Source organism: Vibrio coralliirubri (assembly GCF_024347375.1).
Classification (GTDB): domain Bacteria; phylum Pseudomonadota; class Gammaproteobacteria; order Enterobacterales; family Vibrionaceae; genus Vibrio; species Vibrio coralliirubri.
Window position 1 is genome coordinate 1,326,446 of record NZ_AP025471.1, and the last position, 57,026, is coordinate 1,383,471.

A 57,026-nucleotide genomic window follows, 5' to 3' on the forward strand; every position below is an offset into this window, starting at 1 on the left:
TCTTCTGTCCCTGGCATATTTTGGCTCCCTCTCCAATATGCATTTAAAAATGTGCTTGCTGAGTCGCAATTCCTTTTCTCTCCAACGATATTAGTTTATGGGTTTGATAATTACATTAGCCAACTTCGATAAGTCTATAAAATAAATAAGGTTTGAGAGGTGCTTCCATAAAGTCACAGTGCAGAATGCACCGAACCTACTGAAAACACGCATAGGTAATATGTTTAGATCGGGTAACATTTATTGGTATCGAGCTGACGTTACGTTATCCTTTACGCAATTCTTCATTGAGTGGATTGTCACTACGACAAACCGACCTTCAAGACTGATAAGAGTGTTATGAATTCTACGACCGCAACTCCCTCGCCTTCTCTTGGCCGACAACTCTATACAATGACATGGCCAATGCTGTTTGGGGTACTCTCCCTGATGAGCTTCCAGCTTGTAGACAGTGCTTTTATTGGCCAGCTAGGCGTGCTGCCGCTCGCGGTTCAAGGCTTCACACTGCCAATTCAAATGATCATTATCGGGATTCAAGTCGGACTAGGCATCGCGACAACGGCTGTGATCGCGAGAGCGATTGGCGCCAACGAGATACGCTATGCCAAACAGCTCGGCGGATTAGTGGTTGCGATGGGCAGTGTGAGTGTCGCGCTGTTCTCAGTCATCATCTATCTGTTGCGTGGTCCTATTTTACAACTGCTCGATGCACCACCAACGGTATTGCCGATCATTGATTCTTACTGGATCTATTGGCTGGTAAGCTCTTGGACAGGCGCACTGCTCTACTTTTTCTACAGCGTGTGTCGTGCCAATGGCAATACCATGCTGCCCGGTTCGATGATGATCGCCACCAGCATCATCAACTTGATATTGGACCCGATTTTCATCTTCACGCTCGACATGGGCATCAACGGAGCCGCGATTGCGACCATCTTGGCGTTCGGTGCCGGTATTTTTATCGTTGCTCCTAAGGTGACGAAGAAGCATTGGATGACATTCGACTGGCACGATCTTGATATCGGCAAAAGTGTTCGCTCTATTGGAAACATCATGGGGCCTGCGATGATCAGTCAACTGCTGCCACCAGTCTCTTCGATGCTCGCCACCAAACTGCTTGCTGGCTACGGTACTGCAGCCGTTGCGGCTTGGGCGCTAGGTTCACGTTTTGAATTCTTTTCGATTGTTGCAGTGCTTGCTCTTACTATGTCAATGCCACCTATGATTGGCCGAATGTTGGGAGAAAAGAACCTAGAAAACATACGCAAGCTCGTCAAGATTGCCGTGATGTTCGTATTAGGGTTCCAATTGGTGATCGCACTAGTCACTTGGGTGTTCTCTGGTGGGTTGGCAAATCTCATGACCAGCGAAGACGAAGTCTCGACCATTTTGAACTACCACTTACTTATCGTTCCTATCAGTTTAGGGCCTTTGGGCATCTGTATGCTGATGGTTTCTATCTCTAATGCGCTTGGCAAGTCTTATACCGCATTAGCGATTTCTGCACTGCGCCTGTTCGCTTTCTTCTTACCTTGTTTATGGGTTGGTTCGCAGCTTGCTGGCATTGAAGGCCTATTCTGGGGTGCCATGGTAGGTAATGTACTTGCCGGCACTTGTGCATGGTTTATGTATCAGCAAGCGCTTGGGCAAGTCGAAGCTAAGCTAGCCAAATAGCTAATTGAACAGCTAGAGCGTTACGAACCAAAAAGCAGCCACTTAGGCTGCTTTTTCATTTTAAGATTTAAAGGATATCGAGCTTAAACTTCCTCAAAGTGACCCAAGAACTCACCGCAATCTTTTTGGAAAAGTGGCAATGCTTCTGCAAGCTTTTCATCATCCCAATGCCACCATTGAAGGCTTTCCAGTCTCTCGCCATAGCTAGGATCTTCAAAGCGAGGGCGTAGCACCCTGGCAGGGTTACCAACCACAATTGAGTATGGCGGTACGTCTTTGGTCACCACACTACCCGCTCCGATAATCGAGCCATTGCCAATCGTAATACCCGGAAGAACAATCACTCCGTGACCAATCCACACATCGTGTCCAACCTGTACTTTGTCTTCCTCTCGCCACGAGAACACCTCATCGTCCAATGAAGTAGGGTCTTCGCCTAGTTGATACTTGCCCGGACGATAAGTGAAATGATGCAACGTTGGACGCCACCACGGATGGTTGCTCGGATTCAGACGAACCGATGCGGCGATTGATGTGAATTTACCTATTTCGGTAAACATCAGGTTACAGTCATTTTGGATATAGCTGTAGTCTCCAACTTTCACGTTATTTAGCACGCAACGGTCAGCGATTTCAGTCCAGCGCCCAAGTTCAACGTTGTGTAACTTACTGCTTTCAGCAACGCTAGGTTCGCTGTTTAGGGTTGGGGAAAGTGGTTGGCTCATAGGGTTATCTCCTCGCCATCGTTGAGAATGCGCAGTCGCTCTGAAAAGGCTTGTGGATGTTGCTCAGCCCAGCCAAGCATGTGGTGGCTGACGTGAATCAGGCCCAGATTTGTGGGGCGACAGGTTTCATCGATGTCTAAAATATGGTGGAAGTCGTTGTGGTTTAGGCTAGCTCGAGCTTGAGGGTCTTCAATTGGCGAGTAATTACAATCGGTAATTAACCAATCAACGGGAAACTCTTTCAACCAACGCTCGGTTTGTTTTGGCAGCCCTACCGTGTCGGTTAAATAAGCCAAGCGCTTGCCATCGAATTCAAAGCAATAACCAAGACAAAGTTTAGAGTGATTGAGGGGTAATGGCGTGATGGTGATTCCCTGCCAAACAAACGATTTAAATGCTTGTGCTCGCAGTGAAAAGTCCAAGATACCAGGGTGTTTATAAAGATCGTCGCAGCCAAGCGGGTCATCCGGTGAAATCACCGAGATCTTATCGCCAGCGCCCCAGCGAAGATCAAACAAACTATGGACATGATCCATGTGGTAATGAGTCAATAAGATCTGGTCTATCGAGCCCGCTGGAAAACGGCGCATGAGATCAGGAGCATTGGCATCCAGTAGTAAAAACTTACCATTATGTTCAAGGTAAGCCGATGACTTTTCACGCCTCAAGTTTGGGTCTTCGAGAGCAGCACCACACACCGAACAATCACACCCATAAACCGGTACCATCGCACTGTTGGCTGTGCCTAACATGGTTAACTTCATGCGAAACCACCTATAGGTTCTGCGAGCCTTTCAGCTTGTTCTTTTAAACGGGCGAACTGCGCAATGCTCTGCTCAAGCGTACCGCTATTATCAATACACAGCGTATTATTGAGAGCCGATGAGCCTGATGCTGAATCGATACAATAGTCTGCCGCACGTTGTAAGCGAAGGGCTATCTGCGCTTCACTCTCTCGTCCGCGAGCTCGCAAGCGTGCTTCTAACACCTCGGGGTTAACGCTCACCACAACAGGGACTAGTCGTTCGCCAAACAACTCTCTTGCCGCATCCAAATACGCACGTGAGCCATTAACCACGACACTCAAACCGGCATCCATCCACTGATACACTTCTTGGCCAATGCCATAACTCATGCCGTGCGCTTGCCAACTCATTGCGAACATATTGCGTGAATAACGAATGAAGAATTCATCATCACTGAGCTCTACGTGGTTTTCGCCACCAGCATCGGCTGCACGTGTGATGTAGCGATGAACGACCACCAAGTCTTCAACAAATTGCTCTCGTAGCGCTGAGATAATTGAATCTTTCCCCGCCCCAGAAGGACCAATTACGAAATAAAGCTGACCCAGTTTGTCAGCTTTAGGGGCAGCGTTCGCCACCCCATTCACATCAAATGAATGACCTTTAGACATGGATTAGAATACCTTCTTGCCTTCACGCCACACACGAGATACTAGCTGGTGATCATCCAAACGATGCGCTAATACCAGATCGGCACGCTTACCTTCCGCGATGACACCACGGTCAGTTAAGCCAAGAGCTTGTGCAGGATTCAATGTCGCCAATTGCACCGCCTGTGCTACATCGAGGTTATTGCGCTCATCATTCACTAGCGTAAATACCGCGTCTAACAAGCTCACTGGGTAGTAATCAGAAGACAAAATATCTAACACGCCCAAAGATGCCAGTTCATGCGCTGCGACGTTGCCCGAGTGCGAACCGCCACGAATCACGTTTGGCGCACCCATCATTACCTTCAATCCTAATTCATGAGAACGCTTTGCCGCTTCAACTGTGGTTGGAAACTCTGCGATGACCATGCCCAACTCTTTAGATTCCGTCACATGTGCGCTGGTTGCATCATCGTGGCTTGCGGTTGGAATGTTCAAATCACGGCACTGACGAGTGATCTCATCACGATTCTGTTTCGACCAACGCTGTGACTGAGCAACCTGGTCTTTTTCGTAGACCGCCATTTCAGCATCCGTCATGTTGTACTTACCCTGATAGTAAGTACGGTACTTATCAATGTTCACAAATTGACGCTGACCCGGCGCGTGATCCATCAAGGACACCAACTGTACTTCTGGCATATTCACGTAACGCTCAAACAAGCCAACAGTAGTCGAGTGCGGCACTTCACAGCGCAAGTGGATGCGGTGCTCGGCACGGGTTAGACCACGCTTCTGGCTCTCGGCTACGGTATTAATAAACTGGTCGAGATTCTCTTGGCGATTGCCATCTCGATAGTCACCCAAAGCAACCGCATCAAGCACCGTGGTGATGCCCGACCCAATTAACTGGGTATCATGAGCGCTCATTGCCGAAAGCGGTGGCCAATTTACCTTTGGCCTTGGCGTGAAGTACTTCTCTAGATTGTCGGTATGCAACTCAATTAAACCCGGCATCAAGAAGCCATTCTCACCATCAAAGGCACCCGGAAGCTGGCTTGTCGAGTCAGACATGTTGGCGATCACGCCGTCTCGCAGCTCAACAGAGCCACGCACTACTTCATTTTCAAGCACCAGATTTACGTTGGTAATAATCATTTGCGTCAGCTCCCTTTACGCACACGCTGTGGTGAGTTGTTTTGGTGAAATGTCTTTTTGTAGCTTCACGTCATACAGGCGGTCAGCGACCAAATCTCGTGTTGCTTCATCATGGAAGATACCGATGATTGCAGCGCCGCCTGCTTTGGCTTCTTCAATCAAACTCACAACCACTGCGCTGTTGGTCGCATCAAGCGAAGCCGTTGGCTCATCAAGCAGTAGGATTGGGTAATCAACAATAAAACCACGTGCGATGTTTACACGCTGCTGTTCACCGCCTGAAAAGGTTGCAGGCGCTAAGTGCCACAAATGCTCAGGTACGTTTAAGCGAGTCAGCAGTAACTTAGCTCTCTCTTGTGCTTCTTGCGCGCAGCCACCCATTTCCAACATAGGTTGCATCACTACTTCCAGTGCACTGATACGTGGAATGACACGTAAGAACTGGCTCACCCAACCTATGGTGTGTTTACGTACGTTGATGATTTCTCTTGGTGTCGCTTTCGCAAGGTCGAGCATATTGCCTTGGTGTACAACGTTAATTGAGCCAGAGTCCACTAGGTAATTGGCATATAGCGCGCGCAACAGCGTTGATTTGCCAGAACCTGAATGACCGTGTAAAACCACACATTCACCACTGTCTACTGAGAAATTCGCACCAGTGAGAACTGGCAGTTCAACGCTATTTTGATTGTGCAGCACAAAGGTTTTGCTGACGTTGTTTACGGTTAATTTGGTATTCATGTCATCGTCCTTAATTCTGCAATACAGAAGAAACTAGCAATTGTGTGTATGGGTGTTGAGGGTCATCAAGCACTTGATCGGTAAGGCCACTTTCTACTACTTCACTGCGGCGCATCACCATTAATCGATGGGCAAGCAAACGAGCTACAGCAAGATCGTGGGTTACGATCACCACGGCCAATTCAAGCTCTGTCACCAAGCGGCGAAGAAGATCGAGCAACTTAGCCTGTACCGATACATCCAAACCACCAGTCGGCTCATCCATGAAGATCAACTTAGGGTGAGTCACAAGGTTGCGAGCGATCTGTAATCTCTGCTGCATACCACCAGAAAAAGTCGTCGGCATGTCATCCATTCGATCCGTTGGGATCTCAACATCACCGAGCCATTTCGCGGATTTCTCACGAATTTCGCCATAGTTACGTTCGCCCACTGCCATTAGGCGCTCACCAATGTTGCCACCCGCCGATACTCGGCCGCGTAAGCCATCCATTGGATGTTGGTGCACCACGCCCCACTCGGTGCGAAGCAAGTGACGACGCTGGCTTTCCGCCATTTGGTACAAGTCTTCCAGTTGTGAGATTTGCTTATCCGCGTCACCACGCAAGTAAATCACCTCACCGCTGTCTGGGGTTTGACGGCCAGAAAGCGACTTCAATAAGGTACTTTTACCCGAGCCAGACTCACCCACAATGCCCAACACTTCTCCAGGGAAAAGGTCAAAAGATACGTTCTGAAAGCCCTTACCCGGCGCATAAAGCTTAGTGAGATTAGAGACAGACAACAGAGGCTGCTCTGACTGGTTCCATTCGTGTTTCATCTTCGTCACAGCGTTCATGCGTTGTTCTCCTGTTGTTCGCGACAGTAATCCGTGTCTGAACACACGAACATATGTGAGCCTTGGTCATCCATAACGACTTCATCAAGGAAAGTATCCGTCGAACCACAAATCGCACATGGTTCGTCCCATTGTTGAATCTCAAATGGGTGATCTTCAAAATCTAGACTTTGAACCTTGGTGTAAGGAGGAACGGCGTAAATACGCTTTTCACGACCCGCGCCAAACAGTTGTAGTGCTGCCATGTTGTCCATTTTCGGGTTATCGAATTTAGGAATTGGCGATGGATCCATGATGTAGCGATCGTTTACTCGCACTGGGTAAGCGTAAGCTGTTGAGATGTGTCCAAAACGAGCGATGTCTTCATAAAGTTTGACGTGCATGATTCCGTACTCTTGCAACGCATGCATTTTACGAGTCTCAGTTTCACGTGGTTCAATAAAGCGCAGCGGCTCTGGGATCGGCACCTGATACACCAAGATCTGATCTTCTTGAAGATCAACTTCAGGAATACGGTGGCGAGTCTGAATAATGCTCGCTTCCGTCGTTTTTTCAGTCGTGTTTGCACTGGCGATGGACTTGAAGAACTCACGAATCGACACGGCGTTTGTTGTGTCATCTGCCCCTTGGTCAATCACTTTTAGCGTGTCTGGCTGGCCGATTATTGCAGCGGTGATCTGAACACCACCCGTTCCCCAACCGTAAGGCATTGGCATCTCGCGACCGCCAAATGGCACTTGATAACCCGGAATGGAAACCGCTTTAAGCAAAGCACGACGAATCATGCGCTTGGTTTGCTCATCAAGGTAGCCGTAGTTGTAGCCCGTCGCACCTAGTGGGCTTTGAGATGCTGTTTCTTCAGTATTGAATGGCGCTGAAGCGTTACCTATCGGTGCATTAAGCGTTGCTGTGTTCATGACTGCTCTCCTTGTACGCCATTACCTTGTTCGTCATTACCTGGCTGAGCCATCAATTCATCGTGCTCTTTATGCATTTTTCTCAGCAGTTCCAGTTCTGCTTGGAAATCGACGTAATGAGGAAGTTTAAGGTGAGAGACAAAGCCTGCGGCTTCTACGTTGTCTGAGTGAGAAAGCACAAACTCTTCATCTTGAGCTGGGCCATCAACAAGCTCGCCGTATTCTGCGGCTTGCAAAGAACGGTCAACCAATGCCATCGACATTGCTTTACGCTCAGTCGCACCAAACGTTAAGCCGTAGCCGCGAGTCAACTTAGCTTTCTGTTGTTTGTTACCAACAAAACCATTGATCATCTGGCACTCTGTTAGTTCAATTTCACCAATATCGATGCTGAAACCTAACTCTTCAGGCTCAATCGATAACGTTGAAAAGCCCGTACGAATCTCGCCAGCGAATGGGTGATTACGACCATAGCCACGTTGGGTTGAGTAGCTCAGTGCCAATAAGAAACCTTCATCGCCGCGCACCAAGTTTTGTAGGCGTGCGCTGCGGTTACATGGGTAGTTCACCGGATTCATGGTGATGTCTTCTGGTACTTGTTGGTCATCTTCTTCGGTCAACATCATGTCGAGGTTTTCGAGAATGCCGAGCACCTGAGGGCAAGGTTCAGAGTCAGTCACATCTTGCGTGGGGATCTGCGGTGTTTCACCTTCGGCAAGTAGGCTGAAATCCAATAAGCGGTGCGTGTAATCGTAGGTTGGGCCTAAGATCTGACCACCCGGTAAATCTTTATAGGTTGCTGAAATACGACGTTCAATTCGCATTGTATTGGTATCAACGGGTTGCGCAGTGATTAGGCGAGGTAACGTGGTGCGATAGGCGCGCAACAAGAAGATAGCTTCAACCAAATCGCCCGCGGCTTGTTTGATGGCTAATGCCGCAAGTTGTTTGTCATAAATTCCGCCTTCCGTCATCACTCGGTCTACCGAACCTGACAGCTGATCTTGAATCTGTTCAACGCTTAATTCTGGTAAATCAGGATTACCGCGACGCTTCTTCGCTTGCAGTTGGTGCGCAAGACTAATGGCCTTTTCACCACCTTTTACAGCAACGTACATGTTGTCGCCTCCACTTTAGTTGTACGAGGCAAACACAGCGCTTGCTGGTTCGCCACAAAGATAAAGTCGACACCTAATGGGAACTTCACCAATGATTGGCGTTCTTTAAGGTGAGCAATAAAGCCCGCCGGTAATCCGCTAAAAAACGCAGCTTGTTCACTTTGAATACCCGGGCCACTCAGAGACAGCTCAGCTCCAGACGTTAAGCTATCAACCTCAATCACAACCGTTGCTGAGGTATCTGGGTACTCTTCATTGCCGAGATTGAATGTCAGTTCTGACCAATCAACATCCTGTAGATCTTGTGCTGAAATCGCAGCAAAGCTCGCTTGTTGAGTCTGCTCTACAATCGGTGCGCCAATGTGAAACTTGATGTTTTCAGTCACCGCGTGATCAGCTTTTAATGTCGAAGATAGCCAGATCGGCGTTGCATTGTCGGCCATGGAAAGTAGCGTTTGAGCGGCTGCACTCATCATTGAACCAAAGCCTTCGCAACGATTTAGTGTTACGACGGTACCGGGTTCAGACATCGCCTTGAGCAGCAATCGAAAGCACTGCTGACTGTCATGAACTGCATCTTGAAATGCAGGAGAAATCATACTCATTGAATTCGTTCTAACCTGTTTAATTCGTTAATCTTATTCTTGAATGACATGTAGTTCTTTTGTTTACCTGCGAAGCTTTTTCGTCACTAGGCCAGTTTTCGCCGTAGACCTAGTCTTCTTCGCGAACCTAGTCTTCACCACGGACCTAATCTTCTCCGCGAACCATGGTAAAAAAGTCCACTTTGCTTGAAGCCACTTCTTGGCGACGTTGACTGTCTCGTTCATGTTTCATCGCTGCCAAAGGCTCAATCAGTTGCGTGTTGAGCACTTCGGCTTGTTGTCCGTTTTGCATCAAGGCATCGACGACGGCTGCTAGCTCTGCATGAGGCTTGCTTCGCCCCTGTAGGTAGCTGTAACCAAGCTCTCCACTCGTTAGCTTGATGACGGTGCGAGTAATCGTGACATCCCCCATGTTGAACTGACGGCCTGTTGAGCCCATACGTGCACGCACTTGTGCTAAACCAATCTCTGGTTGGCGAACCATTGCGTATTCCGCGTCTAGCCCTAATGCTTCCCAGCGCGTTTTTAATTCTGAGAACTGGCTCTGCGCGAGTACTGACATCCACTTTTGTCGCTCTTTCAAAGCTGTCATTTAGTGCTCCATTACAATTTCGGTTGCGTCGGCACGGGTGTTCGAACTTGAAAATTCCGCTATCACTTGCGTGCCTTTGATTACGTTGGTGGTTTTAATTTTGAGTAGCGATGTACTGGTGCTGATTTGCAACAAACGACACTCTTCATTGGTTGGGATTTTCGCGCCCACTCGAGTCTCTTTTCGCTCTAAATCAGTTTCCAAGCCACGCTGAATAAATTGGTGCAAAGAACCGTTGGTGAAGTTCTTAAGAATCGGCCACCACTCCACATTGGGTAGGTAGTGGTCAATGATGGTTCTCGGTGTATCTCCGGTTTTTCGCAGGGTACGGATGTGAATAACCTTGCTCCCCTCTTCAATCTTCAAGTAGCCCGCAATCTTTGGGGGTACATTGATAAGACGAGACTGAAGCACCTCACATCTTGGCATCGCACCTTGCTCAATCAGGTTCTTGGTGAAATGTGCTCCTGAGTGAAGTCGATATTCACTTGGCTGACGAATCACCATGTTGCCTTTGCCTTGGTGGCGTTGAATCAAGCCCGTTGACACGAGTTCATCGACTGCGCGGCGAAGCGTGTGACGGTTTACTGCAAAGCGCTCAGCCAATTTGGATTCAGGTGGTAAGTAGTCACCTGGCACAAAGTGGTCTTTCACTTCCTTTTCAAGCTCTGAGGCAATATCTAAGTAAACGGGCATAAGGGTTTCCTTTCCTAAAATTCAATCACTTATCTAGACAAGTTTGGTTAAATAGGCATCTGAGATGCCTAGATAAACTTCTTACGGATGATTTGAGAAACGAAGTCGATAATGCTTACCGTCACGATAACAATCGCCATGATTGCTGCGGTTTGTTGCAGCTGGAAACCTGAAATAGATTGCCAAAGCAGCACACCGATACCGCCTGCGCCAACCATGCCGACAACCGTTGCCGAGCGAATATTCGACTCCAAGCGGTACAGTGAGTACGAAATCCAAAGTGGTAACACCTGTGGAATTACGCCGTAAAGAATCACTTCGATAGGATTCGCGCCTGTCGCTTTCACACCTTCCATCGGTCCGGGTTCAATCGCTTCAATCGCTTCAGCAAAGAGCTTGGCAAGCACGCCCGTTGTGTGAATGAACAACGCCATCACGCCTGCAAATGGCCCTAATCCAACAACCACGACAAACAGCATTGCAAACACCATTTCATTGATAGCGCGTAAACAGTCCATCAATCGACGAATTGGAAATGTCACCCAGCTCGGCATCAGGTTTTCAGCACTCAGAATGCCGAATGGAATCGCTAACAGAATCGATAACACGGTTCCCCAAATGCCCACTTGAATCGTCACCAGCATTTCGGTTAAGTAGACATTGCTTTCACTAAAGTCAGCAGGGAAGAAGTCTTTACCTAGCTGAACCATGTTCTCTGGGTGTTCAAAGAACATCATTGGTGCCATTTCTGCGCCTTGCCACGCCCAGCTAAGGACCAGTAGTGCTATCACAGCAATCACGCCGTTTTTAATCGACAGCTTTGATGAAGGCTCGTAACGTTGAGTCATTGCAGTCATTGTTCTCATACTCTTTTATAGCGCCGCCCACAGCGGCGCAGGGGAATTGGATTAACCTTTCAGCGCATCAATTTCTGTTTGCAGCTGGTCGATTTCGGCTTGGTATTGCGCCATACGATCAGCTCTCACTTTCTCGCTAAGGTTGCTGTTGTTTTCCGCTTCAACCAGCTTCTTAAACGCTTCCATTTGACGAATAGGCAGTAGTTGGTTGTTATCGGTAGCAGCAAAGCCAGACCAAGCCAGTTGGTTTAGGTTTTTAAGCTGCTCAGGCTGTTCGCCGTAGCTCACGAAGAAATCACGGGCCTTTTGTTTCAAGCCTTCATCTAAGTCTTTACGGTAGGTAATCACGTCTGATGGAATGAGATCTGACTGCCAAACCACCTTGAGCTTGCTAAACAGCTCAGGGTTCTGATCTTCAATGCGAATAAGGCTCATGGTGTGATTAGTTGCGACATCGACTTGGTTATTCGCTACGGCCATCACGTTAGCGCCATGGCTTGCGGTCACATTGCGGTGAAAGTCATTCGCGGAGATGCCATTGTTGGCAAATGCTTCGAAGTTCGGAACGAGAAAGCCCGAAGTAGAATTAGGATCGCCATTACCAAGCTTGAGTGTTTTGTGTTGCTCTAGAACATCTTCAAGCGTGTTGATGTTGTCGTTTTCAGCGTTAACAATCAGTAAGCTGTAATAACCCTGTAAGCCATCTTCATCGATGTAACGAACGAAGGCTTCAGCGTTTGCACGGTCAACAGCTTCCATTGCCGCCTTGTTTCCGTAGTAAGCAAAATCCACTTTGCCAAAACGTTGTGCCTGAATGATGCCTGCGTAATCGGGTGCGAAATAAGCGTTTACTGGCATGCCTAACGCTTTACCTAGATCATCCAGAAGAGGCTCCCAGCGGCTACGCAAGTTTTGTTGTGCATCGGTAGCGATGATGCCAAAGTTGATCGAATCTTTAGCAAAAGCGTGGCCAGCAGTGAGTGTCGTCATCAACACGGTTGCTAGTGTCACGGCCTTCTTAATTCCTGATTTCATTGAATGAAACATCTTAAATTCCCTGATACTTAAAAAGACGCAGCGAGCACGTCGTTAGGTTGAATATGTGGCGTGTTTGTCGATTTTTTAGAACGATATAGATCTTCAAGCTGAGGCTTAGTCAGTTCCGCACTCTTTCCTTCGTAGAACACTTGGCCGTCTTTAAGCGCGATGATGTTTTCGCAATACTTAAGAGCGTGGTCGACTTGGTGGAGTGTTACGATGACAGGAATGCCTTCCTTTTGGTTGATGTCCGTAAGCAGCTCCATCACGATGCGTGCTGATTCTGGATCAAGCGAAGCAATAGGTTCATCGGCAAAAATGATTTTGGCTTTCTGCATCAGCGCACGTGCGATTGCGACACGCTGTTGTTGGCCACCTGATAGGTTACCAACGCGTTGGCCTGCAAAATCTTCCATACCAACGCGACGCAGTGCTTCAAGCGCCTCTTGCTGTTGTTCAACCGTAAAAATACCCGTCAGAGTGCGCCACTTAGGTGTAGAGCTCAGTGCGCCAATCAGTACATTGGTCATCACAGATAAGCGGTTAACGAGATTGAATTGTTGGAAGATGTAACCCGCCTGCGCACGGATGTCGCGGACATTGCTGTCTGCCTTACCGTTCGCCTGTACCGTTTTGCCAAGCACGTTAATTTGAGAGTCGGTGCTTTTATCTCCGATGATCAGACCGCTTAAGTGACGAAGCAGCGTAGATTTACCTGAACCAGACGGGCCAAGTAGCGCCGTCATCTTACGACTGGTAATCGTCAAATTGATGCCATTCAGTGCCTTGTTCGAACCGAATGTTTTGTTGACCTTCTTAACTTCAATGATGTTATTCATCGTCAATGTCCCTGTTTGATTTAAGGCCACTTTGACGTTTGAATATTAAAGTTACGTGTCGGTTTATTTGCAGAAATGAAATATTTCAAGGGGTTAGCCAACTTGTCTAGACAAGCTTAACTTGCTGTTTTAAATACCAAAAAATCAAGGAGTTTGCGGGAGAATATCAACTTATATACGGAGGTAATTCACAGTAATTTGACAATAAAAAGCGCAATAAACATCGCAGCGTCTTGGTGTTCTCCAAGCAATAGATACACACCTCCAATAGCTGCTAAATTCACATACAAAAAAGCACCCCATAAAGGAGTGCTCAAAGTGATTCATTTGAAGCGATAACAATACAGGTTAGTCAAAACCTAAATGGACGGCGCTCTATGTTGTCGGAAAAATCTACGTTGTCAGTAAACCTTATATTTTCGATAAAGACGGTTGAGAGCGAGCTAAATGTAACCTTGATACGGTGACTATAGAGACAAAACCAACAACAGCACTACCAAAGATACTCCACAGTACCCATTGATAGCCTCCCATCTGCCAGATAACCGCGCCAAAGTATGGCGACAACGCAAATGCTAGCAAATAAGGCACCGCCATTGCACCCGCCAAAGAACCAAAGTTAGCCTCCCCCATTACCTCACGAGTCGTTAAAGGCTTCACAATACTCATCACACCGTAAGCGGAACCCTGTAAGAGCACAAAACCAAACACCAGATACAGAACGTTCTCAGACAGAATCAAACACAAGGTCGCACAACAGATACTCATAAAACACGCAACGGTGATCCGCATGATTGACCAGTGTTTATCAACCAACAACCACATTACACGCCCGGCGACCTGCATTGGACCTATCAAAGAGATCACCAATATTGCTAAGTCATCAGGAACATTGCGCTCATCTAATAATGGCAATAGATGGTTTAACACCACACCATGATTAAGCGCGAGCATAGAGAAACCACAAGCAAGCAGCCAAAACATTGGGTTAGATAGATATGAAGCAGAACTAAAACGATCGCTTGAACCTTGTGAGACCGTCGGAGGAACTTGTGACAGAGCACCGGCGTTGGAAGGCAAATTAAACCGAGCAAGCGATTTAGTATTGATGAACAGTAACGGAGCGGCGACGAACAAAACGACTCCGGAAAAAATTTGCAATGTCACCGTTGGGCCGTAATGCTGAGCTAAATAATGAACCGTTGGAAAACAAATGGTACTCGCAAAGCCTGCTACCAAAGTGATCATGGTGATCGCACGCTTGGCTTTGGTTTTTAAGCTACGAATCAGAAAGGCAAAACAAGGTTCATAAAGGCAACCCGCCATTGCGATTCCCATCAATCCCCAGAGCAAGTAAAACCAAGCAAGTTGTTCTACCAAGCTAACCAAGAACAGAAGCAATCCACCAATAACTGCCGAAACCGTCATCATCAGTGCGCCATAACCTTTGTCAATTAAGCGCCCAGCAGGCAAAGCCGCAATGGCAGACACGCCAACCGCCAGCGTCAGCCCTAACATGAATTCAGACCGACTCCAGTCGTGTACTTGCTCCCAATGCAGAAGCATCGCCGGAAAAACGTAATAGAGACAACACCAGAGCAACGTCTGACCGAGGGCTAAACCCCAAACCGCTTTGTTCATAAATCCACACTTCTAGAAAATTCGAATAATTTAAATACAGTTATAGTAAAAGACAGCATCACCTGCCCACCCTATTGCTCAAAAGTGACAATCTAAAGAAAACCAGATGAATAATTTGCGAAGCGTGTTTTCAGCTGAATGTAGAACTTGTCCTAGATCATCAAAACATTCAATAACGCAACCTTTGGTTTTAAATATGTAAACCTTGATGAAGTTTAAGAAATTAAACCTGATTTACCTATTTCGAGTGATCATGTTCATATTTCGTTCGTGATTTAGCTCTAAAACTTAAGATTTGTTGATGTTTTAGACGTTTATATCAGGTTTACAGAAGTTTACTGCGTATTGTGGAAATACCACCAAAGGAGTAGATTTCAGTCATTGAGTTCAAAAATGTAAACCGAAATCATGAATGTAAAACAAGTTCGATTCACCGATGAAGACAGAGAATGCTTAAGCAATTACTTCCGCTTAGCAGACACAATTGCCGATTTGATTGGTCCCTACTGTGAAGTAGTCATCCATTCATTTGAAAGCTTAGAAAACTCAGTCGTGAAGATCGTCAATGGTCATCATACGGGGCGTGAAATTGGTTCACCGATCACCGATTTAGGTTTACGCATGTGGAGTGCATTCGAGAAGACTGGCGAAGTTTCTCCAAAAAGCTACTTCACCAATGCAGCAGACGGGTCCCTACTGAAATCGACCACCTGCGTATTGGCTGGTCCACAACAAAAGCCGATTGGCATGCTGTGTATCAACATGAACTTGTCTTTCCCATTCCCAGAAATCGTCAAAACACTGATGCCGCAGTGCAATGTGCCGCAAGCCATTGTCAGCGAAACATTCAGCAACAATGCAAACGACGTGATTCAACAAGCATTGAGTTCAGCCATTAACGAGGTTGACCAAGACGAGTCGGTTTCTTCCAAAGGTCGCAATAAAGCCATCATTCGTTGTTTATTTGATAACGGCGTATTTGAGCTAAAAGAGACGACTACACAAGTATCAGAGCAACTTGGGATCAGCCGACAGGCGGTTTACAAGTTTATCCGTGAATTTAAATCAGAATAAAACCAATAATTTAGGAGTTACATCGTGAAACAGATCATTGCCACTGAACAAGCACCTGCAGCTATCGGCCCTTACTCACAAGGTACGTCTTACGGCGACATGGTTTATACATCAGGTCAATTACCTCTCGTTCCGGAAACCATGCAGTTTGTTGAAGGCGGCATCAAAGAGCAGGCTCGTCAGTCGCTAGAAAACTTAAAAGCTGTATTAGAAGCGAGTAATGCGGGACTGGACACAGTGCTTAAGACAACCTGCTTCTTGTCAGACATGGAGAACTTCGTAGCCTTTAACGAAGTGTACACAGAAGTGTTTGGTACAGAGAACGCACCTGCTCGCTCTTGTGTTGAAGCAGCAAGATTACCAAAAGACGCATTGGTTGAAGTTGAAGCCATCGCATACAAGAAATAACCGACTTAGTTATTAATGGGTATCATAGGAGATTCTCATGAGCGTTTCATTTATTGGATTAAGCATATTGTTCTTTGGGTTCTACGTACTGCTGTCGAACTTCAAAAAGCAAAAGAAAAGTTTTAACTTCCGCGTACTGAGTGCGCTTGCTGCTGGCTTACTGTTCGGTGGCGCAATTCAACTTGTTTTCGGTGTCGGCAACGTTGCGACATCTGGCTTTGCTGAACTGATTTCGGTGTTCGGTAAAGGCTACATCAAACTTCTACAAATGATCGTTATCCCACTGGTATTCGTGGCGATGATCTCTTCGATCATGAACGTGGAAGGCGGCGGCGCGCTATCTCGTATCGCGCCAAAAATCATCGGTATTCTACTTTTCACTTGTGCAATCTCAGCAGCCGTTGGTATCGCAAGTATTTACCTATTTGGTATCGATGCGAACGCGCTAGTAAGCACAATCGGCACAAACAGTGCAATTGAAGCTCGCGGTGATTCACTGGTTGCAACACAAGATGCAATGGCGAATAGTGGCTTATCTGGTATGGCTCTGTCTATCATTCCAACCAACATCTTTGACATGCTAACGGGCTCTCAACGTACTTCTACGCTATCAACTGTACTGTTCGGCATGTTCCTTGGCTACTGTATCCTTCAAGTGAAAAACCGTAAGCCAGAGAAAGTGCAAAACTTCGTTGATTTCATCAACTCTGCAAAAGAAGTGGTGCTTTCAATGGTACGTGAAATTCTGAAGCTAACGCCTTACGGTGTATTCGCTCTGATGACCACTTTCATGATGACAAACGACCTGTTCGCACTAGCAGAAATGGGACGCTTCCTTCTAGCAAGCTACGTAGCAATTGGCGTTATGTTCGGCATCCACTTCGTCATGGTGTCCATGTTCGGCCTTTCTCCTGCTAAGTTCATGAAGAAAATCTGGCCAGTATTAGTATTCGGTTTCGGTTCTCGCTCAAGCATGGCAGCTATCCCACTAAACGTTGAAACACAAACTCAACGCCTAGGTGTAGACGAAGAAACAGCAAACATGTCAGCGACATTTGGTACCAGTATCGGCCAAAACGGTTGTGCAGGTATCTACCCTGCAATGCTAGCAATCATGGCGGCACAAGTAATGGGCATGCCTGTAGACTTGAGCTTCATCCTACAACTGATCGCTGTTATCGCAATTGCTTCATTCGGTATCGCAGGTGTTGGTGGCGGTGCAACGTTCGCAGCGGTAGCGGTACTGACCATCATGGGTCTAGACATCACAGTAGTCGCGATTCTAGTGTCTATTGAAGCGCTAATTGACATGGCTCGTACAGCGCTGAACATCTCAGGCTCTATGTTGTCAGGCGTTCTTACAGCGAAGAAGAATGGCTCATTGGATACTGAACAATACGACGCTGACGTTACAGCGACAGTATCAAAAGAAGCAGCAGTATAATTCTCAAACTTAATTAAGAGCACTCCACTTGAGTGCTCTTCTGTTTTTCCTGAGTTCAGGTTATTTAGGTAGTAAATATGAAAGTTGTTGTTATAGGCGGTAGCGCCGCGGGTATGAGTTTCGCAGCAAAATACAAACGTAATCAACCATCAGACGAAGTCATCGTTTTAGATAAGCGTAGCTACATCTCTTTCGGAGCCTGTGGCTTACCTTACTTTGCAGGCGGCATGTTTGATGACACCGAGCGAATGATCTCTCGTACGCCAGAACAAGCCATCAAATCTGGTTTAGATGTTCGTGTAGAAACGGAAATGGTGTCGTTCGACCGCACTGAAAAACACATTACGGTGCGTAACCAAAACGTTGAGAGCACTATCGATTACGATATGTTAGTGATTGCGACAGGTGCACGTCCGATCGTTCCCTCATTCGGTGAATACAATCCAGAACACGTATACACACTAACAAGCATGGAAGATGGCTTAGCAGTCAAACAAGCGCTTAAAGACGATAATAAACAACGCGTGTGTGTCATTGGCGCAGGCTTTATCGGCCTGGAAGTATTCGATGCAGCGCACGGCTTAGATAAGCACGTGACGATTATCGAACGTGAACAACACATCATGAGCCGTCAGTTCAGCCCAGAGATCATTGAAGTAGTTGAAGGTGCAATTCGTGAATCCGGTGCAGAGCTAAAAACCGGTTGCAGCGTGTCTGCGATTCGCGATGCCGAGCAAGGTGGTTACATCGTAGAAACCGATAATGGCAATGTAGAAGCTGATGTCGTGATCCTGTCACTCGGCTTCAAACCAAACACTGAAGTATTCGAACTACCAAAAGCCGCAAATGGCGCGTTGTTGGTGAATGAATATGGTGCTACTGAAGATGCTTACATCCATGCTGTAGGTGACTGTGCCGTTGTCCATCATATGGCGCTAGGCAAACCCGTTTATGTTCCTCTAGCAACTACAGCCAACAAACAAGCACGTATGATGGCAGACAAGCTAGCAGGAAAAGACACTTACATGTCGGGCTTCTTGGGGTCGTCTTGTTTGAAAATACTCGATTACGAACTGGCGTGTACCGGCGTATCTGAACTTCTGGCGAAAGAACATAGCTTAGATGTGAAAGTATCAACGATTTCAGATAAGAACCAAACGGATTACTACCCAGGCCAAGAAGACATTAAGGTGAAGTTGGTTTATCACCCAGAGACTAAAGTTCTTCTAGGTGGTGAGATCGTAGGTAAGAAAGGAGCGGTTGGCCGTATTAACGCACTAGCAGTTGCTATCACCGCGAAGATGACGACTCAACAACTAGGCTACATGGACTTCTGTTATGCCCCACCATTCGCACGTACATGGGATGCTCTGAACGTAGCAGGTAACGTCGCTAAGTAAGCGAACTGACTGTACAAGTCCCAAAGCATATTCATTTCAACATCAAAGCAGAGCGATTAAGCTCTGCTTTTTTAGTGCCTTAACGCTAAGGCACCGGTGTTTAACTAACGGGTAATCTTCCGCTTTGAAGTATTCAAAGGTTCTTTTGACAAACTCAAGACGAAAAAAAGCCCGCTGATTTCTCAGCGGGCTTTTCAATGGTGGTGGAGGGATAGGGATTTGAACCCTAGAACCGCTATTAACGGTTGCCGGTTTTCAAGACCGGTGCTTTCGACCACTCAGCCATCCCTCCAACAAATTGTCATCAACAGATTAGTACACTGTTGAGGTTGTTATTTGCTACGCAAATAACGAAATTAAAGCCTGGTGATGTCCTACTCTCACATGGGGAAACCCCACACTACCATCGGCGCTATTGTGTTTCACTTCTGAGTTCGGCATGGAATCAGGTGGGTCCACAATGCTATGGTCGCCAAGCAAATTTTAAAATTCGGAAAACTGTATTTAAAAGTTATTTCTCTTCAAACTCATTCAAGGTCTGTCTTTGAGTCCACAAAACCCCTTGGGTGTTGTATGGTTAAGCCTCACGGGCAATTAGTACAGGTTAGCTCAATGCCTCGCAGCACTTACACACCCTGCCTATCAACGTCGTAGTCTACGACAACCCTTTAGGACGCTTATAGCGCCAGGGAAAACTCATCTCAAGGCTCGCTTCCCGCTTAGATGCTTTCAGCGGTTATCGATTCCGAACTTAGCTACCGGGCAATGCCATTGGCATGACAACCCGAACACCAGAGGTTCGTCCACTCCGGTCCTCTCGTACTAGGAGCAGCCCCTTTCAATTTTCCAACGCCCACGGCAGATAGGGACCGAACTGTCTCACGACGTTCTAAACCCAGCTCGCGTACCACTTTAAATGGCGAACAGCCATACCCTTGGGACCGACTTCAGCCCCAGGATGTGATGAGCCGACATCGAGGTGCCAAACACCGCCGTCGATATGAACTCTTGGGCGGTATCAGCCTGTTATCCCCGGAGTACCTTTTATCCGTTGAGCGATGGCCCTTCCATTCAGAACCACCGGATCACTATGACCTGCTTTCGCACCTGCTCGAATTGTCATTCTCGCAGTCAAGCGGGCTTATGCCATTGCACTAACCACACGATGTCCAACCGTGTTTAGCCCACCTTCGTGCTCCTCCGTTACTCTTTGGGAGGAGACCGCCCCAGTCAAACTACCCACCAGGCACTGTCCGTAATCCCGATTCAGGGACCAACGTTAGAACATCAAAACTACAAGGGTGGTATTTCAAGGACGACTCCACCACATCTAGCGACGCGGTTTCATAGTCTCCCACCTATCCTACACATGTAGGTTCAATGTTCAGTGCCAAGCTGTAGTAAAGGTTCACGGGGTCTTTCCGTCTAGCCGCGGGTACACTGCATCTTCACAGCGATTTCAATTTCACTGAGTCTCGGGTGGAGACAGCGTGGCCATCATTACGCCATTCGTGCAGGTCGGAACTTACCCGACAAGGAATTTCGCTACCTTAGGACCGTTATAGTTACGGCCGCCGTTTACCGGGGCTTCGATCAAGAGCTTCGACCGAAGTCTAACCCCATCAATTAACCTTCCGGCACCGGGCAGGCGTCACACCGTATACGTCATCTTACGATTTTGCACAGTGCTGTGTTTTTAATAAACAGTTGCAGCCACCTGGTATCTGCGACTCTCGTCTGCTCCATCCGCAAGGGACTTCACTGATAAGAGCGTACCTTCTCCCGAAGTTACGGTACCATTTTGCCTAGTTCCTTCACCCGAGTTCTCTCAAGCGCCTTGGTATTCTCTACCCGACCACCTGTGTCGGTTTGGGGTACGATTCCTTACAATCTGAAGCTTAGAGGCTTTTCCTGGAAGCATGGCATCAATGACTTCACTACCGTAGTAGCTCGACATCGTATCTCAGCGTTAGTAGCGGTCCGGATTTACCTAAACCACCCGCCTACGTACTTGAACCTGGACAACCGTCGCCAGGCCCACCTAGCCTTCTCCGTCCCCCCATCGCAATTGTAAGAAGTACGGGAATATTAACCCGTTTCCCATCGACTACGCCTTTCGGCCTCGCCTTAGGAGTCGACTTACCCTGCCCCGATTAACGTTGGACAGGAACCCTTGGTCTTCCGGCGAGGGAGTTTTTCACTCCCTTTATCGTTACTCATGTCAGCATTCGCACTTCTGATACCTCCAGCAGCCCTTACAGACCACCTTCAACGGCTTACAGAACGCTCCCCTACCCCACATACCCTAAGGTACGTAGCCGCAGCTTCGGTGTATAGCTTAGCCCCGTTACATCTTCCGCGCAGGCCGACTCGACCAGTGAGCTATTACGCTTTCTTTAAATGATGGCTGCTTCTAAGCCAACATCCTGGCTGTCTGAGCCTTCCCACATCGTTTCCCACTTAGCTATACTTTGGGACCTTAGCTGGCGGTCTGGGTTGTTTCCCTCTCCACGACGGACGTTAGCACCCGCCGTGTGTCTCCCGGATAGTACTTACTGGTATTCGGAGTTTGCAAAGGGTTGGTAAGTCGGGATGACCCCCTAGCCTTAACAGTGCTCTACCCCCAGTAGTATTCGTCCGAGGCGCTACCTAAATAGCTTTCGGGGAGAACCAGCTATCTCCAGGTTTGATTGGCCTTTCACCCCTAGCCACAAGTCATCCGCTAATTTTTCAACATTAGTCGGTTCGGTCCTCCAGTTGATGTTACTCAACCTTCAACCTGCCCATGGCTAGATCACCTGGTTTCGGGTCTAATCCTAGCAACTGTACGCCCAGTTAAGACTCGGTTTCCCTACGGCTCCCCTAAACGGTTAACCTTGCTACTAAAATTAAGTCGCTGACCCATTATACAAAAGGTACGCAGTCACACCACGAAGGTGCTCCTACTGCTTGTACGTACACGGTTTCAGGTTCTATTTCACTCCCCTCACAGGGGTTCTTTTCGCCTTTCCCTCACGGTACTGGTTCACTATCGGTCAGTCAGTAGTATTTAGCCTTGGAGGATGGTCCCCCCATATTCAGACAGGATATCACGTGTCCCGCCCTACTCGTTTTCACTGATTATGAGATGTCGATTACGGGGCTATCACCCTTTATTGCGGCACTTTCCAGAGCCTTCATCTGTCTCATTAAAAGCTTAAGGGCTAGTCCAATTTCGCTCGCCGCTACTTTCGGAATCTCGGTTGATTTCTCTTCCTCGGGGTACTTAGATGTTTCAGTTCCCCCGGTTTGCCTCCTGTTGCTATGTATTCACAACAGGATACTTACTTATGTAAGTGGGTTTCCCCATTCAGGAATCCCAGACTCAAAAGGTTATTACTACCTAATCTGGGCTTATCGCAAGTTATTACGCCTTTCATCGCCTCTGACTGCCAAGGCATCCACCGTGTACGCTTAGTCACTTAACCATACAACCCGAAAGGGTCTTAGTGTATGGCAACTAACCAAGGTTTTTGGTTGTCATTAAGAAGGGTTAATTCTCAATGACTGTTTGCCGGACTCAATGTGATTCAAACTAAGTTTGAATCGAATACAAGACACTTGAATGTGTTTGTTGTGTTTATACTGTTCTTATTAAATAAGAGCAGATAAACATTGAGAACTTTTAAATTTGATTTAAATAACTTCGTTATTTAAATCAGTCAGCTTTCCAAATTGTTAAAGAGCAAGAGTTTTTAAAGCATTAAACTTTCAAAACCATTTTTAAATACACTCGGCTTTCTATTACTAAGAAAAGTGTGCTTAAAGATGGTGGGCGATACCGGGCTCGAACCAGTGACCCCCTGCTTGTAAGGCAGGTGCTCTCCCAACTGAGCTAATCGCCCATGATAGTTTTGATTCCTTCATGGAGAAAGAATGGTGGAGCTATGCGGGATCGAACCGCAGACCTCCTGCGTGCAAGGCAGGCGCTCTCCCAGCTGAGCTATAGCCCCATATTTTTATTTCCTTGGGAGGAAATGGTGGGCGATACCGGGCTCGAACCAGTGACCCCCTGCTTGTAAGGCAGGTGCTCTCCCAACTGAGCTAATCGCCCCAAATTTTATTTCCTTGGGAGGAAATGGTGGGTCGTGCAGGATTCGAACCTGCGACCAATTGATTAAAAGTCAACTGCTCTACCAACTGAGCTAACGACCCTTTTTACTTCTTGAAGGAAGTGGTATCCCGTAGGGGAGTCGAACCCCTGTTACCGCCGTGAAAGGGCGGTGTCCTAGGCCTCTAGACGAACGGGACACTGCAATTTATCTCTACTTTAAAAGCAGAAACAAACTTTGAAGAACCTTGGGAGTTCTTCATCTCTTTTTCTTTTTAAACCTAATCAATCTGTGTGGGTACTCATCAAAGATATCTTCGTATAAGGAGGTGATCCAGCCCCAGGTTCCCCTAGGGCTACCTTGTTACGACTTCACCCCAGTCATGAACCACAAAGTGGTGAGCGTCCTCCCCGAAAGGTTAAACTACCCACTTCTTTTGCAGCCCACTCCCATGGTGTGACGGGCGGTGTGTACAAGGCCCGGGAACGTATTCACCGTGACATTCTGATTCACGATTACTAGCGATTCCGACTTCATGGAGTCGAGTTGCAGACTCCAATCCGGACTACGACGCACTTTTTGGGATTCGCTCACTATCGCTAGCTTGCTGCCCTCTGTATGCGCCATTGTAGCACGTGTGTAGCCCTACTCGTAAGGGCCATGATGACTTGACGTCGTCCCCACCTTCCTCCGGTTTATCACCGGCAGTCTCCCTGGAGTTCCCGACATTACTCGCTGGCAAACAAGGATAAGGGTTGCGCTCGTTGCGGGACTTAACCCAACATTTCACAACACGAGCTGACGACAGCCATGCAGCACCTGTCTCAGAGCTCCCGAAGGCACACCTGTGTCTCCACTGGCTTCTCTGGATGTCAAGAGTAGGTAAGGTTCTTCGCGTTGCATCGAATTAAACCACATGCTCCACCGCTTGTGCGGGCCCCCGTCAATTCATTTGAGTTTTAATCTTGCGACCGTACTCCCCAGGCGGTCTACTTAACGCGTTAGCTCCGAAAGCCACGGCTCAAGGCCACAACCTCCAAGTAGACATCGTTTACGGCGTGGACTACCAGGGTATCTAATCCTGTTTGCTCCCCACGCTTTCGCATCTGAGTGTCAGTATCTGTCCAGGGGGCCGCCTTCGCCACTGGTATTCCTTCAGATCTCTACGCATTTCACCGCTACACCTGAAATTCTACCCCCCTCTACAGTACTCTAGTTCACCAGTTTCAAATGCAGTTCCGAGGTTGAGCCCCGGGCTTTCACATCTGACTTAATGAACCACCTGCATGCGCTTTACGCCCAGTAATTCCGATTAACGCTCGCACCCTCCGTATTACCGCGGCTGCTGGCACGGAGTTAGCCGGTGCTTCTTCTGTTGCTAACGTCAAGAGACAGCGCTATTAACACTACCCCCTTCCTCACAACTGAAAGTACTTTACAACCCGAAGGCCTTCTTCATACACGCGGCATGGCTGCATCAGGCTTTCGCCCATTGTGCAATATTCCCCACTGCTGCCTCCCGTAGGAGTCTGGACCGTGTCTCAGTTCCAGTGTGGCTGATCATCCTCTCAGACCAGCTAGGGATCGTCGCCTTGGTGAGCCATTACCTCACCAACTAGCTAATCCCACCTAGGCATATCTTGACGCGAGAGGCCCGAAGGTCCCCCTCTTTGGCCCGTAGGCATTATGCGGTATTAGCCATCGTTTCCAATGGTTATCCCCCACATCAAGGCAATTTCCTAGGCATTACTCACCCGTCCGCCGCTCGACGCCCATTAACGCACCCGAAGGATTGTTAGTGTCGTTTCCGCTCGACTTGCATGTGTTAGGCCTGCCGCCAGCGTTCAATCTGAGCCATGATCAAACTCTTCAATTTAAAGTTTTGATTACCTAAATTAATAGGTGTGACTCAACGAATACTGACTTCAAAACTAATATTCATTCGAAAATGAACATGTAATTCTAAAGCTATTACCCCTCTCTTCTTAAATAAATAGGAACAGAATGGTAATGAATTGACTGTGCCGAATAACTACAAGTAGTTAAACGTATTGGTCACTCAGTTCATTGAAATCAATTTTGATTCCGAAGAATCTGTTTTATCTAACGATAAAACCTTTTGATATTCATCAACGAGTGCCCACACAGATTGATAGGTTTAAATTGTTAAAGAGCTTTGCTTATCGAAACTTTCTTTTTACAAAGAAACCCTTGAAAGCGGACGTGAATTCTAGCGATTTAATCTTAAGTGTCAAACACTTTTTAAAATTAATTTGTTTCGAACTTTCCGTCTTACTGATTACCACTGAAGCCTTATGGCGTCTGCCGTGTCAGTGAGGCGGCATTATAGAGATCATCGAAAACATGGCAACCCCTTTTTTGATAAAAATTCAAAAAAGTTGCTTAAGTGTCTACTTTTACGTCAAAAGCCTCTTTCACAGGTCAAAGCTCATACAATTACAGGCATATCACTTAAAATTTCGCGACTAGATCTTTCGAAAATGCCTCTATATCTAGTTCAATACTCCATTTATCACTCAGTTCTACGATGTTATCTAGCGACTGCTGAACCGTTTTTATCGTCAAAGTATTATTGTCTAGGTCGTATACCTGTTTTTGCGTAGTGTAATAGAAGTAAAGGATAGTCAGTGCATCTCGGTCGCCTTGTTCCGCTTTTGGCTGAATACGCTTGAGCTTACGATAGATTTGATTGTGGATTTGTTTCAGGTTCCAAACATAAAGCGCTTCTTTGAAATACTCATGCCCTTTCACTCGGCTTGCGATAAACGCATTCAAAGCGACAGATAAGATCACCCCAAGTACGTTCAAATGAAAGTTTCCTGTCGATTCACCAGTGATTGAAGTCGCCGAGCCAAACAATTCAATCAGAATGGTGCCGAATACGATGGCAAACAATGCAAGTGACCCAACTAATGACACCAGTAACAGGTTCATCTTCTTTCTATATTCTTCTTTATTAATCTTCTGTAACTTCATCGACTACTTCCTTCTGCAAGCCACCTAATAATTTGCGCATACTATCTATGTAAACATTGGTTCGCTTCAACCCTTACCGTCTTGTAATGTGGTCATTCTCTATTTAATACTCAAAGTTCGCGGGTTGGTGCTAAGTGCAACTCCATTTGACTTCATTAATAGAAAAGAGTTACATACCGCCACAATTTTGGTTATTCATCAATTCATGTTGATAAAGTCCGTTTCGCTTTATCACATACTGACAAGGTACATTCTATGCGTTCATTTGTATTACGCGCTCGCGCAGCCCCTACAGAGAGCAAACTTATCTTAGAAGGTGTTGGGCAAGACGCTCATACTGAGATTCTGGCTCATACTCTGATGAACACGATCTTCGTCGCTCAATCTCATCTTGAGAATGTCACCGTGCACCTTGTATTAGAAAGTACTAAAGACTTCTCACGTACGATCACTTTCGATTCAAATGAAATCACCAACATTGGCGGCTTTCATGAATCGGCATTGTTATCAGCGGTAGTAAGAGCGGTTGATGCTTCTCAAGGTATGACCAAAGAGCAGACTCGTCAGGTTGAACCGGGGATCGTCGTTCGCACTATGAGCTTTGAAAAATTAGTGAAAGAACTAGCTGAAGAGCACCAGCTATACATGATGGATAAGAAGGGTGACTTTATCCGTGATGCAGAGATTGCTGAAAACCCATGTTTCCTTCTGACTGACCACATCCCTATGCCGAAGAAAAGCTACAACAGCTTAAAGCGCTTAGGAACAGAAAAGATCAGCTTAGGCCCGAACATGCTGTTTGCTTCTCAGTGCGTTGTGTTGATCAATAATGAGCTGGATATTCGCGGTTTCTAGCCCGATGAGACACAGCCATAATTAGCAAAGCCCGGTTATTCACCGGGCTTTTGATTTTTGGGTTACCGATATTTGCTTTGCTCAACTTATTGCAAACTTGCCTCGTCACATCAGGTCTCGCATTAACGTCTCATATTGCTCAGACACCAAAACCACCAAGTGATTGAGTTCTTTTGCATCTTCCTCTGCCAGTAAAAGTTGCCAATCCGTCTGTTGACCACTTTCATCTCGCCCAACCACTTTGGTGTTCCCTTGTTCAGTCTCAAACGATAGATGACTAAAATCCGTATCGTGGTGTTCATGAGACTCTAAAATTTCAAACTCTAGATTCCCTGTTGGCTTTACCTGAATGTGTGCATGAAAATGCTGCTGATTCTGTAACTCATACTCCCTGTGTATTGCGAACATACTCCCTCCTATCAACCTTAATCTAAGCTCGAAAGCGATCTGTTATAAATTACCTGCTCCTTAGGTTGTAACCCTTAGACAGCACGTATTTATACAAAGTGTAGGCATTAGATTTTAGCGCTAGGGCAAAATCAGCCTGCTGTTTGATACTAGACAAAATAACGATGAGTATTGTGACACTTAGATTGATATTTCTTGACGGTCGTAACCCATCTCAACATCTCCAAAAAACCACAAAGCATGCAATTTATAAAACTTGCGCTTCGTTCCATTTCTGCCCGTGGTTGGTCTGACCTTTACCCATTAATGGAGATTCTGCTCCAAGCTTATGATTCTACAGTTATACTTCTGATAATTTCGGTGAATTATTTTAAGGGAATATATGTCAATTTTTACCGTATTCTTCTGTGGCACAGGATCAAACTCAGAAGACAACAATCACAAAAACTATGTTTCTGGCGAATTGATTTCGACGCTAGCGAAGAATACGACTGGCAGAGACATGATTGACTACATCCAAGTGGATGGCGTTGGCAGTGGGAATCAAAACGAATGGTTGAAGCAAGGCAAAGATGACACGTACTCCGGAGTTAAGGGAACGTTGCTAGGCAAAGGTATCGACAGCAACATGCGCCATGTGCTGAATATCTTGCGCGGAAGCCAACAAGATAAGAATGACTACATGAAGCGAGCTAAAGGCCTGCTCAGTGAATCTCGCCCAGAAAAGTCCGCTTGGCCTTTCGCAACCAACCAAAAATATCAGGATTGGTTGAAAGACTCACAAGCACTGGCAGCCGATCTAAAACAAGGTATCGCGGCTCGCCAACAGAACATAGCGATTGAACGCCAAACCAAGCCCATTAGCCAAGTTAACATCGTAGGTTGGAGCCGTGGTGGTGTGAGTTGCTTTGAATTGGCGAACCGAATGCTCAAAGATCCCAAGCTTAGCCATATTCCCGTCAACATCTTTGCGTGTGACCCCGTGCCCGGCGGGATGAACGCATTCAAGGACTACAAATTACTGGGCAAAAACGTCAAACAAATCGTATGTGTTTTTGCTGAAGACGAACGTTCATTGGCTTTCAAGGCGAGAATGCCTCGCTTATCCCCTTCTACTCAATATTACACCACCTACATGCCCGGCCGACACGGCACTTTGGTAGGGAATGCGAATACTTCCGGCGGAAGCAAAGGCGCGGGATTACTTACCGGCCCAGGACTGGTGACAAGAGATTTCATGGAAAAGGTATTAACCGGTTGGGGCACGCAGCTTAAACCAAGTACGACATTGAACTTCTCTCGACAACGCATTATCGAACTGTACGAGCAAATGCGCAGTCATGAAGAGTATTTCAATAAAATGCACGGTATGACTTACACAGCTAAGAACCGACTACTATGGACAAGCAAAGATAGAATCGGCCAGCAGAGAGAGCGCCGTTATGGTATTCCAATGTATCGTTTTCAGTTTCCCGGCATAACCAACAACTACGGCGATGCGATTAATCGTCACCACTGCGATGTGTTAGCTACCAATGCTTTCGCTGCGCACGGTACTTCTGCCGCACTACCAAGCCCAGTCTGATATTCCTATTTGATAAACAATTAGACAAAAAAAGAGCTCAACTAAGTGAGCTCTTTTTATTATCTATCTCTTGGTATCGATGGTGTTATCTCACAATCAAGCCTGATTAACCAAAGATGAAGCTGTATAGGAAGCCTGCACCCATCGCCATGCTTAAGATAACGAATAGGAATGCTGCAATCATTTGGTTCTTGAAGATTGATTTAAGCAGGATAACTTCCGTTAAACTTGCACCTGCACTACCAATAATCAATGCCATTACTGAACCCAGCGCCATACCTTTCTGTACTAGAGCTGCGCTTAGTGGGATTACCGCTTCAGCACGAATGTACAGTGGAATACCAATCACGGCTGCTACTGGAATCGCATACCACATACCTTCACCAGCGTACTGTGCAATAAGGTCTGTAGGTATGAAGCCGTAGATGAATGAACCAATCGCGATACCCATCATTAGGTAAGGGAAAACTTGTTTGAAATCTTTCCAAGTTGAGAACCAAATTCTCATCCAACGGCTAGGTTCTTTCTTCTCTACGATTTCAGCTGTTGCGCTTCCATCCGCTGAACAACATGAAACCGTTACTTGTGGCTCTTCTTTTTTAGAATCGCAGCAAGATGTCTCTTTCGCCATTACGGGTGCAGGTTCGCCACATGCACTTGTACCACATGAAGATTCCGCTTTAGCCGGTGCTGCTTTCTTAGGAGCAGAGTCACCACAGCTAGTGCCACAGCTTGAAGCTGAACCTGTTGATTCATACGCTTCAGGTTTTACGTAACGCTCAAAGCCAAGCTTCTCAAGTGCGTAACCAGCCACTACAGACACCGTCATTGCTACAAGGAAGTAGAACACTGCGACTTGCCAGCCGAACGTAATCACGAACAAACCAATGATCACTGGGTTCAATAGTGGGCTACCGAATAGGAACACCATCATTGGACCGAAACCCGCTCTTGCACGCAGCAATCCTTTTAGGAAAGGAATGGTCGAACATGAACAGAAAGGTGTAATTGCACCCAATAGTGCAGCAATCACATACCCCTTACCATTACGTGAGCTCAGGATAGATTGAATCTTTTCTGGTGTAAGGAACTCTTGAAGAATCCCAACAATGTAGCTGATTGCTAAGAAAAGGATAATTAGCTCTACTGCTAAGAAAGCGAACATATCAAGTGCGTCTTTTAGCATTGTTAACATTTCATTGCTCATAATTAACTCCAAACTGGATTGAAGGTCGGGCTCTATGAGAAAAGTAACCAACCCTTTATTTCGAATATTCTCGAATTATAGAAATAAACAGCTCCAGATCAAGCTTTATTTCGATAAAAATCGAAATGATTTTCGAAAACACAGTTTTTCAATGACTTATACAGACACCGTTTTTAAATTTGAATTCGACATACATTTCGACTAACATCGAAATTAAATCTTGAGGAGTTAATATGAACTTAGAAGTCGTTGCGAAAGCACTTAAAGAGTTGGGGCACCCTATTCGCCTAACCATTTATAAGAGTGTCGTTAAAGCTGGCTACCAAGGCATTGCAGTTGGCGGCCTACAAGAAGAGCTAGGCATTCCCGGTTCTACCTTGTCTCACCACATATCAAGCTTGGCGTCTGCGGGCCTAATAAGCCAAAGACGAGAAGGAAGAACTCTATTCTGCGTGGCGGAGTATGAATGCCTAGAAGGTGTGATTGATTTCTTACAAGACGAGTGTTGCGTAAATGAACAGTGCAACTAATGCACCTTTGAACGAGGCACCTTTGAATAAGGCACCTTTGAAGCTCGAGCAAGTCTGGGCCGAGTATCAGCAAGCATTAAAGTCATTCCTGCATTCAAAGGTCAACAATTCTGCGGATGTAGACGACTTGCTCCAAGATATCTTGATTAAGACCTATCAGAACTTAGACAAGGTACAAGATGCGAGCAGTGTTAAGGCTTGGCTGTTCCAGTTAGCCAACAACACCATTATCGACTTCTACCGTAAGCATGCACGCCAACAACGTGATAGCCAAATTGATGCTGAAGATCTGTGGTTTACCGATTTAGACCACGACTCTGAATTTAAGCAGAAGCTTTCATTGTGTATTGAACCTTTTATTCAGGCATTGCCAGAACAAAGTTCATCGCTACTACTTGCGGTCGACATTAAAGGTCAAAGCCAGAAAGAGATCGCAGAAGCGCAGAATGTCAGCTACTCAACGGTTAAATCCCGTGTGCAAAAAAGCCGTGGTGATCTTAAGAACCTGTTTGAAGAGTGTTGTAACTTGTCCCTTGATCAACAAGGCAATGTGATTGATTGCGAGCTTAAGCCGAACGCCAGCTGCGGCAAGTGTTAATCGTTACATCGAATCCGTTATTTCAATAGAACAAAGCCAGCAATTGTGAAGTGACCCCGTAAAGTTGGACATTTCTGTTAAGCGGCTTTCAAGGCCTGAGTTCGATATTCTATCGGAGTCAGGCCTTTTAGTTTCACTTTTATACGTTTGGTATTGTAGTACTCGATGTATTCTTTAATCTGCTCTATCAGAGCATCTGCATCTTCAAAGCTTTGGTTGTGATACATCTCGGTTTTGAGTAAAGCAAAAAAGTTTTCAGCAACAGCATTATCCAAGCAGTTACCTTTTCTCGACATGCTTTGCGTTAACCCACTCTCCGCTACCTTTTTCTGATACTGTCGATGGCGATATTGCCAACCTTGATCGCTATGTATAATTGGCTTTGAGTTGGGTTTAAGCGTTGATATAGCTTCCGTCAGCATATCTGTGACAAGCGGCAAGCAGGCATTTTTGGCCACTCTATAAGCAACCACCTCCTGAGTAAACAAGTCGACAACGGGAGATAAGTATACTTTCTGCTCTTTGACTTTGAACTCCGTGACATCAGTTACCCACTTTTCATCGGGTTGAGTCGCACTAAAATCTCTTTCAAGAACGTTGGGAGCAGCTTTTCCTGACTCTCCTCGGTATGAACGATACTTTTTAATCCTGACCGTCGATTTAAGGTTGAGCTGAGCCATAAGCCTTTGAACCGTTTTGTGATTAAGCACGAACCCCTGATTCTTTAGTTCCAAGTGAATACGGCGGTAGCCGTATCGCCCCTTATGTTCATGATAAATTGACTTTATCAACCGCAGCTCACGTTCGTAGCTATTTTGGCGCTTGCTCGTTTGAGCCTGATAATAAAAGACACTTTTTGCCAACTGTAGAGTGTGCAGTAAGTGCTTTAATGGGTACTTGCCTTTAAGAGTTAGAGCTATGACCGCTTTTTCTTTGTTCGACGGTTTTTTTTCTGCTCCAACTCTTCCAACTTTTTTAGAACGGCATTCTCGGTTCGTAAGTAGACCAACTCCTCTTTTAGCTCCTCAAGTGTCATTTCATTATCAGGCTTAGTGGTACGTTGAGGTTGCTGTTTCATTGAGGGTCTTCCTTTCTGGCGCATTTCGAGCCCCTTGATACCGAGCTCATTAAATCGTTTAAGCCAGACAGAGAGTATTCCAGGGGATGAGAGGTTTAATACAGCGCTAGTGTGCGTGAGAGACCATTCATTCGTCCACATTAAATTCAATGCTTTTCGTTTTGTTTGAGCAGTCGCGGCATGATTAGTTGGTAAAAATGAATCAGTACCATGGATGGCAAAGACTTGAGCCCAATACCGTATCTGCCTTGAAGAAATTGAATATTGTTTTGCTAAGTAGAGAGATGACGTGCCATCTAAGTATTGCTTAGCAATGATACATTTTAGCTCTCGGCTATATTTGGACATAAAAAGACCCCCAATAATTGGTGTCCAACTATTGGGGGTCAGTTCATTGATGCTGGCTTTGTTGTTTTCATAATCTGCAAATCACGCTTTGCTTAAGCAAATCTAGAGCTTAAGCGAATCGAGTGCTTGATCGAACCGAACTATGCTGCTTCGGCTTTTACCACAGGTTGATAGCGCCCCGGTTTATGATTCATTGCTAGAATCAAGTTGGTGACTATCGCACCAAGCACAGACAGAAGAACCAATGACACATCAACAATGAACAGAGAAAGCACAACAATCGTGCAGTCTAATGCCATCTGAACCTTACCCGCTCGAATTCCAAAACGTTCTTGTAAGAACAACGCCAGAATGTTGAAGCCACCTAAGCTCATCTTGTGACGGAAAATCACCAACATGCCGGTACCAATCAAGCCACCACCAAGTAAAGCTGCATACAATGCATGAATTTCGGCAATTTGAATCACGTGATACAAGTGATCCACAGCGAACGAAACAATCGAAACAGCGATAAACGTATTTATGGTGAAGCGCCAGCCCATACGAGCAACCGACAAAATATAGAAAGGTAAGTTAAGTGCGAAGAATACTTGGCCAAAGCTCAAATCTGTTACTTTGGTAATGAAGATCGCTAGACCAGCCGTGCCTCCGGTGAGCAAACCGACTTGGTTGAAAAAGATAACGCCGAGTGAAACCAGTGCGCTACCTAAGATCAGTGCCAGTAAGTTTTCGCGAAGGTTATGATCTTTATCCATGTGAATGACTCTCCCTGAATCTTTTAACATCGCGTTTCAGTAGTCTTGAAACGATTTATGCCCAAATTTACGATGTTTGACAGATAAGTCGAGTGAACGAGCAATGTTGCTTAGTGATTAGTTTGTATATTAGTTTTTACAGCTTTGTGAAAACTGCTATTAAACATATAGTTATAAACCTGAATTTAGGCTTTCATTCTTAATTAGATAGTTGTTTGTATTAACCAACGAGCTTCAAGTTTTCTTATTTATTGAACACGTTTTGTCCCAATTCCAATCAAGCGACAATCTATGCATAAAACGCATAGACTACATCACCAATGGTCATTTGATACATAACCTACTCATCACTATGATGCGCGACTTCTTACAACATTGAGCGCATGTCAACACCGTATGTTTTCACAATCTCTTTTTGCCCAATTGGCCAGAATGACGCTATTTCTCGTCATTAGTTTGGTTATTGTGCATCACAGTCAGCCATTGATTGATCTCTTGGCTCAGCATGCCGTGAGCAGTGGCTGCCACCAGCAATCAGCGCATGATCATTCTGAGCACGAACAACACCATGAGATGACTGACCAACACATGTCAGCGCAAGACCACTCACATCACCACCATTAATTTAAGAGTATTAGAATGAGCATTTTCCGTTTTCCTTTACTGGTATGGCTTGGGATAGGCACACTTATTATCAGTCTAGGGATCAGACAATCATTCGGCATTTTCATGATGCCAATTTCAGAGCATTTCGGTACAGGTCGCGAGTTTTTCAGCTTTGCGATTGCGCTACAAAACCTTTTGTTCGGCGTGTTCCAACCTTTTGTTGGTATGGCAGCTGACAAATGGGGAGCAAGACGCATCATTATCGCGGGTGCATGTGCTTACGGTTTGGGTTTACTTCTTACCTCAATTTCTACCGAATCGAGCATGCTTTACGTTTCATTGGGTGCACTCGTTGGCCTTGGCTTAAGTGCGACAAGTTATGTGATCGTGCTTGGCGCAGTGGCGAAAGTTGTACCAGCAGAGCACGCGGCTAAGGCGTTTGGCTTAACCACGGCTGCAGGTTCATTTGGTATGTTCGCGGTAATTCCGGGCGCACAATACATGCTGAACGAGTTTGATTGGCAAAGTGCGATGCAAGTGTTTGGCGTACTGTGTTGTTTGATGATCTCTTTTGCGTTGTTCATGCGAGCGCCTAAAGCAGCCTCAAACAAACAAGCGCAAGCTGAAGAGAACCAAACACTGAAAGAAGCGTTGTCTGAAGCGTTTGCTCACAAAGGTTACTGGTTGATTCACGCAGGCTTCTTCGTGTGCGGTTTCCACGTAATGTTTATCGCAACGCACTTACCGAGCTATTTAGCAGATAAAGACCTACCCGCGAGCAGCGCTGCGATGGCACTGGCTTACGTTGGCATCTTCAACATCTTCGGGTCTTACTTCTGGGGTGTGATGGGCGACAAGTTCAGCAAACGCCACGTTATGTCTGCACTGTACTTAGTGCGAACTGTGGTTATCGGTGCGTTTGTTACTCTGCCTGTGACTGAGTCAACTGCGGCTATCTTCGGTGCGGCCATTGGATTCTGCTGGTTGGGCACAGTGCCGCTAACGTCTGGCTTAGTTCGTCAGATCTTCGGTGCTCGTTACCTGTCGACGTTGTACGGTTTGGTGTTCTTTACTCACCAAGTGGGTAGCTTCTTAGGCGCTTGGGTTGGCGGTCGTATTTACGATTACTACGGTTCTTACGAGCCAATCTGGTGGTCAACGGTGGTATTGGCATTTGCGGCAGCGCTTATCCATTTACCAATCAATGACAAGCCGATTGAGCGACTGAAATTGGCAATGGCTTAACGTTTTATGCTGACTCCCCCACTAGCGTAAACAACAAGTCGTTCCAATAAAGCGAGTGAGTATTGAAAGGAAGCATCCTGAGATACTCACTCGCTTTTTTGTTGGTCGCGATAATAGAAATTATAACTAGCGAAACTGGCATAAACCTCACTGAATAATAAGACTATTGTTTTGGTTTTCATTTATAGTATCCACCCGCTCCTTTAAAACTAATCCGCAGGCTTATGGAATACATAGATCAGACTGTCCTTATCGCAATGGCACTCATTTTTGTCGGCTCGTTTGTGCAAACCGCAATCGGCTTTGGTTTGGCCATTGTTGCAGCCCCACTGCTGTTTTTGGTCTCTCCAGATTATGTACCTGCGCCTATCTGTTTAATCGGTCTGTTTATCTCGTTATTCAACGCTTTTAAACATAGAGCAAATATCTCGATTGGCGGATTAAAAATCGCATTGCTGGGCCGTATTCCGGGGTCACTGGCAGGTGGTGCTTTGTTGGTTATGGTTTCAACGAGCGTGTTATCACTATGGTTGGGCTTATTGGTAGTATTTGCCGTGATTGTTAGCCTACTGCCCTTTAGACTCGAACCAACCCCAACTAAGATGGGTATTGCGGGTTTCTTCTCTGGGTTCTTTGGCACCAGCTCGGGTATTGGTGGTCCGCCGATGGCACTGCTACTGCAACACCAAGACGCTAATCAGCTTCGTGGTAACCTTTCTGCGTTTTTCGTGTTTAGTTCGATCATCTCGTTACTGGTACAGATCCCGATTGGCTTCTTCACCATGCACCATTTGATCATTACCATCCCTTTGCTGCCTGCGGCTTGGTTGGGTTATAAAGTGGCATTGATGACGACACAAAGCATCCCTAAAGAGAAAATACGTATCGGTTCTTTACTGCTATGTTCTATCAGTGGCTTTACGGCAATCTGGCAGGGGTTAGCTGGCTAGTTATTAGCGATAAAAACGAGAAGAAGAAAGGCATCTTAAAAACCACAGATCAAACACCCAATAGATAAAAGGACGTTCTATGACTTACGACGAATTCAATGCATTCTGCGAGTCACTGCCTGCAACCAGTTATGTGATGCAGTGGAATAACTCTCACGTTTGGAAAGTGGGTGGCAAGGTGTTTGCGATTGGTGGTTGGGGACCAAAAGATGAGCCTGCTTTTATCTTCAAGGCGTCCGATCAGAATTTCGACTTTCTCAAAGAAGAGCCGGGCTATAAACCCGCCCCCTACTTTGCTTCGCGTGGCATGAAATGGATTCAGCTTTTTGAGAGCACATCAGAAAGGGATGAGGAGCTGAGATACTACCTCACGGAGTCACACCGAATTGTGTCTTTGGGGCTTACCAAAAAGAAACAAGCAGAACTCGGGCTCAATCAGTAGCCAGAATCTCTGCTTGTTAAATATAGAATTATGCACTTCTTAAAAACTTGGGCAATAAAGGTTCTATCTTTTGCGTTGGAATCAGTGGCACCAATAAATAAATTAAACCCGCAAAGGCGATAGACGCCGCTAAGTCTTCAGGTCGATGCATGCCAAGCCAAACACGGCTATAGGCGACACCACCAGCCCAAACCAACAAACCGCCGACTAAATAAAAGCGTTTCGCCTCTAGGAACAATCCGCCAAAGAATGCCAAACACACACCGACAAAGATCATGTGCCCTGATGGGAAAGAGTAATCCGTTTCGCCAAGCCAATGACGAGTTCGCCACTCGCTGACCTTATCTTGCACAGATTCAATCGCGGCATTTTTTTCTACCAAAGGCAGCTCATAAAACAGCTCTGGCATTTCAACCACTTCCTGCGTTACCAAATACTCAGAATAAGGACGGGGGCTCTCTGTTGAATGCTTTAAGAAGGTCTTCGCTGCAAAGCTAAGCACCAGCAACATACCGAGCTGCAGGCAAAGGCTGGCTAACTTAGCTTTAGAAAACTTCATCGTGAGCAAGACTAAAGACAACACAGCCAGCGTCACCAAGAACCCTTGATTACCCGCTGAGTAAGTCACGAACGTCATAAAGGCACCATAGAAAGGCAGAACCGCGCTTCCAAGGTCGAAGTCAGATCCAAAGATCAAAAAGGGTACTAGAGAATACAAGCTTAAAACGAGCAGTAATAAGCCTTTGGATTTGTTAGAGAACAGAGAAGTCATGGCTAAGATCTTTGAGATAAAGTGGTCGGATGCTATCGCAGCTTAGCATCGCCAATATCAATTTTATGTCAAAACGGTCAGTAAGCCGTCATGGTGTAATAATAATCGATTAAAGGGCCTCTTGAGTATTGAGCTGATGAACTGTCACTTCATCACCAATAATACAGACCATCCACTTGTGCACATATAGACATCAAAACCCACTAAACATAACCTGCGCCCGACTAAACACCACACGCCAAGGTCTGCCGATAAAGTGAACACTTACCGGGTTATAAGGCCAGAATCTGAAAAACTTTGCTGTCAGTCCTTTAAATCCACTATCGAAAGGATTACCATCTGGTCTGCTTTCAAAGCAAAACAAATTATTAATTTTTATTCTCAGGGCGGGGCGAAATTCCCCACCGGCGGTATGTCCTTAGTAAAATCTAAAGATAAGCCCGCGAGCGCTCGATTCGTCGAGGTCAGCAGATCTGGTGAGATGCCAGAGCCGACGGTTATAGTCCGGATGAGAGAGAATGGAAACACACTCGTTTAAGTTGGAAAGGCGCACCTATCTATTGGGTTGATGCCTCCAACTCAGACGGGTGCATTTCGTTTTGGATAAAACCATAATGAGCTAATACCAATCACAGTAAATAAATGATCAGAGATAGCGCAGGAAAAACGCTTGAGAACAAGGCAAAATTTTTCGATAAGTAGTTATTCTACAGTCAAAAATTCTAACGCCGTTATCAAGGGTTTTAACCAGCTAGAATGACCAGTTGTTTACTACGATTGGTACAAGTTACTTGTAATGAGTAGGCTTTGTTGTGCTCGGTTGAGATCCCTCATACAGCCCTGATTCTGGTGATATTTTAGGAGTTTAACCATGAATCAGTCTTCACTACTTGCCGAATTTGGCGAACCAATCACTCGCGTTGAAAACGCACTGCAAGCTCTGCGCGAAGGTCGTGGCGTACTTCTACTTGACGATGAAGATCGTGAAAACGAAGGCGACATCATCTACTCAGTAGAACACCTAACCAATGCTCAAATGGCGCTTATGATCCGCGAATGCAGCGGCATTGTGTGCCTATGTCTAACCGACGAGCAAGCAAACCAACTTGAACTTCCACCTATGGTTGTTGATAACAACAGCGCAAACCAAACTGCGTTTACTGTCACTATCGAAGCAAAAATTGGCGTAACAACAGGTGTTTCTGCCGCTGACCGTGTAACAACGATCAAGACAGCTGCCAACCCAACAGCTAAGCCTACTGACCTTGCTCGCCCTGGCCACGTATTCCCATTGCGTGCGCGTAAAGGTGGCGTACTTGCTCGCCGTGGTCACACAGAAGGTACTGTGGATCTTATGCAAATGGCTGGTCTTCAATCGGCTGGCGTACTATGTGAAGTAACCAACCCAGACGGCACAATGGCAAAAGCGCCAGAGATCGTTGCTTTCGGCAAACTACACAACATGCCAGTACTGACCATTGAAGATATGGTGATGTACCGCACTGAGTTCGACCTTAAGCTTGCGTAACGTTTAGTGCTAAACGCTTAGTACTTAGCACTTAAGATAACGAAATTCAGAAATGAACATTGAAAGGCCTCACTCTTACTGCTTTTTCTAGTTAAAAGTATATAAAGGGTGAGGCCTTCTTCATTTCCTACACTGAAATCCAAGATCCATCTCCTCGCCAACGACTAACCTCTCAAAAACTCCTGCAAAATATGAGAAACATTCACTCGAATGGTGAAGTCATGCACCATCATTGATCATCCATAATTACAGAGAAATCATAAACAACTGAAATATAACATTTATTTATTTTGGCACGGTGTCTGCACTACCACTAAGTAGGTATACAAATATTAGGAGTTGAATATGTTTGTAGTTATTTCAGTGGGTTTATCCCTATTAGTACTTGCGGCCCTGTTTCATTTCTCAAGGAAGAGACAAACAGCGCTATCACACAGGTTTGAAACCTTAGTTCTGCTTAGAGAATTATTGTTGTTATCACGCAAACATCGCGCGGCAACGCACTACGCTCTGGCTTATCGATTGTCTAGTGAGTCGATTCGTAAAGTGAACGAGATTTACGACAACATACTTGAGGTATCTGAGCTACTTCAATCTCATGTCTCGTTCGATAGTCGCCCTATGTATCGCATCTATCACCTTAAGCTCATTGCCATGCACAGTGATTGGCAAAACCGCAGCTTGGTGCGTAACCAATCGATTCATGGCAAAACGATTCGCCATAGCATGTTCTTGATGGATGAAGTGATGATCATCTGGCTGATTCAGTCTGAGCGAGAAGACATGAGCCGTGAGTATCACATGAATTGGCAACAGATCTTAGACTGCATGGAAATCCTGACCAAGTTACGCATGTGTATACCTGATATGGAAAAGCCTGAGGAGTATGCGAGATTCAAATTCTACGCATCTCAGACACACCGTAAACTCAACCAATTATCGATTATCTGCCCTATCAGCAGTGGGTCACCCATTTGCACACGTGCGATGCATGCACTCACCGAGATCGCATCAAGCACTGAAGCGACCCAACCAGCAGATAGCATGTACGAATTAACCAGTGATATTTCTAGCGTCGTGTCGCAAGTTTACGACCAAGTATTATCCGACATTACTAGAAGCTTGTATCAGCCTTTACCAGACGTAAACGAAAAGGTGATAAATACCCGATTATCCGTACATCATTACATGTAAAGACTTCGTGAGAGGAGAGCGTGCTGGAACTCTGAATTATTGAGTTCAAATCTAACTATCCAAGACTTTCTGGACTAAAATCTGAAACTTTATACTTTCAACAACTTATATAGCACCCTGACTTTCCAGATAATTTCCAGAAAAACTGGATATCTCATATTAAAAGGCACTGATTCAGGGTGTTTTCCAGAAAACAATGCCGATTGTTTATAGCAGATGTCCCTTAAGCTAAACCACTCATCTCTACACTCACAGACAAAAAGCCAACCTTTCTAGCAACCCCAATAGCAGCATCAGTTGTCTTGAATCCACGTAAAGTCTCTGAACGCTGAAGTGTTACATAGTATTGATCAGACTTCTTCTTGCCTACAAACATTAGGTTCCAGTTGTCCCCAAACACCTCTGGCACCACAACAGCCTTAGTCAATTCACCCGCAGCGAATCTAATCTCCAAATCACGTTGTTCCAAAACTTATTCTCCATAGACTCTAATAATAGGTCAATATATAGCAACGTTTAAAATCCAATTCTAAACGATAAAAAGCCAATTCCAAACAAAGAATACCCTTTGATTGAAATTTGATTAATAACGTTTGAATTTGGCTTTTAAACAATAACCCTAGATGTACTCCTTTTATGCAACCCTTATAATAAAAGCCCTAAACTGAACTGACCCCCAATAGTTGGACACCAATTATTGGGGGTCTTTTTATGTCCAAATATAGCCGAGAGCTAAAATGTATCATTGCTAAGCAATACTTAGATGGCACGTCATCTCTCTACTTAGCAAAACAATATTCAATTTCTTCAAGGCAGATACGGTATTGGGCTCAAGTCTTTGCCATCCATGGTACTGATTCATTTTTACCAACTAATCATGCCGCGACTGCTCAAACAAAACGAAAAGCATTGAATTTAATGTGGACGAATGAATGGTCTCTCACGCACACTAGCGCTGTATTAAACCTCTCATCCCCTGGAATACTCTCTGTCTGGCTTAAACGATTTAATGAGCTCGGTATCAAGGGGCTCGAAATGCGCCAGAAAGGAAGACCCTCAATGAAACAGCAACCTCAACGTACCACTAAGCCTGATAATGAAATGACACTTGAGGAGCTAAAAGAGGAGTTGGTCTACTTACGAACCGAGAATGCCGTTCTAAAAAAGTTGGAAGAGTTGGAGCAGAAAAAAAACCGTCGAACAAAGAAAAAGCGGTCATAGCTCTAACTCTTAAAGGCAAGTACCCATTAAAGCACTTACTGCACACTCTACAGTTGGCAAAAAGTGTCTTTTATTATCAGGCTCAAACGAGCAAGCGCCAAAATAGCTACGAACGTGAGCTGCGGTTGATAAAGTCAATTTATCATGAACATAAGGGGCGATACGGCTACCGCCGTATTCACTTGGAACTAAAGAATCAGGGGTTCGTGCTTAATCACAAAACGGTTCAAAGGCTTATGGCTCAGCTCAACCTTAAATCGACGGTCAGGATTAAAAAGTATCGTTCATACCGAGGAGAGTCAGGAAAAGCTGCTCCCAACGTTCTTGAAAGAGATTTTAGTGCGACTCAACCCGATGAAAAGTGGGTAACTGATGTCACGGAGTTCAAAGTCAAAGAGCAGAAAGTATACTTATCTCCCGTTGTCGACTTGTTTACTCAGGAGGTGGTTGCTTATAGAGTGGCCAAAAATGCCTGCTTGCCGCTTGTCACAGATATGCTGACGGAAGCTATATCAACGCTTAAACCCAACTCAAAGCCAATTATACATAGCGATCAAGGTTGGCAATATCGCCATCGACAGTATCAGAAAAAGGTAGCGGAGAGTGGGTTAACGCAAAGCATGTCGAGAAAAGGTAACTGCTTGGATAATGCTGTTGCTGAAAACTTTTTTGCTTTACTCAAAACCGAGATGTATCACAACCAAAGCTTTGAAGATGCAGATGCTCTGATAGAGCAGATTAAAGAATACATCGAGTACTACAATACCAAACGTATAAAAGTGAAACTAAAAGGCCTGACTCCGATAGAATATCGAACTCAGGCCTTGAAAGCCGCTTAACAGAAATGTCCAACTTTACGGGGTCACTTCAAGCACGATTATCTTTAGGGCTTTTCTATTCAGCAACCAAGCAACAATCCCTAAATTCAATCGTATGGGGAAAATTGCAGGTCTCGGTAGTGAGGATGTAACAATGCTCAGACAAGGCTTCTTGTATAACTCAGAAGGTTTGCACCCCATTCCGTTTTCGAAACATGTGGACGACCCCGACTATGAAGAATCATGGTCTGATGGACTTGTTATGTTCCATAACCCTAATGCTATACACAAGGTTAACCCTGATGCATTCTCGGATATCAGCCATATTTTCTATTCAGAAGAAGAAGGGTTTACTGGATTCCACCAACCTTATGATGTGCTGAACTCCATAACTGTTGTCGTGACAACGAAGCCAGAAACTGAAGTTGACGTCGCTTAATTGCTATATAGAGGTGTGCTACAGCACCTCTATTCTTTGATTTCGAAATGGCTGCATAAGCAGTTTAAAAGTCTATCTTATCAAGCCAATCGACATGCTTTTTGCGTTCTTCTTGTTGCCATTTCAAACTCCAAACCCAATCATCTGCTCTTGGTGAACAATCAGAGCATTTATCACAATGACTTTGCTTAAATCCTAACGCAAACTCTGGTCCCTCAGAGTTATCGAATGCTTTGATCAACAAGTTCCCAGTTCCAACTGTGTGTTTATGCTTTAAACAAGTCATGATAGGCATACTTAAAGAGTGCATCCCTAACTGTTGAGCGATCATTCCTCTCGGTCGGTAATCAACAAACATATGCTCACAATGACCAATAATATCTGTAGGGTCATAATTGGCTAGGCCTATTGCTACAAATTGCCCCTCTCTCGACGCAGGATCGTGTGGGTCCATGCCAAGATTCTTAGCGATGTCCGCAAAAAATTGCTTTTGCTCTTCGATACTAGCTTCAAAAAGTGGCTTCGGTTCTTCCTTACTAGCTATTATATTATCAAGTGCATACAATAACTTTTCAGCACTCGGACAATGCTCAAGAATTAAAGATCTAACGTCAAACTTAACAATAGTTTGGAGCTCAGATTGTAAATTGACCATAAGATACAACTGCTCAATTTTTCTCATCTCACTAACAATTGACGAGTACATCAATACTGTATGCAGCATCTTTTCAAACCACTCATCTAGGAATGCTATAGCTTCATTTGAACCACGTGCAGTATGAATTGTTTTAAACATACCTATAGATAAGGCCACATCACACATCAAATCCGCCAAGATATTAAACTGACCAAGGTTAACTAACCTGTGGCACATGTTTATGATCTTCTGCAACTGAGCACAAGCATCATGGTATTGCTTGTGTATTTCTCGGTTCATATACAAATATTCAAAACTGTCAGATTTGAAATTTTCATTTGAATGATGGTGAGCATGTAGTTGCTCAACTTTGAAGCTAAACAGCGAGCTTCTAGCCTTAGCTATTGCGGTAAGACGGAAAGCAGCCTCTTTCTGTTCTCTTGCAAAGACAACTAGGCATTCACATAGCTTCAACTGCTCTTCAATCTGCTCATTCTTGATTTGTTTATAGGGAGCGATCTTAAAGGCATAGTCAAAATAAAGAGTAGCTAAAAAGCGATCCTTTGCTGGCACAATGCGCGATTGAATAATGTTACTGGCTTGCTGATAAAGGTCATCAAATGACCTAGCAAGTAGGAGTTGGTCTAACTTCATGTGATAAGCCTTAAACAAAGCATCACCAACTTGTTCAATACATGTGTTCAACGCTTCTGGTTGCAGTGTCTTACAGTTACTAACGGCTGCCTTTAGGTCTCTGATTGATAAAAAATCCCAACACTCTTGAACAGCCACCAATAATCTATCAAAAGATACTGAATCGTTTCTTTCTAGCTTATTTTCAACGGATAAATGGACAGTCAAAGTATCAGTAGACGAATCTCTTACTTTCTCTAATATTTCTTTATTATCAGTGACTGAAACCCAGTAGATCTCTTCGCTTGATACCTCCACTACCACTAATATCACTGGAATATTGAAATTGAGATAATACTGAAGACGGGCGCGAGAAACCGAGAAAGACAACTTCTGACCATCCTCAATAAATGAACAGTTCTCTTGACCTTTAAGCTGAATTTTAAACAAGCTTTCTTGACCAAGAGCTTTACCACTTGAGTCTTTTAGCTCTATCTCACAATCAATGCCGTGATCATCCTGATCTTCTTGACTTCGGATAATCCAGTTTAGAGGTGCTTTATAATTAAAAATTCTCCCTGCTGCTGCGCCAATCTCACCCGCATTCATAGTTAAGCCTCATGATTTTAAAGACTTTTATTCTAACCGGAAGCTGCAAAAATTTAAATTCAAATAGAGCAAGTCATGATGAGAGTTATGTCGGATTACTTTAACTAGGCCAAAACTTGTATCGAGGGGGGGAAGCCAAAGACATCCAAAACAAGTTTGGGGCATTTTCGTGTTTCATACCCCGCCATCAGGTCTCTGGACATAAGTTAGTCAGTTACTTTGTAAGCATGTCATAAACCCCATATTCTAATCGCCAAGTACAAATATTAAGATCAAGTCTCTAACCACACGGAGATTTGAAATGGCAAAACGACGCTCTAACGTAAACGCCCCATGAACCCACGGGACAATTCCCCCAAAATTTTATTAGCGTCGAAGATGGTATTTAGTGCATTAGTAGCACTACTGTATTTACTCATAAAAGTCACCAAAGAAAGCATAATGAAACTTCGAAGCGAACTAATGATTAAGCTATTGTTTATTAAATAATTAAATGATGTTTGATTTGCTCGCATTATGCATTTGGAGCCACCTCCATTATGCATTTGGGGTGGTTTCCATCGAGCATTTATGGCCAGATCTATGAATAATTTCTAGCACACTCTTTCTAATCAACCACAGTTACTTATTTATTTAGGATTGGACTGCTTGATTATCTCTGAATTTAACTCCATGTCATCCGTTATCTTGAGCTATCCTGATCAACATTAAAGTCAGAACTACTGTCAACTCCAGTTTAAAATTGACCCACTTATCGACGTTATCGCCGAAATAAAACTGCAATTCTTTATTTTCACGTCACTAAATGAATAAACAAGGAGCTAGCATTGGATCTATAAATTTCAACTTTCACCCCGTATTACATCATGAGGGTTCCACAACGATCAGCACGACAGGGATGGATAAGTTTTGGTAGAGCAAACGCACATTAACAGCATGTGTATGAGTAAAAGAACTAAGTGGGAAAGGGTCATTTTCGTGATAGAAAGTACCGTGAGTAAGAATTCAGATTATGAAGATTTTGGACAAAAACGAGACAGGGAAAAAGCTCTGATGCATCAACATTTGATACTCATACCTTATAAATCAGCTCTCAATTTCTTCGGATAAACGAAGGGCGTCCTCCAACTCAACACCCAAATATTTGATGGTGTTTTCAATCTTGGTATGCCCGAGTAAAAGCTGTATCGCTCGAATATTTTTAGTCTTCTGGTAAATCAATGTCGCTTTAGTTCGGCGTAGTGAATGAGTTCCGTAGAGATCAGGGTTATGACCTAAAGCAAGTGCCCAACTTCGAATAATTCGACGGTAATATGAATAGCTTAGAGATTGATGGGGCTTTCGTGGGCTTGGAAAAAGGTAATCTTTAGGTTGAAGCTCTTGGTCTTTAATCCAATGACTCAGCGTTTGCTGTGTTCTCTGAGTGATTTCAAACTGAACGTCATTGCCTGTCTTTTTCTGAACATATTGACACGGTTGAATACTAAGAAGTTAGATGAAACATCTGATACCCTTAATGATAAGAGGTCATTTGAACGTAGCTTGCTATCGATTGCAAGGTTAAGAAGAGATAGTTCCATCAGATTATTACTGAGCTCTAAGCGAGTCCTAATACGCCAGATTTCCTCTAATCTAAATGGCTTTTTTACACCCGTTTTCTTGCACTCCATATGCTCCCTCGTTGTACTGTTGTTAACAGACATCTAAATATGAAGTTTTGTGAAAAAAGAGCGAACATACTCGTTCGCTCTATAACATCTAGCTCGTGGGACTATTTTTTAGACCAAGCAAACTTCTCAAATACTTTGTCTACTGGTGTGTGAGCAACGTGGTTTACATAGTTACTGATCACTTTCTGAGATAGACCAAGGATCACTTCCAGTACCTGTTGCTGGCCGTAACCCGCTGCAAAGAATGCCTCAAGGCCTGCCTCTGAAACGTTGCCACGCTCACGCACTACCGCAAGAGTGAAGTCTTTTAGTGCTTGAAGCTTTTCTGTAGGCATCGCTTCATCGTTACGCAGTGCTTCAGTCAGTGATGGGGCAACTTTCATCGAATGTGCAATACCAGTGTGTGCAGGGACGCAGTAGTGGCACTCATGTTCAACATTAATGGTTTGCCATATAACTGTTAGTTCTTCAGCATCAAATGACGTGTTAGTAAATTGCTGGTGCAGTTGAGTGTAAGCCGTTAGGATTTGAGGAGACTCAGCCATGACAGCGTAAAGGCTTGGAACCATACCCATTTGCTTTTGTGCGCCTTCAAGGATTGCTTTGCTTTTCTCAGGTGCTGACTCAACAGTGTGTAGTTTAAATTCGCTCATTTTCTCTTTCCTATTATCTAACTTATTAACTTTACTGACTTATTTTACTTCTGGCTCTAGCAGCACTTTGGTTACGAACAGACGAACCGCTGGTGCTACAAGGGCTAAAATTAACAGTGCAGATGGCACCATTTTTGAAACTGCGTTTAACCATGCATCAAAGAATACGCCTTGCTCTGGCAGTGTTTTCGCTACCATGATGGCTGGCATGCTAAGAAGCATAGTAGGTAAAACCATAGAAACCATTAGTGGGTATTGGAACTTACGTGAAAACTTTTTCATGATTGACTCTCTTATGCCTGACTTCGATTGGCTAACTGATGGGGTTATATTAGCCCCGCCCATCACAATCAAAAATAGACAACATTGAACTTGAATCTTTCATATTTGAATGATTAACTCAGAGTGTAATCCTCAAGAGCGATCAATTATGAAAGCAAAAGACATCTCCAATCTTTATCTGTTTTGCCAATCTGTCGAGTGCGGTGGCTTTGCAGCAGCGAGCCTTAAAACACACGTTTCAGCCCCGACGTTATCAAGGGCGGTAGCAAGTCTTGAGGATAAACTGGGTGAAAAACTGGTACATCGTAATGCAAAACAGTTCCAGCTCACGACAGCTGGCGACGAATATTACCAGCGCTTCGCTGCCCTATTCATGCAGCTGAATGATGAATGGACGCAGCTCTCGAATAGTCAGCCCGTATTAACGGGTGAAATCCGAGTATCTTGCCCTGAGCCATTTGCTGATAATTTTCTGCAAAAGATGGCAATTGAGTTTATGCAGCTTCACCCAGAGGTCACCGTCACCATTCAATTTAGCGCAGGCACAGAGCGTTTCTTTGATGAGCAGATTGACCTTGCGATTGTGACGACCCCACCTCATGCCAATCATTTAATACAGCGTCAGTTGTTTGAATCATCATTAATGCTAGCGGCATCACCCAGCTATATCGAAAAACATGGTCAGCCAGAACGAGCAGAAGAGTTAATTAACCATCAGCTACTCTCAGGTAATAACTTGCCATATTGGGAGCTAAAAGAAGATGGCAAGGCGATCCGCATTCCCTATCAGCCTCGTTACTCAATCAGCAGCCTGCGTTTAAATATTGATGCGACAATAGCAGGAGCAGGGATCTGCATGATGCCAAGAGCAGCCTTTGAAAAGCATGCAGAAAGAAAAGAGTTAATAGAGGTATTGCCAGACGTTGAATACCCAACCGGTAAAGCATTTTTGGTGTGGGCAGACAGAAAGCTGATAGCGACCAGAGTGGTTGCCTTTAGAGATATGATTTTTGAACGGTTTGGGCAATCGGCGGAGTTTCTGGCTTCAATTCACTCAGAGCGAAACTCGTAGTTATTGTATTTATGAAATGAAAAACGCCAGACTAGACGAACTAATCTGGCGTTTACTTTGTAACTTTAACGATTACTTTTTACGAATATATAGGAATGCATTTAACCAAGCTAACCCAAGAATGATCAGTGTCATTACCGGTGGTTTAGACTGAAGCGGTAGCACTTCGGCCGGCACACTTGGCAATAGGTGAACATACACCGCGACGATCATAATTGCGGTCGTTAATAGCGTTGATAATTGCATCGCTTTATCTTTAATCGGTGCTGCGAGCGCCTTATCACCAATCATCACCACCAGTAGCAGTAAACCTGCAAAAATCTCACCTAATTGACCCGCCCAACGAGACAAAGTTGGGAAAGGCAGTTCACTCAGTGCGATTTGTTTTGCGAACATAGTCGTAAACGGGTCAAAGAATTTTACTGTTCCCGCCATCACCATAAAGGCACCAAGAAGACCCGTTAAGATCTTTTGAACTTTCGTCCCTACGCCATCGGTTTTGTCATAGCTACGGACCAAAAAAACACCCGTAACGAGTAGCATTGTGCCGATAAGAGATAGCTCAAGAATTAGTTGTGATGTGCTCATAGGAAACCTTCATTATGTGTTAGCAAGTTGATGGCGCTATTCTACGAAATACTCTAAAGCTCAAAAATAGACAACTTCGATTGATATCCATGCAAAAATGAAAGCTTGATCTATATATGGATTTACTTCCTAGAGCGTTTTGGGGCAAAAGTGTGCTAGGAGTCATTGGTAGAGGGTACTCCAGATGCCCAACACGAGTATATTGAAGGATCTTTAATCCATTTATAAACAACAATTTAAGTGTCATTTCACTGCGAGGTTTTATTGACTTTTCTTTACCGAATTTTGATGAGTAAATACAGCCGCACTACTAGGCATTGTATGTCATCTACGAAGCCACTAAAGTTTGGGTCATTTATAAGCTCTGAATCGAAAATTCACGCAACCAAGATTTGGTGACCAAACCTTGGTTGCGTCCTATTTCAGATAAATAAGTGCATGATTCAAACTATTTGTTATGCACCTGTTTGGGTAAAAAGATGATAGTACTCACACCCATGAATGATAATTAACAATACTATCCATTATTGGAAGTGCAAACCCTCTTATTGATTGTCCAAAATCAATCATCCACTACACTGTGCCATCAGCCTTGATTTTTCGGTATTTGTGAGCCAGCAGTGTTGTAAGATCGCAGTACATCCAGAGTCTCTAGCAATTGGCTGTCGGTATCAGGGTATGGGCTTGCGAATTGCTTAATACTGACCCATCGGCTTCGCTGGTTTTTTTCGATATATTCTTCCACATCGTCGACGATAACTGTTTTTGCTACATTCGAATTACATATAAATGCTAGATTTTTCTTGCGGCTTGACCACTCAACATACTCCATTGAGGCAAACCAATCGGGCGCAACTCCCTCTGAAACAAGGAGCCGTGCTATCTGACGAAATCGCGATTCACTAACTGTCGTGTACATTACCACTCGTTCAGTAATGTCCTTGCAACCTTCGAGGAACAAGTGCAAATGAGGTCGTGCAATTTGACTTATTGCGTTGCTGATTAATGTACCCTCAAGATCTAGCGCAATAATTTTAATTGCATTATTCATTTATCACTATTTCACCTCTGCGTACTAGTAGGCAGAATCTAGTGTAGTCGTGGCTGTATACGTAGATCGGGTGGGGAACAGTTGAGCCTGCCATATAGTCATCAAATGCAGCTAGCGTATGAGCTGGCAGTGAGCTTGGGTCTACTACTCTAAATGCAGAATTCGTCAACTCGAAACTTTCTAGTAAAGGGATTAACATATTCAATTCATCTCTCATCAAATTACTCCTCATGATTAATAATTAAACAAATTCTTTCCGATGTATTAGCGATGTAATTATTCTTTCGAGATTTTTGATACTCAGGCTAACATCACAGATTCGAGTAGGAAAATTCTGTTTTGGAACATGATTCTTCTTACTATCATGGATCGGGATTAGCATTTTAATCTCAGTATCTGCCCCTGCTAATTCCGATACTGCGTGAGTATCACAAGGTGATCTCAGATCTAGTCTCAGTGCATTAATCAAGGCAGTGGAATTAATGGCGCTCCTAGTTAAAAATTCAGGCAGTTTTAAATAAGCCTCTCCCTTGTTAACTATCTGAAATTTAAAGTTATTTGGAACTAAATTTCCTTCGATGTAACCTTCTAGATTGAGAGTTAATTGATTTCTCCTCTGACTACAGACGGTCAACAACGGTTGGCTGATTTTCAGTATCGATGTTTGACAGTTAAACTCGTACGAGATATCTGGATAATGATTTTGGAAACTCTCTGAACTGTTGTTTCTGAGATGTCTGTAAAGAGCATGACTCGCGATTTGTTGATTTTTTGAGGGTTCGACAAGATATACACATTCATTATCGAAATAATCAATGTCACTGGTTGATTGGATATTTAGATCTATCACATTTCGTAGTAACCCCATTTCCTCGATGTTTTTTTCATTTTTATAGAGTTCATTCAGTTTTATGAACAGATCAAGCCTTTCTTCATAGCTGATCGAAAAGTAAAACTTTTGTAGTGCTATTTGCCAATCTTTTTGTTGAGGATAGTCGTCATCGAGCCGTACTGAAGCATATTGTCGAGTCAGTTTTGCGTCCTCTTGTAAATCAGTTAAATACATAAGTCTCACTATTTGTCCTATCAATCGTTAAATAACTTAACCTAGAATACGTCATCAGATCTGATCCCTCGCCACCCCAACAGCATTGCGTTTAACGCCCAACCGATGGACCTAACTCCCGAGCAGAAAAACAACGTACAACCTACGAACACCCAAAATCCGCTCGTAATAAACTGCAAAATTTCTAGCATGGAATCCTCTTTGATATGCGAATTTTCGATAATTTACATTTCTAGTGATGCTTTTGTCAATAGTATTTTTGGTAGAATTTCTATTTAAATCAATCAGTTATGATCAAGTGTTTTATTGCAGGGGTGTGTTTTTATGAATTTTGGTTACGTGTATGCCTCATACAACTAATAGTTTTTTTGAGGGGATTACGTTCTAACCTGACAGTTTGCCCTACCCACAACCAAGGCGACTTTGGGCAAAGGTGATTTAGAAGTGTGCCACCACGTCTTGGGACATAACAAACTAGAGTTAAAGCACTACACCACTGAACTCTGTTCAGATAAGTGTAGGAATGGAAAAGGTTCTAGACTTGCACAACAAAGTGCAACTGCTAGAATACGATAATTGTAATCATCTGATTTATAAAGGTTTGAAATGCTCGATTTTGATGACTTTGTCGGTGAGTTTGACCATGTTATTGATATATGGTCAGGGGGGCAACTTACCTTGCAAGAAGCCATTGAAAATGCAGATGATGAGTTATTATTCGAGTTTATCGAAACTCTTTTTTTGATAACTAAATATTATTTTTCTACAGGTTCTTCTCAGGAAAGTCCTTTCTCATTTACAGCAAATTCGGCTTTAAGTGGATTAGATACCCCATGTGCTTCCATTGACTGTCGGTTATTAAAAATTGATCAAATGCTTAGCTTTACCTCCCTCTATGCAGATGAGGTGTTCTTAAGAAACCCTTTTGAGTCTCTTTACAAGATATGCCAATCATCCGGTGTGATACCAAAAGTTCGAGTGGAGCTTCTAGCTAACCTAAAGATATATCGAGCTTTATGCCCTTATTTCAAGGTTGGGATTATTAAATATGCCAACAGCACTCATTCATTTTGCCATGACTACATTAATAACGTTCTAGAGCCATACAAAGACAAATTATATAGAAATGAAAGCCGATTGTACGATGCATTGGAAAAGCATTTTCTGAGTAGAGTGACTGCTAGTTATGATGAATATGGTGTTGATAAAGGCCATTTAATCCTAAAAGGGCCTAGTAACCTTATTGAACACCGTGAGATGTATCTTCATATATATGAGAACAAAGGCAAGTATATCGATGATATGCGTATGCGAGGATTACCGTACAAGATAAGCACAGATGGCATACGTAATGAAGGTATCTTGAAGTTACTACTGGAACCGCTGCTTGATGATATAACTTTTCACAATTGGCACTCTAAGTTTTATGGCACAAACCTCCTCACTAACGATGACTTACAGTTCAATATCTTGAACAAAATCAATGTCAACGCTATCAACACAGAAGTATTAACCAATCCATTTAAATATAATCTTACGGTGGCAGAAAACACTACACCTGAAACTGTTATTGAGTTGAGACAAGCTAATGAAGAGTATTTTGACATCTACCGAGAGCGTACAAAACAATTTCTTGGAACAATTAAAGGACTGAATGCCAAAGAGCAAGAAGAAGCCTTTGCTGACCTTGTAAGATCTGAAATAGCTCATATTGATCGAAACTTACGCGCTCATAAAGAGAAATACTTATCCAAGGGTCGCCAAAACATTGTCTTTGGCGCTGGCATAATCACAGTTGGATCGTACTTGGGAATAATACCAACGGATATGGCGTCTTTGATTGCAACTGTAGGCGGTACAGCTGCTCTTTCTTCTTCTGCTACGGATTTCAACCAACTACTACAACCCGACAGTGTGGCTAAAAATAATGATTTTTATTTCTTATGGAAATTGCAGAAGTAGTACTAGCTAATGTATGTCAAATGGGGGCGAGATCTGCCACTTTGTAAATACTTGGATTCCATATACGCAATGGGGCAATTTCAATTTAGCTTATTACCCCATAAATCTAATGAAGGACAATAACGACATAGAGTTGCTGTCAGTACGAGTGTGAATCAATAATCTAATTTCTTTTTGCTTCTTTGAGTTCTTTTTCTGCTTTACGCATATCATCTATCGCATCTTTCAAATCCTCAGAACTCACAGCTCCAGCTCGGCGAAGCTCTGTCATTTCTTTATGATGACTACAAGCATCATCATATCTTTTTCTGGCCTCCTTTATTTCAGGAGTTCTTCTTATATCAAACATACATGAGCAAAAATAAGTCAAATGATGATTTTGTGAACTGATAAGTAAAAGCTAGATAACTTCGAAAGGGGCATTTTCGTGTTTCATACCCCGCCATCACATCTCTGGACATAAATGAGCTACAGGTTTCGCTAAATCAGCATTTAACGAACAACCTGAGGTATTGCAAATCCTCTTATTGATTGGCCAAAATCACTCATCCACTACACTTTGACTCCTGCACAAAAATTGGGGTTAGCAGATAGATCGCATTCTATCCAAGACATTTTGAGCTTTAGTGCATTTAAGGAGTTTAAAGCAAACACCTTGATTTAAGTTGGTTGCTTGAATGCTGTATAATACAGTTTATTAATGAGTATTGAGAGCCAGTGGATTTGAACGATCTCATATATTTATATGACATTATCAATCATAAGCATTAGTCATATTCAATAGTTTCGAGGCAGATTTTAGTAGATGGATATTTTTATGGCATTTTTTGATATCTCTGAACCAATAGCTAGCAAAGTAAACGCTGTAGCTAATTGGGTTACCATAATTGGTGCAGCTCTGGTGCTTGTCGGAACCATTATGGTTGTCTGGTCAGGCGGAATTAAAGAACAATATTCAAATGAAAAGATTCAACAAAATAAAACGATAGCAGAGGTAGCTGGCGCAGATGCTGCAAAAGCTAATGCAGAAGCCGAAAAAGCCAAAGAACACGCTGCATTTCTATCTCGAAAAGCAGAAGAAGCTAAACTGGAGCAAGAGCGCTTAAAAGCTCAATTAGCATGGCGTAGACTATCAGAAGAACAGTCTAAAATTTTACACACCCATCTATCTAACAACCTAAAAGCGAATGTATGGGTATCATTTGTAAAAAATGATCCTGAATCTACGTTATATCGAGAGGAGATAAATTCCGTCTTAGTCTCTTCTGGTGTCAAAACAAAGTATTTTTCGGGGTATGAGATGGCCGTTGGTCTCAACATTATTGGGCCACCAAGCGAAGATAAAGCTCTACTTATCAAGGCTTTTAAAGATGCAGGGTTACAATTCGAAGTAAAACAAACGAATGGTTTCTCTGACGGTCAGTTACAAGTTCTTGTAGGTAGTAAGCCTCCCGTATTTTGATAGGTATAGTTAAAGATTGTATTTTATGAAAAATACCATTGTTGCTCTGACTTTGTTGTGGGTGCTAGGTTTACGGTTAATACATCTGCCAAAATTTAGAGCAACCATCACAATTCATTGATAGTAAAGGTGATTTCAACATAACCCTACAATTAAAATGGAAACTAAAGAATGTAAGCTGTTGATTTTATTTATTAAACAAAGGGGGGCTAAGTGACTTCTAGATCCCCCATAACTTATCAGCCTACCCTAATTAGGCTTGTTAAATGGCAAGACATTATTTGAGTGCTCGTATGCATCAACGATAAACTTAGGATCATCACAGCACTGAAACAAATTATACGTTAGCTCAGTTTGAGCAACCAATAATGCTGCCTTTTCAAACTTTAACTCGGCATTTGACTTAGTAAGTCTCACATTCTTAGTTGCCGTGGTTAATGCCGACTTGGTTGGCGACTTTACCTCTTTACGCTTAGGGGCAACACGCGCTTTTGCCTCCTTAATTCTCTTAATTAAGTCTGGGTAGTGGTATGCAGACCCATCCCCCATCCCTGCTTCAATTTCTACATTTTTGATGTTCAATCTTGCATTTGGAGGGAGAACTACCACATTGCCACTCAATAACCTCTCTAATGCAGACTCCAGTAGCTCCAAACCAGATTTCTTAACTTGCATAATCAACCCTTATACTCTTCAAATTCAACTCCAAAGGTTCGCATGACATGTTCCGCAGCTTTAATCTGACTCATGAAGTGAGAGTAAGAAACGGGCGAAATTGACCCACAATCACTTGCGAACTCAAGATGCGAAGTACAACGCTCGTGTAGTTTTATCCATTTATCCTTCAGCTCTTCTGGTATCAGTGTATGGTCACACTCCGATGCACAGAACGCCGCATTTACACTACCATCTTGGTCGCAACGGTAGCCATTAGTGCAATATGTAAGTCCTGAGTAATTTAACTGGATATCCCCACGTTCTATCAAGGCTTTAATGGATGAACGTGTACTGTAGATCTCTGGAACTTTGCCACTTTCTTTAAGCTTTGATATTTTCGCTGAGAAGCCCCCCATAAGCACCTTATCAGTGTTATAAGCATCAAAAAGTACATCTGCTGACATGTCGTTCTGAATCTCATTTACCAAGGTGTTAAGCTTAGTATCAACACGTAGCTCTTCATTCCTCGTTATCCGAGCGTAATTAGCATACCACTCGGTCATTTGCAGTGAGATATGCTTAAACTGCCGCTTTATAGCGGGTAGTGTTGCCAAATCGAAACGTAAAGCTAGTACAGCAAATGAGCGTCTCCATTGATGTGGAGTTAGATTCCACTCCATTCCAACATACGCATCATTTTGTCGATCTCTATTAAGAGTACAGAACTCTTTGTAGTCAGCTTCGCTAAGGCAAACGCCTTTAACCAAATTTTCCACATGCCTTTCTTTTATACTGTATGCGGTTTTAACACTCAGTTTACGAATACTCGAAAAAGTAACATACAGAGAGCGAGTGTTCAGGTTCATTATTGCCTTAATCTTACCGATAAACTTAATAATCCCATCACACATCTCAGAGCACACCCATTCATCGACAATATCTTCTGAATCTGACAACTTAGAGGTCTCCGCTGTCAAGGTGTGATAAACATCTTCACCTTCCGTGTAAGTTTGGAACGAACCATCATGAAGCCTAGCTAATTCATGGATTCTCATGCCAGTAAATGCCAGCAGCAATTGGTATGATGCGTTCAAAACCCTGTTGAGCCAACCACAGACGTTAATGGGATTATAGTCACCGTCAATGTAAGGTGACAAAGCGCTATTAAGTAGACAGCTTTCCGTAATGACCTGTCCACGAGGCTTCATGTAGTAGTTTACACCAACCGTGACATTAGCTTCTCCTTTCACTCGTATTGCTTCTTCTCGACGCGATTTAGCCTTATCAAAGTGAGATCCATACTGCTGTGCTAGCATCTCAATCTCATCTAATGAATCTTTACCAGCCTTGTAAAGCTCCAACGCATTACCCAGAATAGTTGTAGCGATACCTAACGGGATGGCGAGCGTCTGTTTCTTTTCAAGACGTCCTGATGAGCAATATTTCTCGGTTAGAGCTGTCATGTTGAATTTTGGCAACTCACAAAGCCCCTCTCTGTGAGCAGAAAACGCCATCACATTAAAGGTTGAAAGCAATTCAGAGAGAGATGAATATGCATACTTACCATTAACGTGCTCTAAGTATTTCATTAATGCCGAGCGAGTGAACATATCTTTTGGTTCTATATCAGGTGGCATACAACCAATAATCGTCCTGACCCTTATAACAGCATTAAGGAAAGACACCTCCTTAACCATTCGTTTCTCTGCATCATCTGATCTGTACGTCCTTATAATTAAATGCCTGATCAGAAATGGTATGTTCGCCACTAAAGTCCTCGTAACCCTTACTTCGTCTAGAACCTTCTGATGACTTATCCATTTATCATCTTTTAATCTGCTCAAGCCATCCCCATG

At 44.2% G+C, this 57,026-nt stretch carries 54 protein-coding genes, 6 tRNA genes, 3 rRNA genes, 1 pseudogene and 1 riboswitch (2 of these 65 running past the window's edge); of the genes and pseudogenes, 20 read left to right on the forward strand and 44 right to left on the reverse strand.

The genetic code is table 11. The features are described from left to right. Window positions 1-17, reverse strand: partial view of a hypothetical protein gene (locus OCV20_RS22570; RefSeq protein ID WP_048609044.1) — the start only. Its footprint begins 1,099 nt before the window's first position; the window shows 17 of its 1,116 coding nt (coding positions 1-17); the start codon lies at window positions 15-17; its stop codon lies off the left edge, out of view. A gap of 322 nt (window positions 18-339) precedes the next feature. On the opposite strand from OCV20_RS22570, the gene OCV20_RS22575 reads away from it, so the two are divergent. Beyond that, window positions 340-1,674: an MATE family efflux transporter gene (locus OCV20_RS22575; protein WP_086774574.1), complete on the forward strand. Its 1,335-nt coding sequence runs from the start codon at window positions 340-342 to the stop codon at window positions 1,672-1,674. An 83-nt stretch (window positions 1,675-1,757) separates the two neighbouring features. Here the strand turns inward: OCV20_RS22575 and OCV20_RS22580 are convergent, their stop codons facing one another. From OCV20_RS22580 to OCV20_RS22650, 15 genes are all read right to left on the reverse strand, one after another. Then, entirely contained in the window at window positions 1,758-2,399 is a 642-nt protein-coding gene (locus OCV20_RS22580; RefSeq protein ID WP_086774575.1) for a DapH/DapD/GlmU-related protein, read from the reverse strand. After that, window positions 2,396-3,163, reverse strand: coding sequence for a phosphonate metabolism protein PhnP (phnP, locus tag OCV20_RS22585; RefSeq protein ID WP_086774576.1), 768 nt, complete (start codon window positions 3,161-3,163; stop codon window positions 2,396-2,398). Before phnP ends, OCV20_RS22580 begins: the two co-directional genes overlap by 4 nt. After that, the gene (gene phnN / locus OCV20_RS22590) at window positions 3,160-3,816 is read right to left on the reverse strand and encodes a ribose 1,5-bisphosphokinase (RefSeq protein WP_086774577.1); all 657 of its coding nucleotides are present in this window, start codon (window positions 3,814-3,816) and stop codon (window positions 3,160-3,162) included. Before phnN ends, phnP begins: the two co-directional genes overlap by 4 nt. A gap of 3 nt (window positions 3,817-3,819) precedes the next feature. Continuing rightward, window positions 3,820-4,953, reverse strand: coding sequence for an alpha-D-ribose 1-methylphosphonate 5-triphosphate diphosphatase (phnM, locus tag OCV20_RS22595; protein ID WP_048609049.1), 1,134 nt, complete (start codon window positions 4,951-4,953; stop codon window positions 3,820-3,822). A gap of 15 nt (window positions 4,954-4,968) precedes the next feature. Continuing rightward, window positions 4,969-5,694: a phosphonate C-P lyase system protein PhnL gene (gene phnL, locus OCV20_RS22600; RefSeq protein WP_086774578.1), complete on the reverse strand. Its 726-nt coding sequence runs from the start codon at window positions 5,692-5,694 to the stop codon at window positions 4,969-4,971. Between the two features lie 10 nt (window positions 5,695-5,704). Then, a complete protein-coding gene (gene phnK, locus OCV20_RS22605; protein WP_086774579.1) occupies window positions 5,705-6,532 on the reverse strand; it encodes a phosphonate C-P lyase system protein PhnK in 828 nt (275 codons plus the stop codon). After that, window positions 6,529-7,449, reverse strand: a complete 921-nt coding sequence (locus OCV20_RS22610) for an alpha-D-ribose 1-methylphosphonate 5-phosphate C-P-lyase PhnJ (protein ID WP_086774580.1) — start codon at window positions 7,447-7,449, stop codon at window positions 6,529-6,531. Before OCV20_RS22610 ends, phnK begins: the two co-directional genes overlap by 4 nt. Beyond that, complete coding sequence (locus OCV20_RS22615) at window positions 7,446-8,567, reverse strand: carbon-phosphorus lyase complex subunit (protein ID WP_086774581.1); 1,122 nt, start codon at window positions 8,565-8,567, stop codon at window positions 7,446-7,448. The genes OCV20_RS22610 and OCV20_RS22615 overlap by 4 nt, the downstream gene beginning before the upstream one ends. Beyond that, window positions 8,552-9,172: a phosphonate C-P lyase system protein PhnH gene (gene phnH / locus OCV20_RS22620; protein ID WP_086774582.1), complete on the reverse strand. Its 621-nt coding sequence runs from the start codon at window positions 9,170-9,172 to the stop codon at window positions 8,552-8,554. Before phnH ends, OCV20_RS22615 begins: the two co-directional genes overlap by 16 nt. Window positions 9,173-9,317: 145 nt before the next feature. Then, window positions 9,318-9,764 carry a phosphonate C-P lyase system protein PhnG gene (gene phnG, locus OCV20_RS22625; protein WP_086774583.1) on the reverse strand — a complete coding sequence of 149 codons (447 nt, stop codon included), beginning with the start codon at window positions 9,762-9,764 and terminating at the stop codon, window positions 9,318-9,320. Next, entirely contained in the window at window positions 9,765-10,460 is a 696-nt protein-coding gene (gene phnF, locus OCV20_RS22630; RefSeq protein WP_086774584.1) for a phosphonate metabolism transcriptional regulator PhnF, read from the reverse strand. Window positions 10,461-10,528: 68 nt separating this feature from the next. Beyond that, window positions 10,529-11,317 carry a phosphonate ABC transporter, permease protein PhnE gene (gene phnE, locus OCV20_RS22635; RefSeq protein WP_086774585.1) on the reverse strand — a complete coding sequence of 263 codons (789 nt, stop codon included), beginning with the start codon at window positions 11,315-11,317 and terminating at the stop codon, window positions 10,529-10,531. 51 nt (window positions 11,318-11,368) lie between these two features. After that, window positions 11,369-12,364, reverse strand: coding sequence for a phosphonate ABC transporter substrate-binding protein (gene phnD / locus OCV20_RS22640; RefSeq protein WP_086774586.1), 996 nt, complete (start codon window positions 12,362-12,364; stop codon window positions 11,369-11,371). 17 nt (window positions 12,365-12,381) lie between these two features. Beyond that, the gene (phnC, locus tag OCV20_RS22645) at window positions 12,382-13,194 is read right to left on the reverse strand and encodes a phosphonate ABC transporter ATP-binding protein (protein ID WP_086774587.1); all 813 of its coding nucleotides are present in this window, start codon (window positions 13,192-13,194) and stop codon (window positions 12,382-12,384) included. Between the two features lie 411 nt (window positions 13,195-13,605). Beyond that, window positions 13,606-14,835 (reverse strand): MFS transporter, encoded by a 1,230-nt coding sequence (locus tag OCV20_RS22650; protein ID WP_086774588.1) that lies wholly within the window; start codon window positions 14,833-14,835, stop codon window positions 13,606-13,608. Between the two features lie 408 nt (window positions 14,836-15,243). Between OCV20_RS22650 and OCV20_RS22655 the strand changes: the two genes are divergently transcribed. The 4 genes from OCV20_RS22655 (at window position 15,244) to OCV20_RS22670 (ending at window position 19,161) form a co-directional block, all read left to right on the forward strand. Continuing rightward, the gene (locus OCV20_RS22655) at window positions 15,244-15,909 is read left to right on the forward strand and encodes a helix-turn-helix transcriptional regulator (protein WP_065676814.1); all 666 of its coding nucleotides are present in this window, start codon (window positions 15,244-15,246) and stop codon (window positions 15,907-15,909) included. Window positions 15,910-15,933: 24 nt separating this feature from the next. Next, complete coding sequence (locus OCV20_RS22660; protein ID WP_017111552.1) at window positions 15,934-16,317, forward strand: RidA family protein; 384 nt, start codon at window positions 15,934-15,936, stop codon at window positions 16,315-16,317. Between the two features lie 37 nt (window positions 16,318-16,354). Continuing rightward, window positions 16,355-17,761 (forward strand): cation:dicarboxylate symporter family transporter, encoded by a 1,407-nt coding sequence (locus tag OCV20_RS22665; RefSeq protein WP_086774589.1) that lies wholly within the window; start codon window positions 16,355-16,357, stop codon window positions 17,759-17,761. 77 nt (window positions 17,762-17,838) lie between these two features. After that, on the forward strand, window positions 17,839-19,161 hold the full coding sequence (locus OCV20_RS22670) for a CoA-disulfide reductase (RefSeq protein ID WP_086774590.1): 1,323 nt from the start codon (window positions 17,839-17,841) through the stop codon (window positions 19,159-19,161). Window positions 19,162-19,362: 201 nt separating this feature from the next. Here OCV20_RS22670 and OCV20_RS22675 read toward each other — a convergent pair. From OCV20_RS22675 to OCV20_RS22720, 10 genes are all read right to left on the reverse strand, one after another. Next, window positions 19,363-19,453: transfer RNA gene (locus OCV20_RS22675), tRNA-Ser, on the reverse strand. A 69-nt stretch (window positions 19,454-19,522) separates the two neighbouring features. Beyond that, window positions 19,523-19,638 (reverse strand): 5S ribosomal RNA (gene rrf / locus OCV20_RS22680). Window positions 19,639-19,734: 96 nt separating this feature from the next. Then, window positions 19,735-22,628, reverse strand: a 23S ribosomal RNA gene (locus tag OCV20_RS22685). Window positions 22,629-22,969: 341 nt separating this feature from the next. Continuing rightward, window positions 22,970-23,045, reverse strand: a tRNA-Val gene (locus tag OCV20_RS22690). Between the two features lie 32 nt (window positions 23,046-23,077). After that, window positions 23,078-23,153, reverse strand: a tRNA-Ala gene (locus OCV20_RS22695). Between the two features lie 25 nt (window positions 23,154-23,178). After that, a tRNA-Val gene (locus tag OCV20_RS22700) sits at window positions 23,179-23,254 on the reverse strand. Window positions 23,255-23,279: 25 nt separating this feature from the next. Further along, a tRNA-Lys gene (locus OCV20_RS22705) sits at window positions 23,280-23,355 on the reverse strand. 20 nt (window positions 23,356-23,375) lie between these two features. Beyond that, a tRNA-Glu gene (locus OCV20_RS22710) sits at window positions 23,376-23,451 on the reverse strand. A gap of 122 nt (window positions 23,452-23,573) precedes the next feature. Further along, window positions 23,574-25,128: ribosomal RNA gene (locus OCV20_RS22715) — 16S ribosomal RNA — on the reverse strand. Together the 16S, 23S and 5S rRNA genes with 6 tRNA genes alongside form the textbook arrangement of a ribosomal RNA operon. Before the next feature lie 596 nt (window positions 25,129-25,724). Next, window positions 25,725-26,249 carry a DUF3087 family protein gene (locus OCV20_RS22720; RefSeq protein WP_048611591.1) on the reverse strand — a complete coding sequence of 175 codons (525 nt, stop codon included), beginning with the start codon at window positions 26,247-26,249 and terminating at the stop codon, window positions 25,725-25,727. Window positions 26,250-26,504: 255 nt separating this feature from the next. Between OCV20_RS22720 and trmY the strand changes: the two genes are divergently transcribed. After that, the gene (gene trmY / locus OCV20_RS22725; RefSeq protein ID WP_086775244.1) at window positions 26,505-27,104 is read left to right on the forward strand and encodes a tRNA (pseudouridine(54)-N(1))-methyltransferase TrmY; all 600 of its coding nucleotides are present in this window, start codon (window positions 26,505-26,507) and stop codon (window positions 27,102-27,104) included. 105 nt (window positions 27,105-27,209) lie between these two features. Here the strand turns inward: trmY and OCV20_RS22730 are convergent, their stop codons facing one another. Then, window positions 27,210-27,512, reverse strand: a complete 303-nt coding sequence (locus OCV20_RS22730) for a hypothetical protein (protein ID WP_048613123.1) — start codon at window positions 27,510-27,512, stop codon at window positions 27,210-27,212. A gap of 382 nt (window positions 27,513-27,894) precedes the next feature. Between OCV20_RS22730 and OCV20_RS22735 the strand changes: the two genes are divergently transcribed. Then, window positions 27,895-29,097 carry a hypothetical protein gene (locus OCV20_RS22735; RefSeq protein ID WP_052880362.1) on the forward strand — a complete coding sequence of 401 codons (1,203 nt, stop codon included), beginning with the start codon at window positions 27,895-27,897 and terminating at the stop codon, window positions 29,095-29,097. A 106-nt stretch (window positions 29,098-29,203) separates the two neighbouring features. Here OCV20_RS22735 and OCV20_RS22740 read toward each other — a convergent pair whose 3' ends face one another. Beyond that, on the reverse strand, window positions 29,204-30,304 hold the full coding sequence (locus OCV20_RS22740; RefSeq protein ID WP_086775245.1) for a permease: 1,101 nt from the start codon (window positions 30,302-30,304) through the stop codon (window positions 29,204-29,206). A 233-nt stretch (window positions 30,305-30,537) separates the two neighbouring features. Here OCV20_RS22740 and OCV20_RS22745 point away from each other — a divergent pair, with 233 nt between their 5' ends. Together OCV20_RS22745 and sigZ are read left to right on the forward strand one after the other, a co-directional pair. After that, window positions 30,538-30,834 (forward strand): ArsR/SmtB family transcription factor, encoded by a 297-nt coding sequence (locus OCV20_RS22745; RefSeq protein ID WP_004733042.1) that lies wholly within the window; start codon window positions 30,538-30,540, stop codon window positions 30,832-30,834. Further along, a complete protein-coding gene (sigZ, locus tag OCV20_RS22750) occupies window positions 30,818-31,432 on the forward strand; it encodes an RNA polymerase sigma factor SigZ (protein ID WP_086775246.1) in 615 nt (204 codons plus the stop codon). The genes OCV20_RS22745 and sigZ overlap by 17 nt, the downstream gene beginning before the upstream one ends. Window positions 31,433-31,509: 77 nt before the next feature. On the opposite strand, the gene OCV20_RS22755 is transcribed toward sigZ, so the two are convergent. The 4 genes from OCV20_RS22755 to OCV20_RS25900 all read right to left on the reverse strand — a co-directional run bounded on the left by OCV20_RS22755 (window position 31,510) and on the right by OCV20_RS25900 (window position 34,223). Beyond that, window positions 31,510-32,352, reverse strand: a complete 843-nt coding sequence (locus OCV20_RS22755; RefSeq protein WP_108721729.1) for an IS3 family transposase — start codon at window positions 32,350-32,352, stop codon at window positions 31,510-31,512. Continuing rightward, complete coding sequence (locus OCV20_RS22760) at window positions 32,349-32,858, reverse strand: helix-turn-helix domain-containing protein (protein ID WP_086774936.1); 510 nt, start codon at window positions 32,856-32,858, stop codon at window positions 32,349-32,351. Before OCV20_RS22760 ends, OCV20_RS22755 begins: the two co-directional genes overlap by 4 nt. A 140-nt stretch (window positions 32,859-32,998) precedes the next feature. Beyond that, complete coding sequence (locus tag OCV20_RS22765) at window positions 32,999-33,613, reverse strand: DUF6198 family protein (protein WP_017065874.1); 615 nt, start codon at window positions 33,611-33,613, stop codon at window positions 32,999-33,001. A 460-nt stretch (window positions 33,614-34,073) separates the two neighbouring features. Then, complete coding sequence (locus OCV20_RS25900) at window positions 34,074-34,223, reverse strand: hypothetical protein (RefSeq protein ID WP_202910151.1); 150 nt, start codon at window positions 34,221-34,223, stop codon at window positions 34,074-34,076. Between the two features lie 29 nt (window positions 34,224-34,252). Here OCV20_RS25900 and OCV20_RS22775 point away from each other — a divergent pair, with 29 nt between their 5' ends. From OCV20_RS22775 to OCV20_RS22785, 3 genes are all read left to right on the forward strand, one after another. Next, complete coding sequence (locus tag OCV20_RS22775) at window positions 34,253-35,464, forward strand: MFS transporter (RefSeq protein WP_048611602.1); 1,212 nt, start codon at window positions 34,253-34,255, stop codon at window positions 35,462-35,464. Window positions 35,465-35,688: 224 nt separating this feature from the next. Continuing rightward, the gene (locus OCV20_RS22780; RefSeq protein WP_193841066.1) at window positions 35,689-36,414 is read left to right on the forward strand and encodes a sulfite exporter TauE/SafE family protein; all 726 of its coding nucleotides are present in this window, start codon (window positions 35,689-35,691) and stop codon (window positions 36,412-36,414) included. 79 nt (window positions 36,415-36,493) lie between these two features. After that, the gene (locus tag OCV20_RS22785) at window positions 36,494-36,856 is read left to right on the forward strand and encodes an MmcQ/YjbR family DNA-binding protein (RefSeq protein WP_050620040.1); all 363 of its coding nucleotides are present in this window, start codon (window positions 36,494-36,496) and stop codon (window positions 36,854-36,856) included. Between the two features lie 28 nt (window positions 36,857-36,884). Here the strand turns inward: OCV20_RS22785 and OCV20_RS22790 are convergent, their stop codons facing one another. Continuing rightward, window positions 36,885-37,628, reverse strand: a complete 744-nt coding sequence (locus tag OCV20_RS22790) for a phosphatase PAP2 family protein (RefSeq protein ID WP_086775628.1) — start codon at window positions 37,626-37,628, stop codon at window positions 36,885-36,887. Window positions 37,629-38,001: 373 nt separating this feature from the next. Beyond that, window positions 38,002-38,152, forward strand: a riboswitch (FMN riboswitch). Between the two features lie 347 nt (window positions 38,153-38,499). On the opposite strand from OCV20_RS22790, the gene ribB reads away from it, so the two are divergent. Beyond that, the gene (ribB, locus tag OCV20_RS22795; protein WP_086775629.1) at window positions 38,500-39,156 is read left to right on the forward strand and encodes a 3,4-dihydroxy-2-butanone-4-phosphate synthase; all 657 of its coding nucleotides are present in this window, start codon (window positions 38,500-38,502) and stop codon (window positions 39,154-39,156) included. Between the two features lie 345 nt (window positions 39,157-39,501). Continuing rightward, on the forward strand, window positions 39,502-40,350 hold the full coding sequence (locus OCV20_RS22800) for a hypothetical protein (protein ID WP_048611609.1): 849 nt from the start codon (window positions 39,502-39,504) through the stop codon (window positions 40,348-40,350). Between the two features lie 223 nt (window positions 40,351-40,573). On the opposite strand, the gene OCV20_RS22805 is transcribed toward OCV20_RS22800, so the two are convergent. Continuing rightward, window positions 40,574-40,819: a hypothetical protein gene (locus OCV20_RS22805; protein ID WP_086775630.1), complete on the reverse strand. Its 246-nt coding sequence runs from the start codon at window positions 40,817-40,819 to the stop codon at window positions 40,574-40,576. Window positions 40,820-41,061: 242 nt separating this feature from the next. On the opposite strand from OCV20_RS22805, the gene OCV20_RS22810 reads away from it, so the two are divergent. The 3 genes from OCV20_RS22810 to OCV20_RS22820 all read left to right on the forward strand — a co-directional run bounded on the left by OCV20_RS22810 (window position 41,062) and on the right by OCV20_RS22820 (window position 42,828). Continuing rightward, window positions 41,062-41,571, forward strand: a complete 510-nt coding sequence (locus OCV20_RS22810) for a helix-turn-helix domain-containing protein (RefSeq protein ID WP_086774936.1) — start codon at window positions 41,062-41,064, stop codon at window positions 41,569-41,571. Further along, window positions 41,568-42,410 (forward strand): IS3 family transposase, encoded by an 843-nt coding sequence (locus OCV20_RS22815; protein WP_108721729.1) that lies wholly within the window; start codon window positions 41,568-41,570, stop codon window positions 42,408-42,410. The genes OCV20_RS22810 and OCV20_RS22815 overlap by 4 nt, the downstream gene beginning before the upstream one ends. A 241-nt stretch (window positions 42,411-42,651) precedes the next feature. Next, window positions 42,652-42,828, forward strand: coding sequence for a hypothetical protein (locus tag OCV20_RS22820; protein WP_261881458.1), 177 nt, complete (start codon window positions 42,652-42,654; stop codon window positions 42,826-42,828). A gap of 64 nt (window positions 42,829-42,892) precedes the next feature. Here OCV20_RS22820 and OCV20_RS22825 read toward each other — a convergent pair whose 3' ends face one another. The 4 genes and pseudogenes from OCV20_RS22825 to OCV20_RS22840 form a co-directional block, all read right to left on the reverse strand. Continuing rightward, window positions 42,893-44,707 carry a DUF4365 domain-containing protein gene (locus OCV20_RS22825; protein ID WP_086774168.1) on the reverse strand — a complete coding sequence of 605 codons (1,815 nt, stop codon included), beginning with the start codon at window positions 44,705-44,707 and terminating at the stop codon, window positions 42,893-42,895. Between the two features lie 1,086 nt (window positions 44,708-45,793). Continuing rightward, a pseudogene (locus OCV20_RS22830) lies at window positions 45,794-46,377 on the reverse strand (tyrosine-type recombinase/integrase). A 101-nt stretch (window positions 46,378-46,478) separates the two neighbouring features. Then, window positions 46,479-47,030: a carboxymuconolactone decarboxylase family protein gene (locus tag OCV20_RS22835; protein WP_086774169.1), complete on the reverse strand. Its 552-nt coding sequence runs from the start codon at window positions 47,028-47,030 to the stop codon at window positions 46,479-46,481. 39 nt (window positions 47,031-47,069) lie between these two features. Then, window positions 47,070-47,312 (reverse strand): DUF2798 domain-containing protein, encoded by a 243-nt coding sequence (locus tag OCV20_RS22840; protein WP_086774170.1) that lies wholly within the window; start codon window positions 47,310-47,312, stop codon window positions 47,070-47,072. Between the two features lie 148 nt (window positions 47,313-47,460). Here OCV20_RS22840 and OCV20_RS22845 point away from each other — a divergent pair, with 148 nt between their 5' ends. Next, window positions 47,461-48,384: a LysR family transcriptional regulator gene (locus OCV20_RS22845; RefSeq protein WP_048606971.1), complete on the forward strand. Its 924-nt coding sequence runs from the start codon at window positions 47,461-47,463 to the stop codon at window positions 48,382-48,384. Between the two features lie 72 nt (window positions 48,385-48,456). On the opposite strand, the gene OCV20_RS22850 is transcribed toward OCV20_RS22845, so the two are convergent. The 3 genes from OCV20_RS22850 to OCV20_RS22865 all read right to left on the reverse strand — a co-directional run bounded on the left by OCV20_RS22850 (window position 48,457) and on the right by OCV20_RS22865 (window position 51,089). Next, window positions 48,457-48,972 (reverse strand): hypothetical protein, encoded by a 516-nt coding sequence (locus OCV20_RS22850; RefSeq protein ID WP_048617572.1) that lies wholly within the window; start codon window positions 48,970-48,972, stop codon window positions 48,457-48,459. A 586-nt stretch (window positions 48,973-49,558) separates the two neighbouring features. Beyond that, window positions 49,559-50,023, reverse strand: coding sequence for an NIF family HAD-type phosphatase (locus tag OCV20_RS22855; protein WP_017074778.1), 465 nt, complete (start codon window positions 50,021-50,023; stop codon window positions 49,559-49,561). Window positions 50,024-50,264: 241 nt separating this feature from the next. Further along, window positions 50,265-51,089 carry a hypothetical protein gene (locus OCV20_RS22865; protein ID WP_086774171.1) on the reverse strand — a complete coding sequence of 275 codons (825 nt, stop codon included), beginning with the start codon at window positions 51,087-51,089 and terminating at the stop codon, window positions 50,265-50,267. Window positions 51,090-51,695: 606 nt separating this feature from the next. On the opposite strand from OCV20_RS22865, the gene OCV20_RS22870 reads away from it, so the two are divergent. Continuing rightward, complete coding sequence (locus tag OCV20_RS22870; RefSeq protein WP_261881459.1) at window positions 51,696-53,051, forward strand: hypothetical protein; 1,356 nt, start codon at window positions 51,696-51,698, stop codon at window positions 53,049-53,051. A gap of 163 nt (window positions 53,052-53,214) precedes the next feature. Here the strand turns inward: OCV20_RS22870 and OCV20_RS22875 are convergent, their stop codons facing one another. Continuing rightward, window positions 53,215-53,400, reverse strand: coding sequence for a hypothetical protein (locus OCV20_RS22875; protein WP_157896343.1), 186 nt, complete (start codon window positions 53,398-53,400; stop codon window positions 53,215-53,217). A gap of 468 nt (window positions 53,401-53,868) precedes the next feature. On the opposite strand from OCV20_RS22875, the gene OCV20_RS22880 reads away from it, so the two are divergent. Then, window positions 53,869-54,513: a hypothetical protein gene (locus tag OCV20_RS22880; RefSeq protein WP_086774173.1), complete on the forward strand. Its 645-nt coding sequence runs from the start codon at window positions 53,869-53,871 to the stop codon at window positions 54,511-54,513. Window positions 54,514-54,762: 249 nt separating this feature from the next. Here OCV20_RS22880 and OCV20_RS22885 read toward each other — a convergent pair whose 3' ends face one another. Both OCV20_RS22885 and OCV20_RS22890 read right to left on the reverse strand, forming a co-directional pair. After that, entirely contained in the window at window positions 54,763-55,188 is a 426-nt protein-coding gene (locus OCV20_RS22885; protein WP_086774174.1) for a hypothetical protein, read from the reverse strand. A gap of 2 nt (window positions 55,189-55,190) precedes the next feature. Then, on the reverse strand, window positions 55,191-57,026 hold the 3' portion of the coding sequence (locus OCV20_RS22890) for a hypothetical protein (RefSeq protein ID WP_086774175.1). Its footprint extends 90 nt past the window's final position; only the last 1,836 of its 1,926 coding nucleotides appear in the window; its start codon lies off the right edge, out of view; the stop codon is at window positions 55,191-55,193.

Coding starts and splice junctions, on each gene's coding strand:
- OCV20_RS22575 (WP_086774574.1), top strand. CDS start 340: ATGAATTCTACGACCGCAACTCCCTCGCCTTCTCTTGGCCGACAACTC.
- OCV20_RS22580 (WP_086774575.1), bottom strand. CDS start 2,399: ATGAGCCAACCACTTTCCCCAACCCTAAACAGCGAACCTAGCGTTGCT.
- phnP (WP_086774576.1), bottom strand. CDS start 3,163: ATGAAGTTAACCATGTTAGGCACAGCCAACAGTGCGATGGTACCGGTT.
- phnN (WP_086774577.1), bottom strand. CDS start 3,816: ATGTCTAAAGGTCATTCATTTGATGTGAATGGGGTGGCGAACGCTGCC.
- phnM (WP_048609049.1), bottom strand. CDS start 4,953: ATGATTATTACCAACGTAAATCTGGTGCTTGAAAATGAAGTAGTGCGT.
- phnL (WP_086774578.1), bottom strand. CDS start 5,694: ATGAATACCAAATTAACCGTAAACAACGTCAGCAAAACCTTTGTGCTG.
- phnK (WP_086774579.1), bottom strand. CDS start 6,532: ATGAACGCTGTGACGAAGATGAAACACGAATGGAACCAGTCAGAGCAG.
- OCV20_RS22610 (WP_086774580.1), bottom strand. CDS start 7,449: ATGAACACAGCAACGCTTAATGCACCGATAGGTAACGCTTCAGCGCCA.
- OCV20_RS22615 (WP_086774581.1), bottom strand. CDS start 8,567: ATGTACGTTGCTGTAAAAGGTGGTGAAAAGGCCATTAGTCTTGCGCAC.
- phnH (WP_086774582.1), bottom strand. CDS start 9,172: ATGAGTATGATTTCTCCTGCATTTCAAGATGCAGTTCATGACAGTCAG.
- phnG (WP_086774583.1), bottom strand. CDS start 9,764: ATGACAGCTTTGAAAGAGCGACAAAAGTGGATGTCAGTACTCGCGCAG.
- phnF (WP_086774584.1), bottom strand. CDS start 10,460: ATGCCCGTTTACTTAGATATTGCCTCAGAGCTTGAAAAGGAAGTGAAA.
- phnE (WP_086774585.1), bottom strand. CDS start 11,317: ATGACTGCAATGACTCAACGTTACGAGCCTTCATCAAAGCTGTCGATT.
- phnD (WP_086774586.1), bottom strand. CDS start 12,364: ATGTTTCATTCAATGAAATCAGGAATTAAGAAGGCCGTGACACTAGCA.
- phnC (WP_086774587.1), bottom strand. CDS start 13,194: ATGAATAACATCATTGAAGTTAAGAAGGTCAACAAAACATTCGGTTCG.
- OCV20_RS22650 (WP_086774588.1), bottom strand. CDS start 14,835: ATGAACAAAGCGGTTTGGGGTTTAGCCCTCGGTCAGACGTTGCTCTGG.
- OCV20_RS22655 (WP_065676814.1), top strand. CDS start 15,244: ATGAATGTAAAACAAGTTCGATTCACCGATGAAGACAGAGAATGCTTA.
- OCV20_RS22665 (WP_086774589.1), top strand. CDS start 16,355: ATGAGCGTTTCATTTATTGGATTAAGCATATTGTTCTTTGGGTTCTAC.
- OCV20_RS22670 (WP_086774590.1), top strand. CDS start 17,839: ATGAAAGTTGTTGTTATAGGCGGTAGCGCCGCGGGTATGAGTTTCGCA.
- OCV20_RS22720 (WP_048611591.1), bottom strand. CDS start 26,249: ATGAAGTTACAGAAGATTAATAAAGAAGAATATAGAAAGAAGATGAAC.
- trmY (WP_086775244.1), top strand. CDS start 26,505: ATGCGTTCATTTGTATTACGCGCTCGCGCAGCCCCTACAGAGAGCAAA.
- OCV20_RS22730 (WP_048613123.1), bottom strand. CDS start 27,512: ATGTTCGCAATACACAGGGAGTATGAGTTACAGAATCAGCAGCATTTT.
- OCV20_RS22735 (WP_052880362.1), top strand. CDS start 27,895: ATGTCAATTTTTACCGTATTCTTCTGTGGCACAGGATCAAACTCAGAA.
- OCV20_RS22740 (WP_086775245.1), bottom strand. CDS start 30,304: ATGAGCAATGAAATGTTAACAATGCTAAAAGACGCACTTGATATGTTC.
- OCV20_RS22745 (WP_004733042.1), top strand. CDS start 30,538: ATGAACTTAGAAGTCGTTGCGAAAGCACTTAAAGAGTTGGGGCACCCT.
- sigZ (WP_086775246.1), top strand. CDS start 30,818: ATGAACAGTGCAACTAATGCACCTTTGAACGAGGCACCTTTGAATAAG.
- OCV20_RS22760 (WP_086774936.1), bottom strand. CDS start 32,858: ATGTCCAAATATAGCCGAGAGCTAAAATGTATCATTGCTAAGCAATAC.
- OCV20_RS22765 (WP_017065874.1), bottom strand. CDS start 33,613: ATGGATAAAGATCATAACCTTCGCGAAAACTTACTGGCACTGATCTTA.
- OCV20_RS22775 (WP_048611602.1), top strand. CDS start 34,253: ATGAGCATTTTCCGTTTTCCTTTACTGGTATGGCTTGGGATAGGCACA.
- OCV20_RS22780 (WP_193841066.1), top strand. CDS start 35,689: ATGGAATACATAGATCAGACTGTCCTTATCGCAATGGCACTCATTTTT.
- OCV20_RS22785 (WP_050620040.1), top strand. CDS start 36,494: ATGACTTACGACGAATTCAATGCATTCTGCGAGTCACTGCCTGCAACC.
- OCV20_RS22790 (WP_086775628.1), bottom strand. CDS start 37,628: ATGACTTCTCTGTTCTCTAACAAATCCAAAGGCTTATTACTGCTCGTT.
- ribB (WP_086775629.1), top strand. CDS start 38,500: ATGAATCAGTCTTCACTACTTGCCGAATTTGGCGAACCAATCACTCGC.
- OCV20_RS22800 (WP_048611609.1), top strand. CDS start 39,502: ATGTTTGTAGTTATTTCAGTGGGTTTATCCCTATTAGTACTTGCGGCC.
- OCV20_RS22810 (WP_086774936.1), top strand. CDS start 41,062: ATGTCCAAATATAGCCGAGAGCTAAAATGTATCATTGCTAAGCAATAC.
- OCV20_RS22820 (WP_261881458.1), top strand. CDS start 42,652: ATGTTCCATAACCCTAATGCTATACACAAGGTTAACCCTGATGCATTC.
- OCV20_RS22825 (WP_086774168.1), bottom strand. CDS start 44,707: ATGAATGCGGGTGAGATTGGCGCAGCAGCAGGGAGAATTTTTAATTAT.
- OCV20_RS22835 (WP_086774169.1), bottom strand. CDS start 47,030: ATGAGCGAATTTAAACTACACACTGTTGAGTCAGCACCTGAGAAAAGC.
- OCV20_RS22840 (WP_086774170.1), bottom strand. CDS start 47,312: ATGAAAAAGTTTTCACGTAAGTTCCAATACCCACTAATGGTTTCTATG.
- OCV20_RS22845 (WP_048606971.1), top strand. CDS start 47,461: ATGAAAGCAAAAGACATCTCCAATCTTTATCTGTTTTGCCAATCTGTC.
- OCV20_RS22850 (WP_048617572.1), bottom strand. CDS start 48,972: ATGAGCACATCACAACTAATTCTTGAGCTATCTCTTATCGGCACAATG.
- OCV20_RS22855 (WP_017074778.1), bottom strand. CDS start 50,023: ATGAATAATGCAATTAAAATTATTGCGCTAGATCTTGAGGGTACATTA.
- OCV20_RS22865 (WP_086774171.1), bottom strand. CDS start 51,089: ATGTATTTAACTGATTTACAAGAGGACGCAAAACTGACTCGACAATAT.
- OCV20_RS22870 (WP_261881459.1), top strand. CDS start 51,696: ATGCTCGATTTTGATGACTTTGTCGGTGAGTTTGACCATGTTATTGAT.
- OCV20_RS22875 (WP_157896343.1), bottom strand. CDS start 53,400: ATGTTTGATATAAGAAGAACTCCTGAAATAAAGGAGGCCAGAAAAAGA.
- OCV20_RS22880 (WP_086774173.1), top strand. CDS start 53,869: ATGGCATTTTTTGATATCTCTGAACCAATAGCTAGCAAAGTAAACGCT.
- OCV20_RS22885 (WP_086774174.1), bottom strand. CDS start 55,188: ATGCAAGTTAAGAAATCTGGTTTGGAGCTACTGGAGTCTGCATTAGAG.